Annotated in this window: 45 protein-coding genes and 2 pseudogenes; 17 read left to right on the forward strand and 30 right to left on the reverse strand. The window is 43.0% G+C overall.

Annotation, left to right across the window (positions count from 1 at the left end):
- Positions 1–1,243: 1,243 nt before the first annotated feature.
- Positions 1,244–2,452 carry a peptide-methionine (S)-S-oxide reductase MsrA gene (msrA, locus tag L1286_RS18430; protein WP_235408599.1) on the reverse strand — a complete coding sequence of 403 codons (1,209 nt, stop codon included), beginning with the start codon at positions 2,450–2,452 and terminating at the stop codon, positions 1,244–1,246.
- 391 nt (positions 2,453–2,843) lie between these two features.
- Between msrA and L1286_RS18435 the strand changes: the two genes are divergently transcribed.
- From L1286_RS18435 to L1286_RS18470, 8 genes are all read left to right on the forward strand, one after another.
- Positions 2,844–4,358 (forward strand): leucyl aminopeptidase, encoded by a 1,515-nt coding sequence (locus L1286_RS18435; protein WP_235408498.1) that lies wholly within the window; start codon positions 2,844–2,846, stop codon positions 4,356–4,358.
- Positions 4,359–4,528: 170 nt separating this feature from the next.
- Positions 4,529–5,185 (forward strand): 5-oxoprolinase subunit PxpB, encoded by a 657-nt coding sequence (gene pxpB / locus L1286_RS18440; protein WP_235408499.1) that lies wholly within the window; start codon positions 4,529–4,531, stop codon positions 5,183–5,185.
- The gene (locus L1286_RS18445) at positions 5,179–6,102 is read left to right on the forward strand and encodes a biotin-dependent carboxyltransferase family protein (protein WP_235408500.1); all 924 of its coding nucleotides are present in this window, start codon (positions 5,179–5,181) and stop codon (positions 6,100–6,102) included. Before pxpB ends, L1286_RS18445 begins: the two co-directional genes overlap by 7 nt.
- Entirely contained in the window at positions 6,095–6,838 is a 744-nt protein-coding gene (locus tag L1286_RS18450) for a DUF969 domain-containing protein (RefSeq protein WP_235408501.1), read from the forward strand. Before L1286_RS18445 ends, L1286_RS18450 begins: the two co-directional genes overlap by 8 nt.
- Positions 6,835–7,857, forward strand: coding sequence for a DUF979 domain-containing protein (locus L1286_RS18455; protein WP_235408502.1), 1,023 nt, complete (start codon positions 6,835–6,837; stop codon positions 7,855–7,857). The genes L1286_RS18450 and L1286_RS18455 overlap by 4 nt, the downstream gene beginning before the upstream one ends.
- Positions 7,850–8,512 (forward strand): pyroglutamyl-peptidase I, encoded by a 663-nt coding sequence (pcp, locus tag L1286_RS18460; RefSeq protein WP_235408503.1) that lies wholly within the window; start codon positions 7,850–7,852, stop codon positions 8,510–8,512. Before L1286_RS18455 ends, pcp begins: the two co-directional genes overlap by 8 nt.
- 201 nt (positions 8,513–8,713) lie before the next feature.
- Complete coding sequence (gene asnB, locus L1286_RS18465; protein ID WP_235408504.1) at positions 8,714–10,384, forward strand: asparagine synthase B; 1,671 nt, start codon at positions 8,714–8,716, stop codon at positions 10,382–10,384.
- Between the two features lie 119 nt (positions 10,385–10,503).
- A complete protein-coding gene (locus L1286_RS18470) occupies positions 10,504–10,977 on the forward strand; it encodes a peroxiredoxin (RefSeq protein ID WP_235408505.1) in 474 nt (157 codons plus the stop codon).
- A gap of 681 nt (positions 10,978–11,658) precedes the next feature.
- Here the strand turns inward: L1286_RS18470 and L1286_RS18475 are convergent.
- Complete coding sequence (locus tag L1286_RS18475; protein WP_235408506.1) at positions 11,659–12,111, reverse strand: Lrp/AsnC family transcriptional regulator; 453 nt, start codon at positions 12,109–12,111, stop codon at positions 11,659–11,661.
- Positions 12,112–12,208: 97 nt separating this feature from the next.
- Between L1286_RS18475 and L1286_RS18480 the strand changes: the two genes are divergently transcribed.
- Complete coding sequence (locus L1286_RS18480; RefSeq protein ID WP_235408507.1) at positions 12,209–12,799, forward strand: LysE family translocator; 591 nt, start codon at positions 12,209–12,211, stop codon at positions 12,797–12,799.
- Between the two features lie 195 nt (positions 12,800–12,994).
- Here L1286_RS18480 and L1286_RS18485 read toward each other — a convergent pair whose 3' ends face one another.
- The 4 genes from L1286_RS18485 to L1286_RS18500 all read right to left on the reverse strand — a co-directional run bounded on the left by L1286_RS18485 (position 12,995) and on the right by L1286_RS18500 (position 18,718).
- Positions 12,995–13,918 carry an MBL fold metallo-hydrolase gene (locus tag L1286_RS18485; protein WP_235408508.1) on the reverse strand — a complete coding sequence of 308 codons (924 nt, stop codon included), beginning with the start codon at positions 13,916–13,918 and terminating at the stop codon, positions 12,995–12,997.
- 93 nt (positions 13,919–14,011) lie between these two features.
- Positions 14,012–15,910, reverse strand: coding sequence for an ammonium transporter (gene amt, locus L1286_RS18490; RefSeq protein WP_235408509.1), 1,899 nt, complete (start codon positions 15,908–15,910; stop codon positions 14,012–14,014).
- A gap of 115 nt (positions 15,911–16,025) precedes the next feature.
- Positions 16,026–17,897, reverse strand: coding sequence for a DUF885 domain-containing protein (locus L1286_RS18495; RefSeq protein ID WP_235408510.1), 1,872 nt, complete (start codon positions 17,895–17,897; stop codon positions 16,026–16,028).
- A gap of 194 nt (positions 17,898–18,091) precedes the next feature.
- Complete coding sequence (locus L1286_RS18500; protein ID WP_235408511.1) at positions 18,092–18,718, reverse strand: LysE family translocator; 627 nt, start codon at positions 18,716–18,718, stop codon at positions 18,092–18,094.
- Positions 18,719–18,967: 249 nt separating this feature from the next.
- Between L1286_RS18500 and L1286_RS18505 the strand changes: the two genes are divergently transcribed.
- Positions 18,968–21,445 carry a P-loop NTPase gene (locus L1286_RS18505; protein WP_235408512.1) on the forward strand — a complete coding sequence of 826 codons (2,478 nt, stop codon included), beginning with the start codon at positions 18,968–18,970 and terminating at the stop codon, positions 21,443–21,445.
- A gap of 197 nt (positions 21,446–21,642) precedes the next feature.
- Here the strand turns inward: L1286_RS18505 and L1286_RS18510 are convergent, their stop codons facing one another.
- From L1286_RS18510 to L1286_RS18530, 5 genes are all read right to left on the reverse strand, one after another.
- Entirely contained in the window at positions 21,643–22,077 is a 435-nt protein-coding gene (locus tag L1286_RS18510) for a GNAT family N-acetyltransferase (protein WP_235408513.1), read from the reverse strand.
- 35 nt (positions 22,078–22,112) lie between these two features.
- Positions 22,113–22,502 carry an MmcQ/YjbR family DNA-binding protein gene (locus L1286_RS18515; protein WP_235408514.1) on the reverse strand — a complete coding sequence of 130 codons (390 nt, stop codon included), beginning with the start codon at positions 22,500–22,502 and terminating at the stop codon, positions 22,113–22,115.
- A gap of 5 nt (positions 22,503–22,507) precedes the next feature.
- The gene (locus L1286_RS18520) at positions 22,508–22,918 is read right to left on the reverse strand and encodes a DUF3574 domain-containing protein (protein WP_235408515.1); all 411 of its coding nucleotides are present in this window, start codon (positions 22,916–22,918) and stop codon (positions 22,508–22,510) included.
- A gap of 241 nt (positions 22,919–23,159) precedes the next feature.
- Positions 23,160–23,663: a peptide deformylase gene (gene def, locus L1286_RS18525; protein ID WP_235408516.1), complete on the reverse strand. Its 504-nt coding sequence runs from the start codon at positions 23,661–23,663 to the stop codon at positions 23,160–23,162.
- Positions 23,664–23,850: 187 nt separating this feature from the next.
- A complete protein-coding gene (locus L1286_RS18530; RefSeq protein WP_235408517.1) occupies positions 23,851–24,843 on the reverse strand; it encodes a D-cysteine desulfhydrase family protein in 993 nt (330 codons plus the stop codon).
- Positions 24,844–25,035: 192 nt separating this feature from the next.
- On the opposite strand from L1286_RS18530, the gene L1286_RS18535 reads away from it, so the two are divergent.
- Positions 25,036–25,908, forward strand: a complete 873-nt coding sequence (locus L1286_RS18535) for an alpha/beta hydrolase (protein WP_235408518.1) — start codon at positions 25,036–25,038, stop codon at positions 25,906–25,908.
- A 59-nt stretch (positions 25,909–25,967) separates the two neighbouring features.
- On the opposite strand, the gene L1286_RS18540 is transcribed toward L1286_RS18535, so the two are convergent.
- Positions 25,968–26,381, reverse strand: coding sequence for a GFA family protein (locus tag L1286_RS18540; RefSeq protein WP_328284241.1), 414 nt, complete (start codon positions 26,379–26,381; stop codon positions 25,968–25,970).
- Between the two features lie 130 nt (positions 26,382–26,511).
- On the opposite strand from L1286_RS18540, the gene L1286_RS18545 reads away from it, so the two are divergent.
- From L1286_RS18545 to L1286_RS24320, 3 genes and pseudogenes are all read left to right on the forward strand, one after another.
- A complete protein-coding gene (locus L1286_RS18545; protein WP_235408520.1) occupies positions 26,512–29,004 on the forward strand; it encodes a cation:proton antiporter in 2,493 nt (830 codons plus the stop codon).
- A 262-nt stretch (positions 29,005–29,266) separates the two neighbouring features.
- Complete coding sequence (locus tag L1286_RS18550; RefSeq protein ID WP_235408521.1) at positions 29,267–30,553, forward strand: FG-GAP repeat protein; 1,287 nt, start codon at positions 29,267–29,269, stop codon at positions 30,551–30,553.
- 1 nt (position 30,554) lies between these two features.
- Positions 30,555–30,701: pseudogene (locus L1286_RS24320) on the forward strand (hypothetical protein); the annotation flags it as partial.
- Here the strand turns inward: L1286_RS24320 and L1286_RS18555 are convergent.
- The 5 genes from L1286_RS18555 to L1286_RS18575 all read right to left on the reverse strand — a co-directional run bounded on the left by L1286_RS18555 (position 30,630) and on the right by L1286_RS18575 (position 33,487).
- Positions 30,630–31,019, reverse strand: coding sequence for a tautomerase family protein (locus L1286_RS18555; RefSeq protein WP_235408522.1), 390 nt, complete (start codon positions 31,017–31,019; stop codon positions 30,630–30,632). The pseudogene L1286_RS24320 and the gene L1286_RS18555 overlap by 72 nt on opposite strands.
- 140 nt (positions 31,020–31,159) lie before the next feature.
- On the reverse strand, positions 31,160–31,360 hold the full coding sequence (locus L1286_RS18560; protein WP_235408523.1) for a hypothetical protein: 201 nt from the start codon (positions 31,358–31,360) through the stop codon (positions 31,160–31,162).
- 201 nt (positions 31,361–31,561) lie between these two features.
- Complete coding sequence (locus L1286_RS18565) at positions 31,562–32,143, reverse strand: hypothetical protein (protein ID WP_235408524.1); 582 nt, start codon at positions 32,141–32,143, stop codon at positions 31,562–31,564.
- Positions 32,144–32,227: 84 nt separating this feature from the next.
- The gene (locus tag L1286_RS18570; RefSeq protein WP_235408525.1) at positions 32,228–32,713 is read right to left on the reverse strand and encodes a DUF523 domain-containing protein; all 486 of its coding nucleotides are present in this window, start codon (positions 32,711–32,713) and stop codon (positions 32,228–32,230) included.
- A 93-nt stretch (positions 32,714–32,806) separates the two neighbouring features.
- Positions 32,807–33,487, reverse strand: coding sequence for an alkylmercury lyase family protein (locus L1286_RS18575; RefSeq protein ID WP_268832586.1), 681 nt, complete (start codon positions 33,485–33,487; stop codon positions 32,807–32,809).
- A 230-nt stretch (positions 33,488–33,717) separates the two neighbouring features.
- Here L1286_RS18575 and L1286_RS18580 point away from each other — a divergent pair, with 230 nt between their 5' ends.
- On the forward strand, positions 33,718–35,721 hold the full coding sequence (locus L1286_RS18580; RefSeq protein WP_235408526.1) for an alpha-amylase: 2,004 nt from the start codon (positions 33,718–33,720) through the stop codon (positions 35,719–35,721).
- A gap of 113 nt (positions 35,722–35,834) precedes the next feature.
- Here the strand turns inward: L1286_RS18580 and L1286_RS18585 are convergent, their stop codons facing one another.
- The 10 genes and pseudogenes from L1286_RS18585 to trhO form a co-directional block, all read right to left on the reverse strand.
- Positions 35,835–36,869 carry a methionine synthase gene (locus tag L1286_RS18585; protein ID WP_442961759.1) on the reverse strand — a complete coding sequence of 345 codons (1,035 nt, stop codon included), beginning with the start codon at positions 36,867–36,869 and terminating at the stop codon, positions 35,835–35,837.
- 157 nt (positions 36,870–37,026) lie between these two features.
- Positions 37,027–38,001 (reverse strand): DUF1852 domain-containing protein, encoded by a 975-nt coding sequence (locus L1286_RS18590; protein ID WP_235408527.1) that lies wholly within the window; start codon positions 37,999–38,001, stop codon positions 37,027–37,029.
- Between the two features lie 720 nt (positions 38,002–38,721).
- On the reverse strand, positions 38,722–39,294 hold the full coding sequence (locus L1286_RS18595) for a hypothetical protein (RefSeq protein ID WP_235408528.1): 573 nt from the start codon (positions 39,292–39,294) through the stop codon (positions 38,722–38,724).
- Positions 39,295–39,476: 182 nt separating this feature from the next.
- A complete protein-coding gene (locus L1286_RS18600; RefSeq protein WP_235408602.1) occupies positions 39,477–41,981 on the reverse strand; it encodes a glycoside hydrolase family 3 protein in 2,505 nt (834 codons plus the stop codon).
- A gap of 35 nt (positions 41,982–42,016) precedes the next feature.
- Positions 42,017–43,276, reverse strand: coding sequence for a sugar MFS transporter (locus tag L1286_RS18605; RefSeq protein WP_235408529.1), 1,260 nt, complete (start codon positions 43,274–43,276; stop codon positions 42,017–42,019).
- A gap of 94 nt (positions 43,277–43,370) precedes the next feature.
- Entirely contained in the window at positions 43,371–46,340 is a 2,970-nt protein-coding gene (locus L1286_RS18610; protein ID WP_235408530.1) for a TonB-dependent receptor, read from the reverse strand.
- A 576-nt stretch (positions 46,341–46,916) separates the two neighbouring features.
- Positions 46,917–49,574, reverse strand: a pseudogene (locus L1286_RS18615) (family 16 glycosylhydrolase); the annotation flags it as partial.
- A gap of 281 nt (positions 49,575–49,855) precedes the next feature.
- Positions 49,856–50,698, reverse strand: coding sequence for a LytR/AlgR family response regulator transcription factor (locus tag L1286_RS18620; RefSeq protein WP_235408531.1), 843 nt, complete (start codon positions 50,696–50,698; stop codon positions 49,856–49,858).
- Positions 50,699–50,712: 14 nt separating this feature from the next.
- Positions 50,713–51,819, reverse strand: a complete 1,107-nt coding sequence (locus tag L1286_RS18625; protein ID WP_235408532.1) for a sensor histidine kinase — start codon at positions 51,817–51,819, stop codon at positions 50,713–50,715.
- Between the two features lie 269 nt (positions 51,820–52,088).
- Positions 52,089–53,075 carry an oxygen-dependent tRNA uridine(34) hydroxylase TrhO gene (gene trhO, locus L1286_RS18630; protein ID WP_235408533.1) on the reverse strand — a complete coding sequence of 329 codons (987 nt, stop codon included), beginning with the start codon at positions 53,073–53,075 and terminating at the stop codon, positions 52,089–52,091.
- Positions 53,076–53,340: 265 nt separating this feature from the next.
- On the opposite strand from trhO, the gene L1286_RS18635 reads away from it, so the two are divergent.
- Both L1286_RS18635 and L1286_RS18640 read left to right on the forward strand, forming a co-directional pair.
- Positions 53,341–54,669 carry a DEAD/DEAH box helicase gene (locus tag L1286_RS18635; protein ID WP_063373801.1) on the forward strand — a complete coding sequence of 443 codons (1,329 nt, stop codon included), beginning with the start codon at positions 53,341–53,343 and terminating at the stop codon, positions 54,667–54,669.
- Positions 54,670–54,672: 3 nt separating this feature from the next.
- A complete protein-coding gene (locus tag L1286_RS18640) occupies positions 54,673–55,500 on the forward strand; it encodes a CvfB family protein (RefSeq protein WP_235408534.1) in 828 nt (275 codons plus the stop codon).
- Positions 55,501–55,577: 77 nt separating this feature from the next.
- Here L1286_RS18640 and L1286_RS18645 read toward each other — a convergent pair whose 3' ends face one another.
- The 3 genes from L1286_RS18645 to L1286_RS18655 form a co-directional block, all read right to left on the reverse strand.
- Positions 55,578–56,684: a serine hydrolase domain-containing protein gene (locus tag L1286_RS18645; RefSeq protein ID WP_235408535.1), complete on the reverse strand. Its 1,107-nt coding sequence runs from the start codon at positions 56,682–56,684 to the stop codon at positions 55,578–55,580.
- A 182-nt stretch (positions 56,685–56,866) separates the two neighbouring features.
- Positions 56,867–57,289, reverse strand: coding sequence for a hypothetical protein (locus L1286_RS18650; RefSeq protein ID WP_235408536.1), 423 nt, complete (start codon positions 57,287–57,289; stop codon positions 56,867–56,869).
- Positions 57,290–57,379: 90 nt separating this feature from the next.
- A complete protein-coding gene (locus tag L1286_RS18655; RefSeq protein ID WP_235408537.1) occupies positions 57,380–57,553 on the reverse strand; it encodes a DUF6435 family protein in 174 nt (57 codons plus the stop codon).
- Positions 57,554–57,671: the final 118 nt, after the last annotated feature.

The raw sequence follows: 57,671 nt of genomic DNA on the forward strand, positions 1-57,671 counted from the left end.
CACCGATTCGTTAGACTGGCCAATTTGTTTGCCAGTTCCGCCTGCTAACGTGCTGTTAAATAGTCCGAGTCCCTCTGAGGAAAACACAATACTCATTCACAAAACCTTTTATCTCTCTCTAATCCATAACCTCTTCCACGTTTTGACAAAAAAGTTTAATAAATTATCGAATAAAAAATTTAAGTGAACAAAAAACAGACTAAAGGACCCGACTCAATCAGCCATCAACATGCGCTCCCCCTAACGTAATCATCGCGTTAGCACTCCTTAAATGAGGTAAACAGAACACAGGTGCCAGCAAATGTCGTCAATTTGACACTAAATTGGCACCTTGACTTCTTTGGACAGGAATTTTTTAAAAGGGAAACAAATGTAATAAAAGTGCACAAGTGTTTGTGTAAACATTGCGATAAAAAAATACACGATGCTGAACTTTTCAGTTATCTCGTAGCCTCTGAGGACAAATTGGGCAAAACAAATCGTGAGATTGCTGAGCATGAAATAAGCTAATATTTTAGACGTGAAGCAGATTTTTATTCGACTAAGTTTGTGTAATGCAAAAAGAGAAGTTGCAACTAACATTGAAACACTCATTTTTACAATATAAAACAGCCTTCTTCTTTCAAGGTAATGTAGGTCTAATGACAGTATAAATCGATCAACAAGGAGGCTAACAACCCAATTTATTAAAACGAGAAACACAACAATACACCAACACATTTGTTCTTGATATCTGGCTGTTTCTTTATTCGCATTAGGAATAACCGAAGATTGTTTGTACCATTTTAAGAAAAAATAAGGTAAAAATAAAAACAGGAGAAATATAAATACGCAATTTGCATAAAAAAATGTACTCCTAAAAAATTCAAACAAATCTAACAAACCGCCTTTCCTAATCCAAATCAATAACGCCAATATACATGCAATCTGCGCACTTCAAGAGCATAGGAATAGTAACAAAAACAATAGGAAACGCAATCAGATAGCCACTAAAGTTTGTGCAACACACCCGTTTATCGAGGTCGGTAAAGTGCATTTCGTATTATTAACATCAGGAAATATGAACGCATGTCCGTTTGATTAAAGGCGATAATTGATCACGCCTTAATATTCGTTTGGTGAGCCTATATAATTTATTGACTGATGGTTTGGCGAAAAAAACGGTTATTTGTTTTAATTGCTCACATTGATCTTACAAAAAGGCGCAGTGCACTCACTGCGCCTCATTTTTTAGGCAAACGTGTTAACCACGTTTTTTGAAATCGAGTACTGTCGCATTGATACAGTATCTATCAGTGCCATTTGGTCCTTCTTTTTTAAACACATGTCCTAAATGGATACCCGAAGATTTTGAGCGTATCTCTGTTCTTGTCATACCATGACTCAGATCTTGGTGATACGTCACACTGTCTTTGACTGGGTATTTAAAAGATAACCAACCTGTACCTGAATTAAATCTGTCTTTTGTGTCGAATAAAGGCGCTCCACTTAACTTGTCGACAAACACGCCATCGGGTGTATTTTTAAAGATGTCATATTGCTTACAAAATGGCCTTTCTGTGCCCTTTTGAAAAGCGATGTCGAATGCCTCTGATTCACCTAACTTAAAAGCACCTAACACTTTATAGAACGTCTCTCTATCCATATATCCCTGAAATCCAGACACCTCTTTCCCATTTTCAATTAAAATGATGGTCGGCGTTGCCCACGTAGCAGACATAATTTCTAACCCTGTTAGTTGGTCTGCATAACGGTAATGCAAAGGGATCGTTCCCTGATAGTCGTTGACAACTTTTGCTTTAAATTTTTCACAGTATGGACAATAGCTTCTAGAGTCTAAAACAACGATGTGTTTGCCTTTTAACAACGCTTTATTGTCAACAACTTTATCGGTATTCACCTTGTCGAATGTCACGCCTGTGCTGTGATCTGGACAATAACCATTCGGGTTTTTCGCCAAATAGTTTTGATGGTACTCCTCTGCGGGGTAAAACGTTTTGAGTGGTTTAATTTTGGTCTGAATATCACCATATCCGTTTTTTTGTAACAGCAATTGATATTCTGACTTGAGTGAAAACGCCGTTTCTTTTTGCTCGTCTGTTTCGAACAAAATAACCGATCTGTACTGTGTTCCTACATCGTTACCTTGACGGTTTTTTTGGGTCGGGTCGTGGCTCTCAAAGTACGTCTTAAGTAAGCTTTCTGTCGAGAGAAGATTCGCGTTGTACGTGACTTTTACAACCTCAGCATAATTATTATTGTCAAAACGCCTGTGCGAACTAATGATATTTTTGTAAGTTGCTTTGAAGCCTTTACCATCCGCATAGCCTGACTCGGCATCAATTACCCCTGTCATTGCTTCATAGCGTTTTTCGGGCCCCCAAAAACATCCAGACCCCAACACAATGCTCTTAACGTTAACGCTTGCATTGTCCATTTTGGGTTTTGGCATCTCAGTGCCAAAAGTACTAAAGGTGAAACCGCCTAGTAAAAAAGCAACTATCAGATTACTCTTCACACATATGCTCCTTAATTTTGTTTATCTGACTAATCAGACCGTACTGAAATAAAATCCATTTCAATTCACTCTGCATTTTTGGATACAAACTCTAATAACTCAAATTTCAGCACGCAAAGTGTTCAATGCGCTTATGCTTTTTAATCGTTGGTTCTCATCTTCCAACAACAAATACAATTGATTGCTACAATCAACACATAGCTCACGAGATGTCGTTGCAAGTGCAACTCACCCTAGATTCCGAGCAGTTCAACGACATTCAATTAATATGCTATTGAAAATAAGGTAAAACGTTGTCACTCAATATCCAGAGGATTTTTTTATAATGTCTATTATTTCTCGTCTTTCAACGCTTGCCGTTGCGTTAGGTGCCTCATTGTCTGTACAAGCTGCAGATATTCAATTTACATCAACACTACAAGATGCTAAGTCATTGGTTGTTTTTAAGGCTGAAGATCAAAAGCCTGCATTTAAGTTTTTGGACAAAGCAACCAGAGCACAACTAACTAAAGCGATAGACGCCGAACAGTTTAAAGGCAAATTTGGTAAGACTGTGGAAGTAATAGCGCCAGTGTCATCTGATTATGCGCGTATCTTGGTTGTTGGCCTTGGTAAAGAAGACGAGCTAAATGCAAGCAAAATGACGAAACTAGGCGGCAATTTGCACGCCAAACTAGAAAATAAAAAGTCAGACTCCGTTGCCATTGCATTTGAAAACTTTGAAGGTGAGGTAAATAACTCAGAGTTAGCAGCACAATTGGCGCATGGTATCAACTTACGCGACCATACCTTTGAAGTTTACAAAAAAGAGCCAAATAACTTTAACATTAGTTACAGCATCGACGTAGACAGCAAGCGTAAAGCGGCGAAAGAATACCTAACGCTTGAGCACATTCAATCAGGCGTCTTTTTAGCGCGTGACTTAACGTCTGAAATTGCATCTGAAATGACACCCGTTGATTTTGCAAAAGCGGCAAAACAACTTGAACAGTACGGTGTTGAGGTCAAAGTATTAGAACCTGCTGAAATCAAAGAGCTTGGCATGGGCGCACTTGAAGCGGTTGGACGCGGTAGCGCACAAGGCTCAAGACTGGTTATCGCACACTACAAAGGTAACAACGACACACCTATCGCGCTTGTGGGTAAAGGGATTACTTTTGACTCGGGTGGTTACAATGTGAAAACGGGTAAATCTATCGCGCTAATGAAGGTAGATATGGCCGGTGCAGCAGCTGTACTAGGAACCGTGCAAGCAATGGCAAAAGCAAAAGCAGATGTCAATGTAGTTGCTGTGATGCCGATGGCTGCAAATATGGTATCAGAAAATTCTTTCGCACCAGGTGACGTATTGCGCACAGCAGAAGGGCTCAGTGTCGAAGTACTAAATACTGATGCTGAAGGTCGACTAATTTTAAGCGACGCACTTTGGTATGCTCGTCAATTCTACAAACCTGAAATCATGGTAGATTTGGCAACGCTTACAGGGTCAAAAATCAGAGCAGTTGGCAACAATTACTCAGCTATCTTCTCTGAAGATGATCAGCTAGTCAAAGAATTCACTTTAGCTGGTAAAACCGTTAATGAACAAGTATGGCGCCTGCCGCTTGGTTACAAAGACGCCTTAAAATCAGACATTGCTGATTTAACCAACATTGGTTCATATGGTCCAGGTGCGACAACAGCAGCAACCTTCTTGCAGCAATTCGTTGGTGATACGCGTTGGGTTCACATCGATATCGCGGGTAACGCGATCTCTAAAAAGACCAAAGACGAAGTGCCAGCCGGTGGAACAGGCTACGGTGTAAGAATCCTGAGTGAGTGGTTGTTAAACGGCAACTAATCCTCATCGAAAAAGGCCATGCCAAGCGCATGGCCTTTTTGTATGTGCAATACCCTTTTATCGTATGGTCACACTTCTTCCAAAAATGTATATTGAACACGCAAGAAAAATGTAATGACAACCTAAATATAATAATAAAGTCGTGTTCCAACCACTGTAAAGACAATTGAATGACAAACAACAAGACCTATATATTGGGCGAGCGTGCACTCGTTATTGAAATTGCCCAATCAGCCCTAACACAGCAACAACAAAACAAGTTGTTTGCTATGCATACTTGGATGCGAGAACAAAAGGTGTTCATCGACATAGTGCCTGCAAAAACGACTATTACTGGTTACTTAATGCACTCTCAAGACCCTGATTTCTGGTTACAGCAAATGCAAGCTGCTTGGGACAACATTGAGCCAGAAGAGTACCAACCAACAACACACGAAATTGTAACTCATTACGGTGGGACATATGGTCCAGATTTAGTCGACGTTGCAAGGCTTCTAGATCTCTCTCAATCACAAGTTGTGGAGCTCCACTCCTCTCAATCCTATCAAGTTAAGTTTTTAGGGTTTTTACCTGGCTTCGCTTATTTGGGTGATTTGGATAAACAAATTCAGTTACCGAGACTAGAATCACCCAGAACACATGTCCCCAAGGGTTCAGTTGCCATCGCAGAAGATCTCACTGCTATTTACCCGAGTGAATCACCCGGGGGCTGGCGACTAATAGGATTCACTGACACCGTTTTATTTGACCATCATTTGGACACGCCGAGTATTTTTCAACCAGGAGATATCGTGAAGTTTATACCGAGCAAGGAGAGCATATGTTAAAAACACTCAAGGGCGGGATCCAAGCTTGCGTGCAAGATTTCGGCCGTTTGGGCTATAGACATTTAGGTGTGTCACAAGCCGGTGTATTAGATCCGCTTGCAATGCAATATGCCAATACTTTGCTGCACAATAAAGCAGATTCTGCGGTTATCGAAATCACGGTTGGGCTTTGCCAATTTGCGTTTTTAGCCGAGACGAACTTTGCCATCACGGGCGCCAATTTAGGCGCTAAGTTAAATGGACAACCACTCGAGTTAAATTGGCGATACTCAGCCAGTGCTGGCGATAAACTGACTTTTAGTTCGAGCAAGGATGGACTGAGAGCTTATCTAGCCGTACAAGGTGGATATCACTTGGAGGCTGTACTGAATTCCCACTCAACCGACATTCAAGCGCGCTTTGGCGGTATGGCAGGTCTCCCGCTGAAAGATGGCGACACGTTGAACTACACTCCCCACCCACCTTTACCCAGTGTTGGCGCCGCGCTCCCGCGATACAGTCAAACACTGCGTGTATTGGCTGGACCGCATAGTGCATTGTCTGCGGGTTTATTCAGTCAAACTTGGCAAGTTCTGCCGCAAAGTAACCGAATGGGCATTCGTTTAGAAAGTGATAAAAACTTGTGCCATTCACACAGTATACCAAGCCAAGCAGTTATGCCCGGCGTTATACAATTGCCCCCAAGTGGAAAACCCATTATTCTGGGAAATGATTGTCAAACAACTGGCGGATATCCAATTATTGCACAAGTCATTGATGCAGACTTACGACATGTAAGTCAATTAGCCGCTGGGCACGCTTGTTCATTTGAATTGGTGACAAGAGAAGAAGCCAGAGTTGCTTCTGAGCTGCACGCTAAGCATCTGGCGCAGCTCAAAATTGCCTTAAACAACAACGATAAGAAATACAATGAGTGAAATTAATTTATTACCCTTAATCGGGATATTGGTGGTAGTGCTAGGTTTTGCCTTTCGCTTCAACCCACTGCTCGTCGTCACCGCAGCTGGTCTCATTACTGGTTGGGCTGTCGACTTAAACTTTGCCGAATTGCTCGCTACATTCGGTGAAAAGTTCATGAATTCAAGGCAGCTTGCTAGTTTTCTATTGATATTACCGGTCATTGCTATTTTAGAGCGATATGGCTTACAAAATAGAGCGAAAAATTGGATAGCAAATATCAAAGGCGCAACGACCGCACGAATCTTGAGTGTTTACTTCGTTGTACGCGAAACATCTGCTGCACTGGGCTTACTCAGCCTTGCAGGTCAAGCCCAAACGGTTAGACCACTGTTGGCACCCATGGCCCTTGGTGCCGCAGCTAACGTGCACGGTGAGTTACCTAAAGAGATTAAAGATATGATCAGTGCACACGCCGCAGCATGTGACAATATTGCAGTCTTCTTTGGCGAAGACATATTTATTGCGTTTGGTGCCGTACTCTTAATGGATGCTTTCCTAAAAGAAAATGGCATCGCGGGTATTGAGCCACTGCACATTGGTTTATGGGCGATCCCTACTGCCATTGCCGCACTGATTGTTCATCTGTTTAGATTGGCTCGTTTAGAAGCTAAAATTCGCAATAAAATTGCTGAGCTTAAAAATGCACCTTCAGATTATAACAATAAATCAATGGACAATGAGGAAACAGCATGAGCGCAGTCAATACGGGAGCACAACAGGCTCAGCCTGCCCTACTATCCATTGACAATATTTACTTGTTGATTGGATTTGTTGTTTTGTTTTTAGTGGTCAAAACATTACAAGATAAAAACCACCCAAAACGATTGACCACCGCCTTATTTTGGATGTTGTTTGGCAACGTCTTTTTGTTTGGTGACTTATCAATTGCACTGGTCGGAGAAACGGTGACATACCAATGGGTGGGTCTGAGTGTATTAGCCATTGCCGCGCTTGCTGGTTTAGGTTTAGTTTCTATGGGTACGTACAACACACCAAGTGAAGAAGAGCTTGAACGACATGCCCAAAACATTGGGAATAAACTCTTTATCCCAGCCGTGTTAATTCCCATCATTACCGTTATTTGCACGTTATTTTTAGGTGGCCTGAATTTAGGTGGCGTTTTCTTGCTGGATCAAAACCATTTAACGCTCGCTTCCTTAACCCTTGCGTGCGGCGGCGCTTTATTGGTTGCATGGAAATTTACGACAGGTAGCCCATTTATGGCATTGAGTGAATCTAGACGTTTAGTTGATTCAATTGGCTGGGCCGCTATTTTACCGCAAATGCTTGCAATGTTAGGTGGCGTATTTATCGTGGCAAATACAGGCACCGCCATTCAAGACATCGTGACTTTATTTATCTCTCCAGATAATCGCTTCATGCTCGTGGTTTTATACTGTGTCGGAATGGCGCTGTTCACTATGATTATGGGAAATGCGTTTGCTGCCTTTCCCGTAATGACCGCAGGTATCGCAGTCCCATTTTTGATTCAGGGGCACGGTGCCAGCCCAGCACCTTTGGTCGCTATCGGCATGTATTCGGGCTATTGCGGCACTTTGATGACACCGATGGCAGCTAACTTTAATATTGTGCCAGCGGCGCTACTAGATTTAAAAGACAAATATCAAGTAATTAAAGTTCAAATACCAACCGCAATTGCACTGTTAATTATCAACATTTTCCTTATGTATGGAGTGATCTTCAATGACTAATGCTAACCACCCAACGGTTTTGATCACTGGCTTCGAGCCGTTTGGCGGAGAAAAAGTGAATCCTTCATGGCAAGCAGTACAGCAGTTAGAAGGGTTGATTATCGAAGGTCACGTTGTCGTTACTAGAGAACTTCCTTGTGAGTTTGATACCTCGCTAGAATCACTATATAACAACATCGCTTTACATGAACCTGATTTGGTATTGTGTATTGGGCAAGCTGGGGGGCGCAGCGATATCAGCATTGAACGTATCGCGATTAACATCAATGATGCGCGTATTCAAGATAACGCAGGCCACCAGCCAATCGATACGCCTGTGGTTAAGGGTGGACCCGCTGCGATATTTGCTAAACTGCCTATCAAGCATATGTTATGGGATTTACATGAGGCGCATATTCCTGCAAGTATTTCAAATACCGCAGGCACCTACGTATGTAACCATGTGATGTATGGTCTGTGTCATTACATTGAAAGCCATAAGCCAAATTTAAAGGGGGGGTTTGTTCATATCCCTTACTTACCGAGTCAGGCTGTGCACCACAACGGTGCGCCAAGCATGGCCCAATCAACCGTCATTTCAGCCCTTAAAGCCATGATATCTTCAGCTTTAAGACACGATCAAGATCTCGAGATAGCAGCAGGCACAACACACTGATCTTTCTGTTCCATTTTGGTGCAATCGCGCACCAAAATGACCTAAATATTCCCCCGTTATCCTCACTATTTTGCATGTGACTTAGACAGCATTTTCTGATAGTTATATCTTTAACCAGTAAAAAAATCACTACAACTAGACTGCTGCGTCAATTGATATCGACAAGATGCATCATCATGCATAAACAGGAATGAGGGTAATATGTGTTCAATATTTGGTGTTTTAGAAATTAAAAGTTCACCTGACAAGCTAAGAGCGCAAGCAATTGAAATGTCAAAAAAGTTAAGGCATAGAGGGCCTGACTGGTCCGGCGTTTATTCAAGTGAAAAAGCGATATTAGTGCACGAAAGGCTCGCTATCGTCGGGGTTGCAAGCGGTGCACAACCTTTATATAACCCCGAAAAAACTCACGTACTTGCGGTTAATGGTGAGATATACAACCACAAAGCCTTAGCACAGACGCTGTCTGTTCCATTTGAGTTTCAAACACAGTCCGATTGCGAAATTATTTTAGCGCTTTATAAGCAAAAAGGCCCCGAGTTTTTAGATGATTTAAATGGTATTTTCGCGTTTTGCCTCTATGACGAAGAAAACGATGCTTACCTAATCGGTCGAGATCATATCGGTATTATTCCGCTTTATACCGGCAGAGATCAACACGGTAATTTTTATGTCGCCAGTGAAATGAAGGCATTGACCCCCATATGCACTCAAATTGAAGAGTTCCCGCCAGGACATTACTTGTATTCAAAAGAAGGAACCTACCATAAATACTACCAAAGAGACTGGCAGAAATTTGATTCTGTGAAGGACAACCTAGCCAGTGCGCAAGCGGTAAAAGAAGGTTTAGAGTCTGCGGTTAAGCGCCAGCTAATGTGTGATGTGCCCTACGGTGTCTTGCTTTCAGGTGGGCTAGACTCCTCTGTTATCTCAGCTATTACGCAGCAGTATGCAGCTAAACGAATTGAAGACAATGACGCCAGTGACGCTTGGTGGCCTAAACTTCACTCATTCTCCATCGGGTTAGAAGGCTCCCCGGATCTTGCCGCAGCACAAAAGGTAGCAGACCGGATTGGCACCGTACACCACCCTATTCACTTTACGGTACAGCAAGGTATCGACGCCCTGAAAGAGGTTGTTTATCATTTAGAAACTTATGATGTCACAACCATTCGCGCGTCCACCCCAATGTACTTGATGGCCCGCTACATCAAAGCAATGGGTATTAAAATGGTGTTATCTGGTGAAGGCGCTGATGAACTATTTGGCGGTTACTTATACTTCCATAAAGCGCCCAACAGCCAAGAATTTCATGAAGAACTGAACCGAAAAGTCGCTAAGTTGCATATGTTTGATTGTTTAAGAGCGAATAAGTCCATGGCCGCTTGGGGCGTTGAAGCACGTGTCCCATTCTTAGACAAAGAGTTTGTTGATGTTGCGATGCGTACCAACCCCGAATATAAAATGTGTAAAGATGGCCGTATCGAAAAACACATTATCCGAGAGGCGTTTGACGGTTATTTACCGGATGATGTGTTATGGCGACAAAAAGAGCAGTTTTCTGATGGCGTTGGCTATTCATGGATAGACTCATTACGTGAATATGCGGAGGCACACGTCTCTGATCAAGACTTAGCGAATGCACATTATCGATTCCCTATTAACACGCCAGATAGTAAAGAAGCGTTTTTTTATCGCACGATATTTGAAGAACACTTTCCAGGAGAAGCGGCAGCTAAATGTGTCCCCCACGGTAAATCTGTCGCGTGCTCCACGCCTGAAGCATTAGCTTGGGATAAGAGCTTTACTGAAAATGCTGACCCTTCAGGGCGTGCAGCGAATGTCCACAACGATGCGTATCACAACGACTAAGATTTGGCCTGCAACTTATCGGTTGCAGGCACGCATTTTTATAACCCTGTTTATTGTCGGTGTTTATATCCTTCGTAAAGTAATAAACTGACGTAAATCCAATATGAAGAGAAAAACATATGATTGAACAAGGCCAAAAAATTCCTGCGTCGACCTTATCTGAATTAACAGCAGAAGGCATGCAAACACTTTCAACCGACACCCTATTTACGAATAAAAAGGTTGTTGTATTCGCGGTTCCTGGCGCCTTTACGCCAACTTGCTCAGCGTCACACTTGCCGGGCTTTGTCACGTTGGCCGACAAAATCAAAGCGAAAGGTGTCGATGAAATTTTCTGTGTATCTGTAAACGATGCATTCGTCATGAAGTTTTGGGGCGAGGCACACAATGCAGAAGAAATTAGAATGTTGGGCGATGGTGATGCAAACTTCACAAAAGCACTTGGCTTAGATATGAACACTGAGGGATTTGGTGGTGTACGATCACAGCGCTATGCAATGATTGTAGAAAATGGCGTTGTTACGCACCTGAACTTAGAAGCGCCAAAATCTTTTGAAGTAAGTAAAGCTGAGGTTATTTTAACGCTTCTATAAGCCCAAACAACAGCCACTTTACGTGATTAAGTGGCTGTTTCATTCTTTCGTGTTGACCTCATTTAAGTGACCAATTTCATAAAACCTCGTAGGAACACACATCGCAATCGGCCTGCTTTTACTTTTAGGTAAATGATAGGTAACTGTCACTCGTAATTTATCCAACCACGCAGCCCGAACATGAAACCGTAAGTGCGCTTCCCCTCTGAATTAGACTCCTTGTGCTGGGTCTTTAATAATGTGTACGTCAGTAGAAAACACACTGTCGTCCATTTCGTCAAAAATTGACATTCGAGCGTATGCCGCCATCCCATTTCCAACTTTCAGCGTATAATATCCGTCACGTCATAAGTTTCTGCGACTTTATCCATAACATAAATGCGTCAAGCTCATCGCTTTGACGACGACTTGAACAAGTAACGCTCACGTTGGATATAAATGGAAGTATTAAACTTAGGTATTTCAGTATTTCACTTTGCCTTTTACCTTTTGACGCATATTCCTGTGGCCAAGACGAGCAATGGCCTTGTAGATTAACAGGCTTATTCGGCATGGATTAAACCATACTGACGCCCACTGGCACTTCCGACATGCGCTGTATCAAATAAACAAAGGAAGTGCACAATGATTCACTTTACTTAACTTAGTTTGTCTTCGCCATCAGGTAAACTAGATGCACATTTACGCTCGTTCATCTTTAGTTGACTCCATAACAACATGAGTCGTAATGTTGCTTACTTGGGGGATTGCCCCGAGCACATCTGCATGAAACGCTTTGTACGCTTGTAAATTGCGCGTTTCCACCCTTAATAAGTATTCAAAGGTGCCTGTGACGTTGTGGCACTCTTTCACCTCTAATGAACGTTCAATTGCTGCTTCAAATGCACTTTGTGATGCCATTGAATGATCTCTTAATCCAACACCGACATAGGCAATAAACTCAACGCCTAATAAGGCGCTATCTAAGACAGCCCGATAACCCTTGATAAGCCCCTTGGATTCCAACTCTTGTACTCGACGCAAGCACGCCGAGGGAGAGAGCCCTATCTTTTCTGCAAGCTCTACGTTCGAAATGCGACCATCCGCCAAAAGTGCTTGCAATATAATTTCGTTATATCTATCCATAGCCACCATTTATTGTTTTATTGGTTCAATTTACCAGTTAATACGCTGAACAATTGTGCCCAAACACAAATAAAATTGCTCTAACAATATCCAAAGAGTATAAACAATGACTATCGAATTGCTATCTGCTTTCGCACTATTTGCATTTGTATCTTCCATTTCACCGGGGCCAAATAATTTAATCTTGTTGAGCTCAGGTATTGCTTATGGCACCAAACGGAGCCTCTCCCTGTTATTTGGCATCAATATTGGGTTTATGGCCATGATCTTGGCAATCGGTTTGGGTATTGGTGAACTGTTTGCAAGCTCACCTAATCTATATACATGGCTAAAGTGGATAAGTACTGTTTATCTGTTATATCTCGCCTATAAAGTGGCGCGTTCATCCACCATCCAAACTCAGCAGCCTCATAAAGCTCCCATGACTTTTACTCAGGCCGCACTGTTTCAATGGGTCAACCCCAAGGCTTGGTCCATGGCATTATCTGCGATTGCAGTATATGCGCCTTCCACCAGTATGAAGTCGACAATATTAATTGCCGCCATTTTTGCGGCAATTAATCTACCTTGTATTTTATCTTGGTTATTGGCCGGCGATAAGCTCTCTGAGCTACTTGAGGATGAAAAAAGCGTGCAGTATTTAAATTATTTCCTGGCACTATTACTGGTTGTTTCTGTACTACCCACAATATTTTGAAACGGCCAGTGCTTATCGTAGAGAACGCTCACCATTGAGCGCCTCTAAACTGCCCCGTTGACTACCCCAGTGAATTCCAAATAGCTAACCGCTTGTAACAAACTATCCTGACCACGCTTCAAAGGCGATACACTGAGGTCATGGCAATTTCTTCAGCCATCTTTGATTAGTCACCTGCCTTTTCCATAGGTATGCTCAAAATGCGTTAGATGCCCACCTGAATATATTGCTTATCGACTTTTGCAACGTACTCATCGGCTGCACAACAAATGAATTGAATACCATTTTCTGCGCCTCTTCACTTTGCTGAAGCTTTGCATTTAATGCGATTAAGTCCTGCACTGATAGGGGGAGCGCCGTTTCGTTAGGCTGATAAGTGCTACCTATGGGATAATATTTTCCAGGTTCTTGCGACATTTCGATATGGCCACCTAAGATCACCTTAACCTCATTTTGTTTGACAAATTCAGTCAGCTTATTAATGCTTTGCCGGTATGCTTGCCAATCTTTTACGTAAATCAAACCTGGGTATAATGTATCACCTGTAATGAGCCATTTATTATTGTGGTCATAAATCGTGATGGCCTCTTCCTGATGCCCGGGTGTCGGTATTAACGTAACTTTTCTGTCGCCCAAGTCCAAAGTAACTTGTCCATGCGGCCAGTCTTTCACCCCTAAAAACTCGATTACCTGTTCTAGTTTTGGTGCGATCACTTGGGTGTTGTTCAACCCCAGAAAACCGGAGTCGCCTTGATGATGATCGCGATGACTATGCGAGTGGATCACTATGACTTCTTTATCTTCAAAGCCGCTGTGCTTCATAATTTTTTTTGTCGTTTCAGCAAAAGAAAAACCACTTTCATCAGACAACGCACCAGTATCGATTAGCAGCACTTTCTCACTGCCTACTAATACATAACTAAATGGGGCCTCAAATGTAAGGCATTTGTTCTGTCGAACAATGGTGGAGCCTGTATCGTAGTGAAAAACATCTAAAACTGGCTGATTATCTTGAGCGCAATCTTCAGTGCCATGATGCCAAGGTACTGCACCTAATGACAAAGATGTCGGTTGATGTAATTTAAACGTTGGCCGCTCAAGCAGTTCTGATTTTGACATACTTGTGCTACTACACCCAGATATGAGTAGGCAGGTAAAGAGCACTTTTATTTTTATTTTCATTTTGTATCCTATTCAGTAAGTTCGGTTAACTTATTCCTCCCCAGCAAAGATGACTTGGTTTCTTCCGGCCGCTTTGGCACGAAATAGTGCCATATCAGCATCATCAAACAATTGCTGAGGGTTGACCTCTTGGTGCGGTGCCCAAGTTGCTCCCCCAATGCTTACAGTCACAAATTCATCCCTGCCGCCACTGTGTGGTATTTCGAGCGCTCTGACAGCAGTTCGAATATCCTGAGCTATACTGGTCGCTGTTTTTTGGTTCGTACTTGGTAAAATAATGGCGAACTCTTCACCGCCAATACGTGCTAACAATCCTTTTTTCACTCTCAATTTACCCGAGAGCGCTTGGCAAACGTTTTGTAAACAGTAATCACCTAACTGGTGACCATAGTGATCGTTGTATTGTTTAAAGTTATCTACATCAATGATCAGTAGACAAAAACTAGACTTTTGCTTTTGCGCCAACTCAAAAGTTTCTGCTAAAACTTGCTCGTACACACGTCTATTTGCAATCCCGGTGAGGGGATCTAGGCTCGCCAGTCGCAATAACTCGTCTTCTCGTGCTTTAAAGTGCTTACTCGTATGATCTAGGAGATAGTTATAAGTCATACATAGAGAGGCGTTATTTGAGCCGTGTTCTACATTAAGGTGTTTTAAACTGTTTTCGCTGTTTGCAATTTTGTCGAATTGCTCCATAAGATCAATGAGCTCGTCTTTCATGCCATGCTCGCCAAAGTTCAAACCGATGGTTTCAGTTTGCGCAGAAACGCGCAATGGGTGGACCTGATTTACAAGCCATAAAAAACCAAAGCCAATCGTGCACACCCAAATCGCACAGGCAAATACCCCTGTTAGTTGAACAATAAGCTGCTCTGTATGCGAATCAAGTTGTAACTTATCTAAGGGGACAAACAACGCCACAGAAATCGTTCCCCAAATCCCCCCTCCCAAATGGACTGGTACTGCACTAACGACATCGTCTATGTTGAGTTTTTCAAGCAGATCAGCCAACAACACACTGATACAACCTGAAATCGCGCCGATCACGATGGCCGACGGAAGGTTGACTAAGTCCGCGCTCGCAGATATGGCCACGAGCCCTGCCAACAAACCATTCAGTACGTAGCGGATCCCCTGCATGGAATGTAAATTCCACGACAACAACAGCGCACTCACGCCTCCCGCACACGCTGAGAGTGCCGTATTTGAAAACACTCTCGCCAGCTCTGTACTCGGTGTATGGACACTGCCCCCATTAAAGCCAAACCACCCGATAAATAACAAGAAAGTCCCCAATGCTGACAACGGAAGGTTTTGACAGAACATTTCTTTTGGCTCCCCTTCACGAGTGAACCTACCAAGCCTTGGACCCACAATGATTAATGCAATTAGGGCTATCCAACCACCGACAGAATGAACAACGGTTGCACCTGCATAATCAATAAACCCCAGCTCTAATAACCATCCTTGGGGAAATTGTTCAAAGTGTTTGCCATGCCAAATCCAATGCCCAACCACGGGAAACAAAACGGTGGCAGTGAGAAAGGAGCAAATAATGTAGCCAGAAAAACGCATCCTTTCGGCAACTGCACCCGATAAAATTGTTGCCGCAGTGCCACAAAACATCATTTGAAACAAAAAGTAAGCCAAAACTGAGGGGTCATTAAAACTATCCAAAGCAAATTGACTCGTACCGAAATAGCCATTTGCGCTGGCGCCATACATGAGCCCGTAACCAATGAGCCAAAAGCACACGCCGCTGATACAAAAATCGGCAACGTTTTTTAAGGCCACATTGATGTTGTTTTTGTTGCGCACTAAACCGCTTTCTAAGCAAGTGAATCCTGGCTGCATTAAGAGCACAAGGGCCGTACACAATAGCGTCCATGTAATGGAGATTGTTTGCGGGTCGATCTCAATGTTTTGCAATGACACCCCAACCTGTGATTTTAAGGAGTATACAAGGAGCTTAGCTAAGCTCCTCTCATTTCTCCACTTGCAGCCAAATTTATATACTTTGGTTGCAAGGTTTGGGTATTTAAAGCTATTTGTTCTGTTGTGTCTCCACCCAATTATTCACGCGCTTTTCAAGGATTGACAATGGCATTCCTCCCCCACCTAAAATCGTGTCATGGAAGCCTCTAATATCAAATTTATTACCAAGGGCTTGCTTGGCTTTTTCTCGCATTTCTAAAATTTTATTCATACCGATTTTATATGACGTTGCCTGACCTGGCATGATCATGTAGCGATGCACTTCAGAGCGAATGGACGTTTCTTGAATAGGCGTATTCTCCTTAAAATACGCAATGGCTTGTGCTTCTGTCCACCCTTTAGCATGAAGGCCGGTATCAACCACAAGCCTAACCGCGCGCCACATTTCATTGACTAGGCGGCCAAAATCACTGTACACATCTTGATAGGCGCCCATTTCTTTTGCCAATAATTCAGAATATAAACCCCAGCCTTCAGAGTAAGCGGTAAACATGGCTTTGGTTCTAAACTCAGGGATTCCTTCAAGCTCCTGCGCAATTGACAACTGCATATGATGCCCCGGATTACCCTCATGATACGCAATCGCCTCCATATTATTTTTAGGCATACTCGTCATATCGATTAAATGAGCGTAATACACACCAGGGCGTGAGCCGTCTTTAGTGCCGGGCATATAATGTTGCGCTGCGCCTGCGCGCTCTCTAAATGGTTCAACACGTTTAACGACCAGCTCGGATTTGGGTAGAATGCCAAAATACTCAGGTAGCTTCTTATTAATCTTGTCTAAGTACGCAATCGAGTCATCAATATACCCTTGTCGTCCAGCGTCGTTATTCTCATAGAAGAATTGCTCATCTGTACGGAAGAATTTAAAAAACGCTTGAAGGTCTCCCTCAAATTCAACTTGCTCAACAATCTTGAGCATCTCTTTTTTAATTCGAGCAACTTCAGCAATACCTATTTGATGAATTTCGTCTGCGGTTAAGTCAGTCGATGTTTGGTTGGCCAAGCGGTAATTATAGAATGCTTTACCATTGGGTTGGCTCCCTACCCCATAGCCATCATCTTGTGTGAAGTTGCGCATGTCATGCTCAAACCAATCAACGATTTGTGAGTAACTTTGCTGGTACTGTTTCAACAGCGCTTGTTTGGTATTTTTAAGAAGGCGATCTGCTACGTCTTGCTCGATGACGTTGTTTTCGACCAGTGCTGCCACTTTACCTTTTGCGTCAGCCCAAAGTGGTGCATCTTTGTCGCTCTGTGTAAAAGGCGCTCCCGTGATCATCGCTTTGGACTGCTCAATGACGCCTTTATAAGCAAACTTTGGAGGCCGAACGCCTAACTTGGCGCGCTCTTGTGTTTGCGATAGTAGCTCATCTAGCGCGGTTGATATTGCGACTAAACGTTTGTTGTAGTCTTCCATATCTTGCAGCGTGTCTACTTTATGGAAGTTCATCATGAATGTGGTCGCCCAAGACTGAATACCGTACATGTGCGTAAAGATGTAACTGTTATTCATGAACTCTAGTTGCTTTTTCTGCTGCTCATATTCATAAATCCACAAGTCGTAGGATATTTGCGCTTCAGCGTCGAGCTTGCTGTAGTCAAATTGCGATCGAAGCTCTGCAACAGTCCCTGCAAGCCAAGCGAGTTGACGGCGGGCGCCTTGAATGGTGACATCATCAATTTCGCTGTATTTGTCCTTACGGCCATACATGGTCATACGCATTGGACTCATTTGAAGCTGTTGTTCGTATTTGTCAGCAAACCATTGGTTGATTCTTTGTGTCTCTTTTTCTACGCTGCTTATCCCTACGGACATTGCTTGTGCTCCCTGCTGATTGGCATGGTTTTGTGACACATTTGCCTGACAGCCGGCAAGGACAGCTGCAACTGAAAGCGCAAGTAACGATTTATACATGTATTGTTCTCCTGACTCTTTTTTAGATACAGTAAAGATAAATCGGTGACTCGCCAATACCTAACCTACTGTAAAATGTAACGAATCATGAAGGTTGAAATACAATTTAATGTTTGTATCAAACTAAGGACAGATTTACATCAACAAAAAAGGCAACCTAAGTTGCCATTTATACGCGATGCTGTGATATTGCATTATCTTTGTTTCATGAATGCAACAGCTAACCCAGCAGACACAAAGGTAAGCCCAGCAGAAATATTGAGTCCACTGAGTAACCTTGGTTGGTTGAGCAATACGCGTTTGAGACGATTTGAAAAAATCCCCATAAATGAAAACCCGATAGTGGTCATCATTGCGAACCAACAACCATATACCATCATTTGAATAGTCACACTGCCAAGAGCAGGATCCACAAATTGCGGAATGAAAGCCAACACAAACAACCCGGGTTTAGGGTTCAATGCCGCTGATAAAAAGCCGGTCATAAAAAGATTGCGAAGCGGTTTTTTCTCTACATTGTCTATCGAAATCAGGTCTCGATTGCACAATACTTTAATCCCTAACCAAATGAGGTAACTCGCCCCCACAAACTTAACCACATAAAATGCCACTGTTGAGGTTTGAATAAGTAATGTCAGCCCAGCTGTCGCAGCCACAACATGGAATAGAATACCTACTCCTGATGCCACGCTTGAAACACAGGCCGCCATCCTACCCTGACTTACGCCTCTGGCAATCGCTAAAATATTGTCAGGTCCTGGAGATAAGACCAGTAAAATACACGCTGATGTATACGCTAAAAATACGTCTATGGGGAACATTGTTATCCCATCCTTGTTGGTGTTTAACCTCTTTGAACAAATAGAAGGGACAAAGTTCCTTAAATATCCGCTGTGTATAAATCAAAGTGAAAAATCAATGACTCTGACCCCATTGATTCGCCGAAGCCGACCCTTAACATTTCACCTCATTTTCTTTACAAATGTTACATTTAAGTCCACTATCGAGGGGTTATAAATAATTGGATGCAGTTCAGCAGGTTTGTATAAGAGCAAGGCAAGGAAAGAAATATGAAAATAGATAATCTTGGAAATTTGGAAGTTAAATCAAATTATGACCGAGAGTCATTAAGGACGATAATCGAAAAGGCGCATGCTGGAAACACCTTACTCTTTATTGGCGCTGGTTACTCGCTTGGTAGCACAAACACAATCAATAAGCCTATTCCACTTGCAAGTGAACTGTCGGTCGAGATATGTAAACTTGGCAATTTCGAAGAAGATAACGATCTAGCATATTCCGCTGATTACTATTTAAAATACAATGACGCAGAAAAACTCATTGGCTTAATCAAGGAGTATTTCAATATTACCGGCGTGTCGAGTCATCACCAATCAGTTGCTAAAATAAATTGGCGTAGAGTATACACAACCAATTATGACAATTGCTTTGAGTTAGCAGCGGGTAATGTCGACAAATCTATTTTACCTCTCACCCTAGAAAGTAACCCAACTCAATATTTTCGTGCTCGAAATGTTTGCATTCACATTAACGGCGCGATTCAAACCTTGGATTGTGCAACGCTCGAAGACTCATTCAAACTGTCCGAGTCGTCCTATACAAATTCAGATGCTTTTTCAGACTCATCATGGGCGTATCGATTTAAAAAAGACATCGAGCTATGTAATCAAATCATATTTATCGGCTACTCTTTGTACGACATGGAAGTAAAACGACTACTCGTAAACAATGAAGATATAAAGAAAAAGACCTTCTTTATTACAAGAGAAGCCGTTTCTACAAAAGAACATCACCGGCTTTCTGCATTTGGCGAGGTTTTCCCAATTGGTGTTGAGAAGTTTGGCCAACTCCTTGAAGATGCGACCCCTCAGCACATTCCTGACGAAATAGATTACCTATCTTCTTTAAGCCGACAATCCATCGAATATGAGAAAAACTATAGAGATTCTGATATCCGCGACTTCTTGCTTAGGGGTAAATGCTCAACTGAATTCATATCCATGTCAATGACATCCGATTCAACTCGCTATGCTATTGAAAGGGAACAAGTGAGTGAAATATTAGATATCTTGAAATCAAAAAACGTTGTCATTCTGCATGGCGCATTGGCAAACGGGAAAAGTACCATTGCAAAACAAGTCATGTCGAGCCTCATTATTGAAGGCAAGCTCGTCTATACCATCAAAGATGACGAAGCAGATTATGAAAAAGATATCGAAAAATTAGCCGCGCTAAACCAAAATGTTTATCTTTTCGTTGACGACTTTGAAGGATGTCTTGACCTTGTCCGGTATTACACGGCCTACCTTAAAGACAATGGAAAACTGGTTTTAACTGAAAGACCACATAGATATCGTAAAGCTGTTGGTTTTTTATCTGATTTTGGTATGGAAACATACAATGTCAATGTAGATTACCTCCACTCTAAGGAAATAGTGCAGATGGAGGAGATCATCAGTAACTCGGGTCTATGGGGGGAACTGGCAGGTAACTCATACGAAAAGAGGCTTGGGTACCTCACTGATCACTGTGAATCTCAGCTTTCAATAATACTCCTAAATATTTTGAAATCACCTGATGTCATTTCTCGGTTTGACAGAGCATTTAAAACCGTACTATCACACCCTGACACAAAAAAGACGGTGCATGCAATATGTTTAATACAACACATCTACCCAGCGGCGTGTACAAAAAGCTTTATTGCTGACATTTCAGGATCAAATCACGTTTACAGTGCTGAATTTGAAAACAGAGTTAACGAAACAAGTATCTTTGAATTTAAATACGGTGATTTAGTGACACGCTCGTCTGTTTTCGGGACGTTTATTTTGAATAGCCTTTATAAAGCAAGTTACTCGATAGATCAGCTTGTACGTATCGTTGAAAAGCTGCAACGTAATCGCGCAACACAAACTCGAGAAGAGAGTGAAATATATAGAAGTATCATGACATTCGGAACAATTTCCGCCATTTTACCCGATGAGAATAAGTCAGACTCATATATTGAATTCTATGAAAAGTTAAAAGGTGAAGTACCTCAGGTAATTGGTAATCCTCATTTTTGGTTACAATACGGCATGGCGGTAATGAGCACCAATAACTTGGGAGATGCGGAGATAATTCTAAAGACAGCTTATGCAAAAGCCGAAAACAACGCTGACTACGATACGACATATATAGATAACCAATTCGCTAGATTGAACCTCAAAAAAGCAATCATTGAAGAACGCCAAGATGCAAGTATTTCATTTTTCCTAGATGCGCATAAAATATTGAAAAGAGAAGAAAACGATATTTATAAATTTAGGCAAGCTGGACTGTATATTTCTTATTTTGAAAAGCGCTATGATGACTTATCTAAAGGAAATAAGGTCAAATTTGAACACGCTTTGCGAGACATTTTAAAACAATACGAAGAGTTTATAAGCTACGAATACCCAACAGGCAGTGTTCCTCCTTTTCAGTCAGACAATTTAGAGGAATTTAAAATGACGATTGACTCCATTACACGACAGAGAAAGTCATGAGGATCAGCATAATAAATTAAAGTCTATCTTCACGTAATTTGGCAGAGCTTGACTATTTAAAATCGTTAAGTTCTGTCACAAATACGAATATAGTTTCGTTTGTTACAGGCAACTTATCAATGAGATTAACGGCATAGTGCCGAGTGTGACCCCCCTCGCATTATTTAAACCGCCAAGCCTTGCCATGTATGATGCTTTCATATCTGTTTAATATATTGCTTGGAAGTTTTTCGCTCAATAAAGCCTATCTGTCTGTAAAAATGATGAGACCCATCTCGCGTTATGTTGGAACTAACCATTACTTTATTGAGCGATTGTGCTTTCGCCCATTCAATCGCGTTTTGGACGAGCCGTTTACCGACGCCCTGACCCCGTGCTTTGTCAGATACGACTAACCCGGTAATTTCAGCGCGTTCACCGCTTTCTAACGTTACTCGATGTTCGATGACAACCCAGCCCAGTAACCAAACATCTTCAGCGTGCGCAACCAACGCCATATGTTTATTAGAAGCCGTGATCATGGCCAACCTCTGTGTGAGCTCGCTTTGCGTACTGTGATAGCCGAGCTGTGATGTCAACTCTGTCAGCGCTGCAACATCCTTCATTTGAGCAGGTCTTACTGTCAGTGCCACAGGTGATGTCCTTTAGTAATTTTATGACGGTGTGTTTAAGTATCTAAATGAAGGAGCACAGAACGCTGATCGGCTTTTTTCATTTTCTTCACCACAAGTAAAAAAGAGTTATCAATCATCCGCTCAATTTCACCTGGTGGAATTGAGCCGTCTAAAATGACGGTATTCCATAATCGTTTGTTCATATGATACCCAGGTATTACTGCGTCAAAAATGTCTCTTAATGCCTGCGCTTCATCGGGGTCACACTTAAGGTTGAGCCACCAATGAGTCGCCTTATCAGTATGCTTAGCGATTTTTCCCCGCGACAAGGTCGCAAACATTTTGTCTTTTACTTTGTAGACATCCACCTCGGGACCAAAAGGTTGACCCACAGTTGCGTGAGGTTTAGTCATTAAATACTGGTGCACTGACTGACTGTCCATGATTACTACTCCTTCCCCACAAACATAATCTTTTCAACACCCAGTTGTACAATAAGCACCGAGTCTTGATCAAACAATCGACAATACTCACTGGCGAGGGCTTTGGCAGATGCAATTTCTTTGGCGGTGACTTTGTACAACGTGACAATTTTAGTACCTTCTTTTTGACCTTTGTAATAACCAGCCCCAGTGACCAAGCTAAATCCAGTGAACGTGGTCGCGAGGTGATGAGTTTCAAACGCTTGCCACTGTGCAGGGGTAATAACGCCGCCGCCTGGTTTTGACAAACCAAAATACATCTGTAGACCTTGGTTATGATTTTCAGCAGCAGAATGGGAAGATGGCTCGGATGGACTCATCGCACACCCAGAAAGAAACGTCAGTACAAGATAAACTAGAAATAAGCGGCTACGCATAAAGGCTCCTTGCGATAAACGGTGAAGTGAAACATTGTCTGGGTTTTGCACTACCTATGTTGCTATATAAACGGTGTTTATTCCAGCGTCAATTGTCAACTGTGAAAATTCGCCCGTTCCAACGTTGATAAATATCCTGTGGGTAAGCAGAAGCCAGTAATAGAGTGTAGGATGGCAAAAAGCCAGTATCTAACTGGCTTTTTGTCTTACTTGATATTGCGATTACGCCATATCACAGTCTTTAAGCGTGCAGTTTTACGTACTTTTTAACTTTTTTCATGGCCATCTTTTGTTTAAGCGGCGACAAATAATCGATAAACAAATTTCCATGCAGGTGATCTATTTCATGCTGCATAACGATGGCCAAGAATTCATCGCTTTCGATTTCAATCGGATTGCCCTTTCTATCTTGTGCGGTTACTTTTACCGATGTAAAACGTTCAACCTCTGCGAAATAGTCAGGAACAGACAAACACCCTTCTTGGCCTTTTGCTTTATTCTTGCCTTCACTAACAACCGGGTTGACCAAAATAAGCGGGTCGTTGCGCTCATCTGAAATGTCGATAACCACAACCGCTTCTTCTCTGCCGACTTGTGTGGCGGCCAAACCAATGCCATTGCTAGTTGCATACATGGTCTCGAGCAAATCATCGATTAGAGTCTGAATGCGCTCAATGTCATCCACTTTTTTAGCTTTAATTTTCAGTCGAGGGTCAGGTGCAGTTAAAATCTCTAAAACAGCCATAATATATACTTGCTCTTGTATCCTTTGGGCTATGCAATGTTACATAGTTTGATTAATGTGATAAATGCGACGGGCCTCTGTAATTCAAAGGCGTTCAAGCCTGTGATTATCATCAGTGGATCATGCTGATAGCACGATTATACTATGCGGTGACCATAAAATTGCAACACATTTATCGACTCATTAATCATTGAACTTTACTGGCGTAAGAAAACAGCGACGGTGCACCGCCAGTATGCCAAAACAGTACTCTTTGTGACTTATCAAAGCCCCCCTTTTGCACTTTATCAATTAGTGCTGCCATTGCTCGGCCGGTGTAAACGGGGTCAAGTAAAATGCCCTCGGTTCGCGCTAACAAGTTTATGGCGTATTGTTCAGCTGCGCCAACGACACCATAGCCCTCCCCCAAAAATCCATCTTCTAGCAATACATCACTTTGCTTATAGACGATATCCATGCCCAGTAACACACTGGTTTCGTTTGCAAGTTTAGTCACCTGTGTTTTAAATGCGCTATCGTGGTCCTCATCTTTATCTATTTGTACGCCAACTAAGTTATACTGTGCATCTAACACCGTTTTAGCCAACATTAATCCCGCATGTGTCCCGCCAGAGCTAGATGCAAAAAATACATCGCTAATCTCAATATTTTTCAATTGTGTTTCGAGCTCTATACCCGCGCTAACAAACCCACACGCACCCAGTGCATTCGATCCACCATACGGAATGACATACGGCTTTTTCCCCTGATTCTTCAATGCAGCAACGACCTGCGGAATATCTTCGCCTTTGCGGTTTTGATTTGTCCAATGGATATGTGCACCCAACAATTGATCGAGCAATAGATTGCCGTTGATATCGTTTGGTAATGTACCCCCCAATAGCAGATGGCATTCAAGCCCTAGCTGCGCCGCTGCCGCCGCTGTTTGACGACAATGGTTTGATTGTTGTGCTCCTGCCGTAACAACTGTGTCACATCCTTTTTGTAGGGCATCCCCAATAATAAATGCCAATTTTCTTGTTTTGTTTCCACCCAATGCGAGTCCCGTCAAATCGTCTCGCTTCATGAGTATTTCTGGCCCACCAAGATGACGAGATAGATTCTTCAAAGTAACGATGGGAGTTGGGAAAAAGCCCAGCTCTGCTTTTGGCAACTTATTTAGTATATTGTGTTTTTCCATCTCTATTTTCCTTGTCTATTTTTGCCTTATATTACCCACATCACGCTTATTTTAAAATCCGTATGCCTGAGTTGAAAATGCTCGTATGACCAAATTAATAAAACACACCATATCGTGCCAAATGCGTAATTTATGTTAAAGACCTAGACATCAATTTCGTCCTTATCATAACGAACCTAAAGGAGTGATCTCATGAAGCATTTTGCTTTTTTATTGCTATGTGCAGTTAGTTGTTTATCTCAAGCCTCTTATTTAAATTACACGTATACGCACTTACCCACTGAACATACGATTGTATCTTCCTCTTTAAACAACGAACTAAGAAAGGTATGGGTTGTTTTACCAGAAGGCTACGATGCGCCTGAAAATAGTGAAAGGGAGTATCCTGTAGTCTATACCACCGATGGTGAAAATTTGCAGTACCTTACTGGTCATAGCATGTGGTTTTTAAACCGTATGCAGATGCTACCCGACACTATTTTAGTCGCCATTAATACGCGTACTCACAGAGCGAGAGATCTTACCCCCACAGAGCCAAAGGATTCGCCTACCCCCGCGTTAACTGGCCAAAGCCACCAGCTAAAAGCATTCATCAAAGGTGAGGTCATCCCATTCATTGACGAAACGTATCGTACCGATGACTTTAGGGTATTGTCAGGTCATTCTCTTGGTGGGCTGTTCAGTATCACCAGTTTACTTTCTGAACATATGCAACCGCTATTTAAGGGGTTTGTTGCCATTGACCCTTCTCTTTGGTGGGATGACGCCGTTGTCACTGACTGGCTTGAAGACGCACAAGACAAGTTTGATGATAAAGCATTTGCGGTCTACATTGTCGCAGCCCATGAAGAGAATGTACCGCCCGAGCAACAAGCGCTTTACTTGAAACACATCAATGCCATCGATAACGTCGCGCTCACATTGATTGATACAGATGCCACTGCAATCCGTTATGATGTAACGACGGATGAACATCATGGTTCAGTGTTACATGTCGGAATCTTTAGAGGGATCCGCGAAGTATTCAAGTGCTACCCTTCGGTCTGTTCAAAACAGGAAGACTAAGGCTGATTGAGCGCCAACAAGCTACGCTCAGTCGTGGCTTGTATCGATATGGTTACTGTTCAACCAATTCCTTGACGATGTTGCTCGCCGTCATCCGTGATCTCGTCCCAAGGTGCTTTTGAGTCTACCCACAAATGATGTGCAACCCGCACGCCTTCTAAATCAGCATTATCTATCAGGCCAACGGGCACATACATGCGCTCTGGGTCATTCTCTCCTGGTAAGCTTGATCCACACTCAACACAAAAGCTACACGCCCAATCATGCGCTGATTTATGCCAAGTTTTAATCTTCTCCTCGCCTATTAACCATCTAAACTCACTTTTGTCGGTTATCATCACTGCGACCCCATTTGTGCCGCTGGCGCGTCGGCAAATAGAACAATGGCACATGTAAACAACCTGTTTTTCCTTAGATATTTTGAACTCAAAGTTGACAGCGTCACAATTGCAACGGCCTTTGATAGTAAACATTGATTAGTCTCTTGTGATTGCTAGGAATATTCGTTCATTATAACTATGTACATAAAAAGAAGACAATTTAGCGAACTGGCCGTTACTTTTCTAAACTTACTCACAAACACCTATTAAGAGAGCACGGGTTATGGACTTTAGCACTGGTTTGTTGGTCCTACTTTTTGTGATTTTCGCACTTTTTACCGGCGCGTTTGTTCGTCACATCTTAAAAGGCAGTCAAATCCCCTACACTGTTGCACTTTTACTTTTGGGTATTGTCATTGGCTTACTACAACGTGCTGATGTATTTCAATCAGAAGCACAAGCATTTGGTGATAGCCTCGCATTGATCGCCGACATCGATTCCCATTTATTTCTTTATTTGTTTCTCCCTACTTTGATCTTTGAAAGCGCTTTTGCCATGGAAGTACACTTATTCCGCCGAATGTTTACTCAAATCGCCTTGCTTGCGGTGCCAGGGCTAATGCTGGCAATTTGGCTCACCGCAGAACTTGTCTTCGCCATTACCCCAGATGCGTGGCAGTGGAGTTGGGCCGTATGCTTAATGTTTGGCGCGCTGATCAGCGCAACCGATCCGGTCGCCGTTGTGGCACTATTAAAAGAAGTCAGTTCACGAAAACGGCTTGAAACACTCATTGAAGGTGAGTCATTGCTCAATGACGGCACTGCCATTGTGTTTTTCTCGTTATTTTTTGCCTGGGTGACAGCGACGTTTTCAGGTGCAACGGTAGATGGACTCACGTCACCATGGCATGTAACGTTAGAGTTTATAAAAGTGGTCTTAGTTGGTTTGATCATTGGGTTTGTCGTGGGCTGGCTTTGTATATTATGGATAGAGCGCGTCTTTAATGATCCGATGATTGAAATTTCGCTGACGATTGCCGCAGCATATTCCGTGTTTTTTATCGCCGAAAACTTTCATGTCTCAGGCGTTGTTGCTGTGGTGACCCTCGCCGTTATATTCGCCAGCATAGGACGAACCCGTATCAGTCCAGAGGTTGCTGGGTTCTTGCATCATTTTTGGGAAATGATGGCACACATGGCGAATACTTTGATCTTCTTGCTGGTGGGTATTTTGGTCGCAATAAGAGTGCCGCTTAACGACATTCAAGCCTGGCACATGCTGTTCGTACTCTACGGCGGTATATTGATCATCAGGGCCACGTCAATTGCTGTATTTATGCCAGCTTTAAAAAGACTCGGAATTGGAATTAATTTTGCCAAAGCTGCCGTACTTTGTTGGGGAGGGCTACGAGGTGCGGTCTCATTAGCGCTGGCATTGGCGGTGGTCGCCAGCGATATTATCCCCAAAGAAATTGGGGACCGTATATTGTTCTTGTGTGCCGGCATCGTGGTACTGACTATTTTGGTTAATGGCGCCACAATGGGCCTATTACTGAAATTACTTGGCTTAAACTCGCTTCCTCCAGCGAAACAAGCGACCGTTGATAAAGCACAAACAAAAATTAGCGCTGAACTGCATGAAATGCTACCTGTCATGATGACCAACGACTTTTTGAAAGGCGCTGATTGGGATGTTGTAAAGCAAAAAGCGCAGTTAAAGCTGTATGACGAAATCCAAGATAGTCGTTCAGTGACGGCACACGAGTTAGATGTTGCTTACAAGAGACGGCTTTTAGAAACCGAACGAAAACACTATTGGACGCAATTTGAACAAGGTATGTTAAGTAAGCAAGCAACTGCTAAATTGGTGGAGGCAGTTGAAGTCGCACTGGATGGTGAGCCATGTATAGGCCCAAGGACATTTATACACAGTACTTGGCAAATTCCCCCTTGGCTGTCATCACTCAGAAATTATCGATGGCTCAATCGATTACTGTTGACATTTTATTTTGATAAATTGGCATTGGGATATGATATTGCCCGGGGATTTATCCACGCGCAAGAAGCACTTGAGAGTCATATACACGCCTTAGCACCTAATACAACCTCAGCAGACGCCGTCATGGAATCGGTCGTTGCAAATAAACAAACTACCCTTGAAAAGATAGATGCCCTACGTGCCAGCTTTCCAGAAATCATTCAATCGTTGCAATCTCAAGCGGCCACAAGGTTATTACTTAACAGAGAGCGTGCGGTCATCAAAGCACAACTTAAACAAGCCGTATTAGACAAACCTGAAGCACAACGACTGCTTATGTCTGTAGAAAACAGAATGCAAGCACTGCAAAAACAAACCCTGTTTAAAACAACTCAGGAACAAAGATTAGTCAACGATATCCCATGGGCAAGAAGTCTATGCCAACGCACACGAGAACAACTCTCTGCGCTAATTGAGCATAACGTCTATGAAGCGGGGCAAACGATATGTCGTACTGATCAGCCTCTAAACAAGATCGGAATTGTTAGTAGAGGAAGCGTCAAAGAACATTGGTCAGTTCAAAACGACAGGAAACATCGCCATATTTGTACAAACAAAGGACCGGGTGAATCTATCGCCCTTTTAGCCCTATTTACTGCCATGAGTAAAACGCACTGCGTAAGCGAAACTCCGTGTGATGTTATGTGGATACCTTGTGACAAACTAAAACAATTAATGCAACAAGACAACCAACTCACACTGGTCATGTGCAAGCTCATGCAGGACTACTCGGTATAGTTTGATATGATGTAATACGAAACCTACCCCTTGGTGCGCCTTAACAACAGTTAAGGCGCATATCACAGGCTACAAATACCTTAGTTTTGGTAGTAAAAGCGCCCTTACACCTTTTCCCAGCAGGGTGAATTGCATGATAAACAGCTGGTTTATATAACTTAATTACGAGAAATGGGCGTACTTTATCGATTATTACTTGTTATGTCAGAGTCAGTCGAATACTGTGATCACACAATAATAAAAGAACACAAGGAAAGTATTAATGAAACTTCGTTCTACGTATGGGCTCTTCTGCGCTATTACATTTGTTGCCATGAGCCACTGTCACGCGAGTACACAAAAACTCTTACCCAATGATGGAAAAGCTGACGATCAGTTTGCCTTTAGCGTCGCAATCGATGGTACAACCGCTTTGATCGGTGCCCACAAAACCGACGCACAGCAGATTAAAGACTCTGGCGCTGCTTACATATTCTCACTCAAGCCAAATGGCTGGCAGCAACAAGCCAAACTGGTTGCCAACCCTGCATACGCAAATGATACTGTTGGTGGTAATGTCGCCTTGAGAAATCAGTTTGCCATGCTTGGTGTTATTAAACGTGATGATAAAGGCAAAGACGCAGGCGCCGTAGTTGCCTTTAAACATCATGGCGAATCTTGGTCCCAAACTCAGATTATAACAGCGCATGACGCTAAGGCTGGCGATGCTTTTGGCCAGAGCATCGCATTAACGGAACGATTTCTCGTGATAGGCGCCCCGCATAGCGATTCACCACATAGAGATTCCGGCTCAGCGTATGTATTTGAGCGCAACAAAGACACATGGCAGTTTAAAACCAAACTCTCGGCAAATGATGGCGCCGAAGGGGATTTATTTGGGATCAGCGTGGCAATCGATAACAACACTATATTGGTCGGCGCCGATCTTCATGACGAAATTGCGGAGCAAGCCGGCGCCGTTTATGCGTATGTATTTGATGGGAAACAATGGCACCAACAAGCTAAGTTAGTCGCCAAAGATGGGGCAGATACCGACATTTTTGGTGTTAGGGTGGCGTTGGTTGGTGATACGGCTCTAATCTCAGCGAGAAGAGACGATATCGAAGGCGTTGGTATTGACGCGGGCTCTGCCTATGTTTTCGAACGCTCTAATGGCAAGTGGAGTCAAGCTCAAAAGCTGCTAGCCCCCGATGGTCAAGCTGACGATAGATTTGCTCGTGGTGTGGCATTGACTGAAGATACCGCTTTGATTTCTGCGATGCACCATGATGCCAATGGTCAAAACGCAGGGGCGCTTTATGTGTTTAAAAAACACCTTGGCCAATGGCATTACACATCCAAAATCGTTGCCCCAGATGGATCGCCAGAAGATAGATTTGGTTGGAATATCGCCGTAAGCGACCAAACTGCAATTGTAGCCACACCCCATAGAGACGACAATGGAAGCGGCTCTGGAGCGGCTTATATCCTGGATTTATCTGTGCCAAATGCGCAGCGTGTAGCGCAGGGTAACAGTGCAACGTCAACGCCATTAAATAGACAATATTAGTTTGTTTTTTAGCCAAAATCGCAATTCGAAACGCTCAATTTCGCACTTTGGAACATATCGATTATTATGCAGCTGTCTACACGTTGACCTTATAATTGAGGCCTTGGGCTTCGTCCCCGGTGGTCCCTCTAAAACCCCAACAATGGGCGGGTTGTTCTTTAATTGTTATCTCAAGATCGATGGGGGTAATCCCTAACTCAACGTCGATGTTTTCAAAAAGCGCTTTGATCAGCGCTTTTTTAGTATCCACTTTGCGCCCTTCCATCATATTAATTTCAATAACCGTATAAGCTTCTGTTCTCCCGCTGGGATAATAGAAGTCAGCCGCACTCATCGGCACAAATCGATGTGCACGTTTATCCTCTGGCAGTCCTATCACTTGCGTCACCGTTGCTTGAATTACATCAGATAAACGCGCTTTGATTGGGTTCAAATGCTCTGCTATGCCATAAATAATAACCATCATTTCCCTACACTTTTCACACCAACTATGCACAATCCACAAGGTAATTACCCACCCCTAACAAATGCAATTAACGCCTTTGCTGCTACTCAACGAATTAGGATGGCATAACCACTATGCTGAACGGTGTCATAAGCGGTACTTTAACTCACGTTTGCTTTTGATTGTTTTTGATTAGATAGCCCAATTACCAGTAGTGGGATCCCAGCACCCACACAGCCTAAAGCGGGGCCCCAAAAGGCAAATGATTGAAGAGAAAGTGCAATAATTGAAAATACAACGCCATTCGCAATTAATACTGCTCCTATCACACTCATTGACTTCCATTGTTTTATTGAGTCCATTTCAAATCCTTTTAAATTTATCATCATGGCGTTGGACAGAAGGCCTCTTTAACCGTAACCCAACCACCCTAACTGAATTGTATCAAAAACAAACGACACTAGGTTCCATTGTGGATCAGGTCTTAATAAATAAATTCCTAAAGTACACGCTCAACACGACAAACCAATCATGGCATTTGAACATACGTCACAACACGTACCTTAAGGCGAGCCTGCCGCCATGATGGTTGCCGCTAAGAAAACGGCTGGCACCGTAACGACGGTATCAATTGTGATAGTCACTGGGGTCGCAATGATTTTTCCAGCAGTTTGTGTAAATGTCTGAGGCTGAGCCACCATTATAGGGTATTCTTTGTCCAATTTTTCAAGCGGAAGCGTACCTTCGATGAGATAGCGTTTTCCTGACACCTTACGTGTCAATGTCAATTGCTGTTGTTCATCGTCTTTTACAAAACCCAAAGATTCAAGACGGGAAACAAGGCTTAGTGGTAAAGTTTGATCTCTTAAGGTCAAAGTCACCCTGCCTTGCACCCTATTTTGACTATCGAGTTTAAACTCATCAAAACTCGGAATGAACTCCACTTGGCGAGATAACTTAAGCGCCTCTCCAAATTGTGGATCAATCCCCATTAGGTACGCGGTTTCGGTTGTTGTCACAAACAACTCCTGAGTATCACTTTTGACATAAAACCCATTGAGGTTTTCTTTTTGATACTTAGCTTCCCATAAACTGGCAGTACATCCGCTAATAAACAGGACTAAAACCATTAAATATTTAGACATTGATTCTCCTTAACCTCATGAGATATTGATATTTTACAATAGCAAGCGGTTATCTTATTGTCACCGCTTGTGTCACCACCCCATTCATAATTGGGTAAGCTTTTCGATTAATTGCCCAGCAGTGTGTTGGCTATACACTTCTATACCATGTGCACTAAGCAGTTCTGCCGTCACACCTGAACCCAAGATTTTATTACCAGAAAACGTCCCGTCATAGATCTGCTGGCTGCCACATGATGGGCTCCCTTCAGCTAAGATTGCATATTTAATACCTTGATTTTGACAAATTCTTAGTGCTTGCGCTGCGCCATTGATAAACGCTTTAGTGACATCCACACCATCATCGCCAACCACTTGCGCCGCACCATCAATTACAGCACGACCATCGCCACCAAGGATCTCAGCAGGTGCTCTCGGAATCGGTAACCCTGCCGAAACCTCAGGACAAAACACGGTGAGCGCGACGTTAAAGTCTAACCATTGTTTATCTGATTTATCCAATGACAAGCTCGTGCCATTGTATCTAACTTCATTGCCTACTAAACACGCACTTACAAAGACTTTTTGCATCTACCACAACTCCGATATGCATAATACTGATCTACACGACAAAAATATTTAGGTTTATGGCCGACTTATATGCGACCAGACCTGGCTATAAAATCAAAAACGTTTATTGTCGGCGGGCAATGCCCATATTTGATGAGTCAGATTAAATTTTTCAAACATTGCCCTCGCTTGTGAGATAGACCATTTCTCCCACGCTGGATTTAAATGATTTCCATACCACACTTTTGCAAACTCCCAAACATGCTCAATGGGTTGCACATCCCCTTTATTTAAGTCATGCCGATGACACCAGTCATCAATTTGCGCCTGTGACTCAAACAGCAACATGGTGCTACAGGTATAGATTACATTATCCCACGCGGCCTGCATTGGAATAGGGAAATGCACGTAGAGATTATTCTGCTGTAATTGCCCATTTTTAATTTCAATTACTATTTGTTTTGCTTCCGCACCTATGTTCGTTGTAATAGTAAGGTCTCTGTCGAGTAAGAAAGCGGCACCTAACGAACACCAAGCACAGTTGCCCCACCAAGATTTACCTGAAGATTGAATATAAAAATTGGTCGGCGCGGTTGAGAATGGATGCATCACCCACACTTCATTTGAATGCGGATGTAGCACAACCCCGTGTATCTCTTGCAGCGTCTTAAGCGCTGCAATGACATCACTTGGTGATTGCTCAAAAGCCTTCGCTATTTGAGACACTTTAGGTGCACGGCCTGTTTCAACAAGATTATTCATAATATAAAAATGTAGTGTTGAATTATTTAGCAAAATACCCACTCCTTTCATCATGCTGCAAACGTGCATTTTTAACTTTATCGCACACTCAAACTATATCAATGCATCAGTTAAAATATATGCAAAACCAGCTTTAAACTACATATTTATTTCAAACATATCGAATATAATAGATATAAGAATTATTTATTGCATACGTATTCAATAGAATGTTCTGAAAAGAACTATATATTGTAAATCTCATGTAAATGAGAGGCACAATAATGAATAAAATAAAATTACCAATCGCCGCAAGTTTTGCTGTACTTGCCTCCACAAGCGCCTTTTCTGCACCGAGCAGTGTTGGCGAACCCACTACCTTTGTTCACCTTTTTGAATGGTCATGGCCAGATGTAGCCAAAGAATGTGAAACATTTTTAGGTCCTCAAGGCTATGCCGCAGTTCAAGTCTCCCCCCCAAATGAACACATAACCGGCAGCCAATGGTGGACTCGATATCAACCTGTCAGCTATCAACTTATCAGTCGCGGTGGCGATAGAAATGCATTTGTTGACATGGTTTCAAGATGTAAAGCCGCGGGGGTTGATATTTACGTGGATGCCGTGATCAACCACATGGCCCATGGCAGCGGTAGTGGCGTCGCAGGCAACACGTTTGGCAATAAGCAATACCCAATTTACAGTCCGAATGATTTTCATCAAACCTGTGCAATTAATCCGCAAGACTATGGCAACAACGCCTGGCGCGTTCAAAATTGCGAACTAGTTGGATTACATGACTTGGATACCGACGCGCCATATGTTCAAACTCAACTAGCCAACTTTTTAAATGATCTCCTTTCGATTGGCGTTGCTGGGTTTAGGCTTGATGCGAGTAAACATATGCCCCCATCCGATATTGGTGATGTGCTCGCAAAATTAGACAAAGAGTCAGTCGTATTCCAAGAAGTGATCGACCAAGGCAGTGAAGCCATCAAAGCATCTGAGTACTTCCAAAACGGACTAGTCACGGAGTTTAAATACAGCCTTAAACTGAGCGAAACGTTTAAAACCGGCAAGCTTGCTTGGCTCAAGACTTTCGGTGAGCAATGGGGTTTCATGCCCAGTTATAAAGCAGTTGTATTTACAGATAACCATGATAACCAAAGGGGTCATGGCGGTGCGGGCTCCATTGTGACTTTCCACGACGGTAAACTGTATGACTTAGCAAATGTCTTTATGTTGGCATATCCATATGGATACCCAAAGGTGATGTCTAGTTATGAGTTCAATGGTGACACCGATGCGGGTGGGCCAAATGTGCCCGTGCATCAGGGTAGCGCCATAAATTGTAATGCTCAACAATGGCAGTGTGAACACAGAAAGCCTTTTATTGCAGGTGCGATGCGATTTAGAAACCACACTACTGGGCACTGGACAGTGTCGAACTGGTGGGACAATGGTAATAATCAAATCGCGTTTTCTAGGGGCGATCAAGGATTTGTGGCTATTAACCGTGAATCTTCAAACATGTCAGCCAAATTGCAAACGGGGTTAAAGCCCGGTACCTACTGTGATGAATTGAGCGGTGGAAAAAGCGCAAACCAATGCGTAGGAAAAACCGTAGTCGTTGACCAAGACGGTTACACGCAGGTTAATTTGAGTGCCATGGACGCCATTGCTATTCATCACAATGGAATCACCGATCAACAGCCACCCGTCGGAGACTGGCAACGTACAGTCGTATTTATCAAAGCAGAAACGCAAAACGGACAAGATATGTTTGTGCGCGGAGGACTGGATCATAGTGCTGCGTCTCAGCGCGGAGTAAATTGCCAAGCTAACCCGGGGTTATGCCAAGTACCAATCAAACACCTAAACTTACGAAATGGGACAACTGCGCCATGGAAAGTGGGTGATTTATTTTTAGATTGGCAAGCGTCAGAGAACGGACAATCAGCACATGCACAAGGCACGGCGCTTGATTGGACCACCAATCAATGGCCATTGCAGTGGGGTGATAAAAAAACCTATACACAGCATGGATTTGGAGAATCAAGCCTCAATCAATGGGGACCGCATTACTGGAAACTAGAAGTTGAAATGGATTGCAGTAAAACATTTGATGGCTGGTTTGAGCTCAAAGCCTATGTGAAAAATGGCCAAGGCTGGGAAGATAACATTTCACAACAAAATCGCCCTTACAACAGTCATAACCATTTTGCGAAGTGTGGCATGCTCAACATGTTTGAATTTGGTAAGGACCTGCATTTTGTTAAAGCGCTGTGAGCCCTTCTATTTAATTAGACTGAAAACCGATTAATCTCCCTTAGGTTATCAGAGCCAAGCAACCATTGCATTGCAATGGTTGCTTTTTTAATTGCACTAAATACTGAGGGCAATCAAACTGAAAGCTCTTTTCGTACTATCTCAGCCCCAGCGCTCAGTGCCGTCAGTTTGCCCCTCGCAACTGAGCGGGATAATGGTGCCAAACCACAGTTTGTGCTGGGATACAGCTTATCTGCATCGACGTATTTCAGTGCTTTACGTAGCGTGTCAGCTACTTCTTCATGTGTTTCAATGGTATTTGTTGCAACATCAATTGCACCAACCATGACTTTTTTACCTCTGATCAACGCCAACAGTTCAATAGGCACACGCGAGTTATGACACTCTAATGAAATAATGTCGATATTTGATTGTTGAAGCTTTGGAAACACTTCTTCATACAGCCTCCATTCAGAGCCTAAGGTCTTTTTCCAGTCAGTATTGGCTTTAATGCCATAGCCATAACAAATATGGACCGCAGTTTCACATTTAAGTCCTTCGATTGCTCGCTCTAAACACGTAATGCCCCACGCATTCACCTCTTCGAAAAACACATTAAATGCAGGTTCATCAAATTGAATTATATAGACGCCAACAGCCTCTAATTCTTTTGCCTTTTGGTTCAGGATTTTGGCAAACTCCCAAGCCAGCTTTTCACGGCTCTGATAATGCGCATCGTACAAGGTGTCGATCATCGTCATCGGCCCAGGCAATGCCCATTTGATTGGCTTGTCTGTTTGCGCGCGAAGGAACTTTGCATCTTCAACAAAAACCGGCTTTTGACGACTCACCGGTCCAACCACCGTTGGTACACTTGCATCATAGCGATTACGAATGCGCACCGTCTCGCGCTTTTCAAAATCAACACCATCTAAGTGCTCAATAAACGTTGTCACAAAATGCTGACGGGTTTGCTCCCCATCGCTGACAATGTCCACCCCTGAAAATGCTTGCTCCTGTAAGGAGACTCTTAGCGCGTCATGCTTACCAGCAACAAGTGCTGATCCTTCAAGTTTCCATGGGGACCAAAGCACTTCAGGCTCTGCAAGCCAAGATGGCTTGGGTAAACTACCTGCTGTTGATGTTGGTAATAAAGTTTTCGAAATGATTGCCGCTATAGATTATTTTTTCTATGTTTTTGCATAAAGTTATGAGTCAGTAATCCCGCCTTGTGTCATTAACGATCGTGCGAGACCGGCGCTTTACGCCGCACTCACGAGTCGCTTGCTAGCCTTTGATCGTCCTCATAACTCAAACAACGAGAGATTACGCATAGCTTGCCGACCACTGCTCAAGAATCGTTTGGTAAGGTTTTATGAAGTTTTCTTCTGCAAATTTACCCTGCTCTTTTGCTAATTGGCCCCGTTCTTCTCGGTCATAGACAATCTGGGTGAGTGAATGATCTAAATTCTTCAAGTTTGGTTTGTAACATGCGCCTGCAACTGCGTTTGCATTATAGATTTCAGGGCGATAAATTCGTTGGAATGTCCCCATAGTGCTAATTGTACTGATTAGTTCTAGGTTACTGTAATCATTTAGTAAATCACCAAAAAAATAGAATGCGAAAGGCGCTACGCTATTTGGCGGCATAAAATAGCGCACCTGTAAGCCCATCTTTTTAAAGTACAGCTCAGTTAAAGATGACTCGTTAGGTAGGTATTCAAAACCAAGTACAGGATGTTGATTTTCTGTTTTATGGTATGTTTTGTTATCTGACACACTCAAGCAAATAACAGGCGGCTTTTTAAAGTTATTTTTATAAGTCTCTGAATTAACGAAGTACTTGAATAACTTACCGTGAAGTTCTCCAAAGTTTTCTGGAATACTGAACTGCGACCGGTCTTTGTTATGATCAAGCAGCAAGACGCTAAAGTCATAGTCACGTACATATGATGAAAAATTATTTCCAACAATACCTTCTATACGTTCGCCCGTTTTGTTATCAATAATGTAAGTTTTCAAAACTTCTATGGATGGGAAGGTGTCACCGCTGCCCTCAACATCCAAATCTACAGAAACGATCTCCAATTCAACAGAGTAACGGTCGCCTTCTGGGTTATCCCAATGTGCTAACGCATTAAAACTGTTGTCTATCATCTGTAAAGCATTACGTAAATTTGCCTGACGACTCTCGCCTCTAGCTAGGTTAGCAAAGTTAGTTGTAATACGGGTACTGTTTGACGGGTGGTAGTTTTCGTCAAGGCGAAGGTTTTTAATAGTAAACGTAAAATCTTTATTCATGATGATTGGTATCCAAATTTTTTGGCAACAGCCTTAAATAATTTCTCCCCCCTAGACTCGGCTTAATATCCTTATCTAATGATCTCAAAACGTCGAACATGTTTAGTATGATCTTTAGTTTTGACATCTAGACGTCTAGAGCTTTTCGTTGAGTTAGTTATACGTGGATACTTCGCTGTTTAAAAATGTTATAAATTCAAATTGTTCTTGAAGAAAACTAATAATCAAAGCCCATGCGGGTTGGAGAGGACATCCAGCCACCTTCGTGTAGTCTTGCTGCTACTATTAAAAAATCGAATGCAATGAGTGAATTACTCTTATTGATTTTATACCGCGACTTGTTAGGCTGTGGCGTTGGATTTTTGGCTGGACTATTGTGAATTGGCGGCGAATCTGCCTGTGGGACCTTGATCGTCCTATTCGGCTCAACTGGCTGTATCAGCTCAGGTATCAGTCAATTTGAATTAAAAGATGGGTTTAAAGAGTCTATGTATTTACCAACGCTGCTTGGGGTTGTATGAGCTTCATGGTTTACCGCCGCTTTGGGTGCTAAAGCCACGCATTGTTTTCCTGTTTCAACAGTAAAATAATCTTTGCTTTGCTACTGGTGATCATGGCCATCAATTTGTTTTTTATGCATAAGCACTAGAAAGGGCCATGTGATAGTAACACTGGCCCTTAGAACACTTTAACTATACGTTTAGCCTTGCCAGCCTTTGCCTATACCTGCCCAGTCACCAATGCAAAAGTGCCGATGATCATCAACATCCAAAAGGCTAACCCGATAAAAATCCATATAAAGTTCAACAATGTAAACCGGTCATTGTTGCTACCCGTTGGATCCCCACAAGCAAAATTGGCCACGGTTTGAGCTTTGTGTAAACAAAAGCTCGAAATAAGCAGGGTAATATACATAGAGTATATGGTGTACGGAATGCCAATTTCGTTGTCAGCAAGTCGCCCACCTACGTTGCCCAGAATTGAAAATACAACAAAGACAGTGGCGTAATGAATAATGCCATTTGGTGGTGTGCTTTGTGTTTTCTCGTATTGCACTTCCATAGATGAAAACAACGAGTGCGCAAAAAATATCGAAAATAGGCCTCGCACAATCGGCCATATATCGTCCCCTGTACTCTTTTTGTATTCACGCCAGTGCTTATAAAACCAGTAAACGGAGTAAAAGCCGAATGTCATAATATTGAGTGTCCAAAACTTTCTTGCTGACACAATATAAAACGCCATTTCTGCTGGTTCATCCGTCACTGATTTAGGTAAAGATGTTTCAGTCATTGTATCCTCACTGAGAATCTAAATAAGCCATTATAATGGGGTGCCCACCATGCCATGTAAATGCATTTTTTGCAAAAGTAATGATATCTAGTGAATCAACTTGATTTACAATCCCAATTACATAATATAAGTCGCACGTCGCATTAACACTTAAGTTCGGATAAAAATGACTGCGCTCATTATTATTCACATGCAATGATTAAAGCGTCAGGCACGGCCGCACGCAGTGCAATGTTACCCAATCCAATTTTGGCCTCTCCGATAAGCGATATACTAAAAGGGGATGCCGTCTGCGATAATTTTGCATCCAAGCTTGCAAAGCACGCCAATGGAACTGCAACTTGCTGCCACTGCGTAGTTAAAGTCTGCAATTGTTCGTCCGCTATTTTAATCTGAGAGTCACATGGTTTTTGCCCCATGCAATTCATCCCGATAGCAGCACCAATGAGTGATCCCGAGTTCAGCGATACATCAAATGTTAGGTAAGCATTCGATCCGACGAAGGCACTCAGGTCTTCAGGAAAACCGTGTTTGCTGATCAACTTAACCCCTGCATGCACATGATTGTTAAGAGATAACTGCATACTGTCTTCTTGTACAAAGCGATCAATCGTTCGAAATTCGACGCCATTGAGCATTTCGCTATTGGATTCTACCCGTTTTTTTTCGTCGCCCACGGTAAGATATAAAGCCCACGGTTTTTTTGGTTGTACATCGTATAGAATCTCGACTTCATTAACACTTGAGCCAATATCGAATGACTCGCTCAAGGTCTCGCTTAAGGTGTCTACTTTTGCGTAGTTCAAACCATACCCGTATGGAAATAATGGTGTCGTTCCATCAAAGCGATTAGCATGCTGCGTTGGTGTGTTTGGCCAAGAAAATGACAGAACGCCCGAGAAATCATGTTGAATACGGTTCTGTTTGTCCCTTAGCAACACATCGGCAACTCCCCCACCTTCTGAACCAGGTAACCAAAGTGCCACAAATGCATCACTGGCATTGAGTTCTGCATTGACCCACATCGGACGGCCACTGATGAACAACGACACAACGGGTATACCTTGCGCTTTCAATGATTTAATTCTCTGTAAATCCTGTTTGGTACCGTATTGATACGCCAAATGCGGTCTATCTCCTTGTCCTTCCGCATAGGGCTCTTCTCCAAACACGACGATCGCAACATCTGGCTTATTGTGCTGTTCAAACTTACCATCAATACTGAGCGTGATTGTGCCCCCCGCTTTATCTACTTGTTGCTTCACTCCCTCATAGATAGAGGTGCCACCAGGAAAATCTGAATTCGCATTGTTGGTCCCCTGCCACGTAATGGTCCATCCTCCTGATTGTTTGCCGATGTTATGTGCCCCATCGCCTGTCATTAAAATATTTTGTTTTGGCGACAGTGGTAAAATACCCGCTTTATTTTTGAGTAGGACCATTGATTTGCGCACAGCTTCTCTCGCAAGGGCTCTATGTTGTTGATTTCCCAATAGCTTACTGTCACCTGCGTAAAGTCGCTGTGCTGGACTTGGTTTGTCGAACAAACCTGCTCGTACCTTTACCCTAAGGATCCGAGTAACAGCATCATCTATCCTGCTTAACGGTATGGTGCCATCTTTGACTTGGCCAATGGTATTATAAAATAAAGGCTTCCAACTTTTTGTGGGTGCCATAAACATGTCCAAGCCTGCATTGATCGCTTGTGGACAGCTATCATTAGTACATTCTGGAATTTGACCGTGACCATTCCAATCCCCAACCACGAAACCATCAAACCCCATACGCTGTTTTAACACTGTCGTCAGTAAATATTTGTTGCCATGGATCTTCTCTCCATGCCAACTATTAAAGGATGCCATAACGGACTGTGCGCCTGCCTTTAACCCACCCACATAGCCCTGAGCATGTATGTTAAAGAGGGTCTGCTCGTTAACGATGTTATTGCCTTGGTCATCACCTTTGAGTGTGCCACCATCTCCCACAAAATGCTTAACGGTACTGATCACATGCTGCTCTTTAAATACGCCATTGGATAATCCATCCCCTTGCAATCCCTTTACAATGGCATAAGCATAATTTTTGACGATCTCTGGGTCCTCAGAGTACCCTTCATACGTTCTTCCCCACCTATCATCTCGCACCGTGGCTACTGTCGGCGCAAAAATCCATTCAATACCAGTGGCGAGCACTTCTTTGGCAGTGGCCTGAGCAATTTTCTCTATTAATTTAGGATCATTTGCAGCACCTAGCCCAATGTTGTGCGGGAACAACGTCGCACCAATCACATTGTTATGACCATGGACCGCATCCGTTCCCCACATTGTTGGGATTGTCGAGCCATCCACAGACGCATCAATTGATGCTTGATACATCGACTCTGCCAACGCAACCCAATCAGAGACAGACGCGTATTTATCATTGTTTGGAAACGCCCCGCCACCATTTAAATAAGAGCCGAATCCATATTTGCGCATATCTTCTATCGTGATATCACGTATTTCTGGCTGTATCATTTGTGCGACTTTTTGTTCAAGAGTCATTTTTGCAAGGAGCTTGGCCACACGCAACTCAACATCTTTTGATACCGCAACTTCCGAGGCAATATGTGGCCAAATAGAAGGCTCTGTTGCAGCCTTTGTCTCAAGTCGTTCTGATTGGCCACATGCATTGAGCAAGCCCGTCATACAAACACAGAATAACGTTGTTTGTTTTAAGTTGTTCACTGCATTCTCTCCTTACTTGATTTTTTATGACATCCCCAAAGGCCAAAATACGTAATGAAGATATAGCACGCAGCAGGTAAGAAGAATGAACCTTGTAACCCGATGTTGTCAGCGAGCACACCTTGCAATATGGGAATGATCGCGCCGCCGACAATCGCCAAACACAGTAAACCAGAGCCACGACTCGCGTCTTTACCTAAACCCGAAATCGCCAGACTGAAAATCGTAGGAAACATAATTGAATTGAATAAGCCAACCGCGAGCATTGCCCACATGGCAATCGCGCCGGTTTGACTCACTGCAAATATGACCAGACTCATTGACATAACAGCATTGAAAGCCAGTACTTTTCCACCAGCCACTTTTTGCATCACCGCAGCACCGATAAAGCGCCCTACCATCGCGCCGCCCCAGTAGTAAGCAATGAGCTTAGCTGCTTGTGATTCGTTTAACCCAGCAATACTTGGCTGATGTAAAAAACTCACCAAGAAACTGCCAATAGACACCTCAGCGCCCACATATAAAAATATCCCTATGGCGCCTAGAACCAAATGAGGGTGGTCTGTCAGAGGTCTCGAACTCGCGGACAAGTCCTCTTTCGATTCAACAAGTTTTGGTAATTTAAGCACAGCAAAAACAATTGCCAGCACAGCCAATGTTGCCGCGAGTATTAAGTACGGTACTTTAACCGCATCGGCACCGCTCGACGTGATATCTTGCCCAGAAGAGAACAAAAGGTACGCACCAAAGAAAGGCGCAATAGTAGTACCAAGGGCATTAAACGCCTGCGTAAGCGTTAGTCTTGAAGGTGCCGTTTCTGGCTTCCCAAGTGCGCTTACATACGGATTAGCTGATACTTGCAACACAGTAATGCCAGACGCCAGCACAAACAGCGCGAGTAAAAATATTTCGTAAACCCCAATAATTGCCGCAGGCACAAACAGAACACACCCCAAAGCAGCAATTGCTAAACCCAGCACAATCCCTTTTTGAAAGCCAATTTTACCAACCAGATTTCCAGCTGGAATAGACACAATAAAATACGCACCAAAAAAGCAAAACTGAACCAGCATCGCTTGTGTGTAACTTAACTGAAACGCGCTTTTAAGGTAGGGAATTAAAATGTCGTTCAGACAGGTTATAAACCCCCACATGAAAAATAAACTTGTCAGCGCTGAGAGTGCAAAACCACTCTTTTTTGGATAATCAGAAGACTGGTCCACTTGCGCCGCTTTTGAAGCAAACTCGGTTGCCATAATAGATAACTCCAACAAGCACCGAGTCCATACAATAAACACAATTGCATACTCGGCGCTCTAAAATAACTAAGGGATAAAAACGTGGTTAGATTTACTGAAAGCTGTATCTCACACCTAAGTTATACCTAGGTCCATACTGCCTAGCGAATAAGAACTGGCGTTCATATCGACCAAAACCTTGCTCGGTTTCATCGTTGAGATTTATACCCTCAAAGAAAACCGTCCACCGCTCGTCAATGTCGTAGTTCACGCTGGCATCTAACTGAGCGTATGATTTAGCAAACTGAGGTGGATTGTCAGCAGAGCCTTGATCTTGACCTACGCCTATTAAGTATTCATCACGCCAAGCATAAGTGAGTTTGATAGATAGTCCGTCTTTCTCATAAAACACTTGTGCGTTAGCTGAATCACTCAAACCTGTAAGCGGTGTTTGCTGTTCTAGACTGTTGACATCAAACTCCACGTCTCCATCTACAAACGTCGCATTTAGCCCAATGCCAAAGCCACTCTCACCAAATACATGCTGAAATGCCACTTCGAAACCGTCCACTTTTTTGGTATCAGGCGCATTAAATGGCTTAGTTATTTTCCACGCTAATAATGGATCGTCTCCCGCGGGTTCAATATAACCTTGTGCATTCAACGTCGCGCCATTTGCCTGCATTTGCAGAAAAATGGCGTCGCTTGTTGCTTGCTCACCACGGGCTTCAATATCAGCTATCGCTTGGTTCCATCTTGGCCCTTGATAAATATCATGAAAGCCATCAATGGTTGTTTCGTTGATCTGACTACCGATGAAATTTTTAACTGACTTTTTGAAGTACCCGATCGCTGCATAGCTACTTTCATCGTAATAGTATTCAAGGCTTAAATCGAAGTTGGTTGACTCAAAAGGATTTAAATTGGTATTGCCTTCACTGCCATTACGAGAGCCTATTTTTGGACTGCCTGAGAGCACTCTACCACCAGACAAATCACCGAGCGGTGCACGTGTGATTGTTTTGCCCCAAGACACACGACCAACAAGCGCATCGGTGATATCGACTTTAACGTCAATCATTGGCAACAACACATCGTGGTGCCCTTCAGAAGTGAATTGGCTATTGTCTTCTGGGAGGTATTGTGTGTGCCACTCGCTGCCACCTAACCACCAAACCGATACTGGAATTGGCTGCTTATCGACGCTAGTTACATCAGTTTCTTCGTATCGAACACCAAGGCTCAAGAACACAGGTAAAGACGCAACCTCAAATTCCCAAGCACTTTGAATATACAAGCTCACCGTTTCCTCTTGTACAGAACTTTGAGAGAATGTGCCCAAATCGTGATACGCCGTTGTGGCAAAGTAGTCATCCCCGCCTAACACATCGTTGGTTAAAAATGCCTCTGACCGCGCGACCACTTCATCAAAGCTAAAGGTGTAGTAGTAATCAGGGTTTAAGTTTGCCCCTCCGCTGGCAAATGAATCCAGAAATCCATTCGTATTGTTTCTGACAAACATACTGTCTGGGAACATTTGCGGCCAAGCAGGGTTAAACAAAAAACCGCCAATTAAGCCGCTCCAGGCGTTGGAGCCCCCCATCGTTTGATCCGTAATGGCAGCACCGAATTTAATATCAATCAGCGGGATATCAAACCGGTCGTTTTCCCAAGTTGCATCTATTTGAAGCTGCTGAACCTCTGATTTACCGGGAGAATGAACAAACTGACTAAAGTGTGAGTCAATTTCACTTTCAAGCAATGTAGTTGAACCATTTAGCCAATGTATTTGCGCATGTGGAATATCGCCTGTGCGATAATCATAGGTTTTAGTTTTCAGTTGGTCTGAGCCCAATACTAAAGCGCCTTCGCTGCCAATGCCTTTATCTATACCATTATCTGTCTCACTCGAAGAGTCGTGATAGTCAACAGAAACATGCCATGAATCACTGATTTGCCAATCGATATTTATCCCAGCGGACTTTTCAATCACTTCGGTTGTTGAACGCGATGCCGTAAAAGACCCATCATTGCCACTGATATCGGCAAAAACTGCTGTACCATTTTCATCTAACTCGTATGCATTGATATTGCCGCCATATTCATTCCACATTCCCCAACCTATGCCATTCTTTCCAGTGACCGCTTTGGTATGGGTGTAGTCTACAGATAACACTAAGTCATCACTCGGCGCATACTGAAAAACGATGTGACCATTGGTTCTGTCCCTTTCCAGATCTTCGATGCCATAGTTCATATCACGAGGGAAAAAATGATCGCCCACGCGTTTGCCTTCGCTATCAAGCGGCCTTGGATCTATGACCTTGCTTTGGTCGATGTTGCTGGGCAAGTCCACATTGGCTTGCCAGCCTTGAATATGTGCTTGCTGCTTTTGAAAGTCACGTTCATGATGTGTAAGAGACAATGACACGCCAAACGTGTCGTCAATAAAAGTATTTGAATAAAGCGCTGACAACTCTGGGGTGATTTCGTCGTTTTCAACATTTGAAGAGTCATGGATAGCCTTCGCGGAAAACGTATAGCGCTCCCCAGGGCTGGCGAGTGGCTTTCTGGTCACAATATTCACGGTGGCACCAAGCCCTCCACTTGGATTCTCTGCTCGTGCCGTTTTGAATACTTCTAATGCCATAACCCCATCAGCCGACAAATTTTCAAGGTTGTATGACCTCGAATTACCGGTTCCTGGCATTTGCCGACCATTTAACGTAATTAAATTAAAATCAGGTCCAAAACCCCTAACCGTAATTTGAGAGCCTTCTCCATTGCTTCTACTAACTGCAACACCAGTGATACGCTGTAAAGATTCAGCCAAATTGGTATCGGGAAACTTCCCCATTTCCTCAGCTGAAATGGCATCCACCACCCCAGACGAGTTCCTTTTTAGATTCATTGCACGGGTCAAGCTCCCCTTGATCCCCCGGATCTCTATCACTTCTATTTCTGTATTGTGTTCTTGTGCTGTTAAACTGGTTTCTGATTGCTCCTCAGTATAAGCTTTACTAGACAGAGCTAATGCGACACACAAAGCAACGCGCGAAGATACAAATTGAACTTGTTTCATAACTAACCTACTAAATTCTATGTGCTGGGGGAAGTTATCCCCCTTGTATTTGCCGCGTTACGGCACGGTGATTTCTGCGTTATCAACTCTATACACAGCACCCTCGCCCGTACCCCATGCGGGAAAAACCATCACGACATTGATTTTGGATACATCCAAACCTGCATCTGCCAGAGACTGTAAAGAGTAGGTGTATGTTTGCCACTGCCCAGCAACGGGGACGAGTGCTTCGATACTTGCACTCAAATCAAGTTCAACAGCCGTTTCAGCATCGAGCGACTCTATTTTGAATTTCCAGACACTACTCGCATCACTCGGTGCATTGATGACTTTCAAGTCAAATCGGACAACACCAGCCGTGACTAAAGCGCTGGCATCAAAGTGTGCGCCTTCATTGGCAAGAAACCCCATTACCGTCGGCTCGGCACCGATTGCGAATTCTGCCGTGATCCCATGCTCAGTATCGTCTTGTTGCTCAGAAGGCGTGGAGCCCCCACAACAATCCCAGATAGGCCAACTGCTATTTTGTCCATCTTTGAATAGAGTCAAAGATTGCGGCTGAGGTACAGAATTTTGGTTGTAAATAAGTACGTTATCTAGTCTGAATACGGCGCCTTCACCGGTGTCCCAAGCTGGAAATACCATCACCACATCAATCGCCGTCACATCTAACCCAGCTTCGGCAAGACTTTGTAAAGAGTACGTATAAGTTTGCCATTGACCAACTTGGGGGGCTTTGCCTTCTTGGCTTGCCGTTAAATCTAGCTCTACAGCCGTAGTTGCGTCCATGGATTCAATCTTAAATTTCCAAACAGAATCAGCGTTAATCGGTGCACTAACCACTTTCATCTCAAATTGAATCACACCAGATTGTAAAAATGCAGCGCTGTCGAGATAAACACCATCATCAGCAAATAAACCAACCACTGTCGGCTGCGCCCCTATAGTATATTCAACTACCATACCGTGTTGCGCATCATCGTTTACAATCGTTGGCGTCGTGCCACCACAACAATCCCATAGCGACCACTGTGCGAGCACGTCATCTCGAAATAACACATGTCCTTCGAATGCAGGTGCGTCTGTTGGTTGATAAAATTTTAAATTATCAACGCGATAAAGTGCCCCCTCGCCCGTCCCCCAAGCTGGGAAAATCATCACAACATCAATTGCACTTACATCTAAACCTGCACTCGCTAAGTCAGCGAGTTTAAACGTATAGGTTTGCCATTCGCCCGTCACTGGCGCTAACCCCTCAATACTGTTCGTGAGGTCCAACTCTGCCGCAGTTGCCGCATTGTTACTTTCTAACTTTAATTTCCAAACAGATTCGGAGTTATCAGGCGCGTTTACGACTTTCATTTCAAATTGAAACATCCCATCGGAAAACATAGACGAAGCGTCAAATGGCATTGGAGAAACACCTTCTTCGACGATATTGTCGGCACGCGAGATAAAGCCTAATACTGTAGGTTCGTTACCTACAGAAAACTCAGCGACATTACCGTGCTCAACGTCGTCTTCCACTATTTGTGGCGTTGTGCCGCCGCAGCAGTCCCATAAGGGCCATGCGGGATTCACGACGTCTTCAAAGATAACAAACGATTGAGGTACCGACACAGTATCATCGGCAATGCGCATGTTAGTCACCTGATATACTGCACCATCACCACTGCCCCAAGTCGGAAAAATCATTACAGCGTCAATCGCACTCAGATTCAACCCACCATTTGCAAGCGCTTGTAATGGAAACGTATACGTTTGCCACTGGCCAAGCGCAGGCGTTTGTCCTTCAACGCTGGTGGTTAATGCCACTTCAACGGCCGAAGAAGCATCTACGCTCTCAACTTTTAGAAGCCACGGAGTATCCTTGGCACTGGGTAAGCTCACCACCTTCATTTCAAAACTAAGTGTGCCACTACTGAGCAGCGGGCTTGCATCAAAGGGGGTCGCTGTGCCCGCTTCATCTGTAATAAATGCCTCGCGAGAAATAAACCCATTCACAGTTGGGCTTTCTCCGACCACAAACTCGTAAACCGTTCCTTTTTCGTCATCATCGACTAAGGCAGGCGTTGAACCACCGCAGCAGTCCCAAGCTGGCCAATTAGGATTTGGCGTGCCGTTAAAAATATCTAAGTTTTGGGCAATGCCAGAGGAAGGAGGAATGGGTGTAGGTGCTTTGCCCTCCACCAATGCGTCTTCTAAGCTATCGAATCCGCCGCGCACCGTATCACACCCTTTACCTGTCTCTGGGTTGATTCGGCATTGATACACACGTACATAATCGATTTCAAAATGTTGACCACTGGCGAAAGCTGACGCATCAACACCCAATTCATTCACGCTTTCAGGCCAATTGCCACCTACCGCAAGGTTGAGTAACATATGGAATTCTTGGTCATATGGCGCATTGTCCCAATGGGTTTCTAACTCCCCAGAATCCTGTCCAAAATATTCGGTAAACCACCCACGATAAATCAGCCCAACGGCGTCGCCATCGCCATTATAAAGCGCTTGCGAACGGCGTTGTGTTTGGTAAAGGTGACCATCTACATACCAACGAATTTCCCCTTCTTGCCACTCAATCGCATAAGTGTGAAAGTCATCAGCGGGATTCATATCATTGGGCAAAAGATATTCTTTACCACTTGATTCGTTGTCAGGCCAATCTTTGCCATAATGCAGTGTGCCATATACATGGCGCTCTAGAGTCCCATCCTCTCGTTTCGCTTTTAAGTTAACCGACTCAACAACATCGATTTCACCAGCATTTGGCCACCCGCCATATACTTCATCAGTCGGTAAAAGCCAAAATGCTGGCCAACTTCCCTGGCCAGATGGCAATTTTGCGCGTACTTCAAAACGTCCATACTTGAAATCTGCTTTATTTTTTGAACTGAGTCTCGCTGATGTATAGGGCTTTTGCTCTCCTTCTGCGGCGGGTAGAGCCACAATATGGAGAATGCCACCGTCGACATAAGAATTCTCATTGCTGGCTGTATAACACTGTTGTTCATTGTTGCCGCCGCCGTCACAATTGACTTCATGCAGCCATTTATTGGCATCAATGGTGTCTGTGTCGAACTCATCACTCCATACGAGTTGCCAATCAGATACGGGAACTTCTGGTGATATTTGGCTGGTATCCGTGTTTGTTTCTGCGCCCCCGCCACACCCTTGCAGTGTCGCACTCAGCAGGCAAACGCCAAACACTTGATTTACTGTTGGTTTCATTTCATCACTTCCACATTTGCTCACAGTGCATATGTGACGTTCACCTTAAAAGCGAATATCACACTGTGAGCCTTGGCACATTTATCGTTGTCATTTGGCCAAATGCATTTGTATTAAATGCAAATTAAAAATGTAAATTTGGCAGTTAAAATATTGATGGAAAGATAATATTGTGACAATTAAAATGCGCTATCGCGGTGCAATTTTGCGTCAATGCTGGTGCAGCTGCACCGTGCACGACAAGACGAAACAATTACACGATGAAATGTGAGACATATGGGTTACAAAAATGTATCTCCCACTCGAGATTTCAACAATGACTTCACAGTGTCACTATAATTTCGGCTCACTTTAAGCCTGATATCTCCACCTAAATCCAACATCGATTCATTGTTCTTTAGTGTGGTAAAACTTTTAACAAAATTCACATTTACTAAGGTTGATTTGTGGATCCGAGCAAAAGTGCCACTATCAAGTTCTTCGCTGAGGCGCTTGAGCGTGATCCGCACAACGTAATTTTCCTTTTCTGTGTGAATACACATGTAGTCACCAGCAGCATCAACCCACATAATGTCGTCTACACGCAGGAAAACCTGCTCGTTATCATGATTTTTGATCAGTAACTCATGCCTCGGTTTTGTCGGAAATGGCGCACTTTCTTTATCAAGCCATGCTTGAAGCTGCGCAATGCTCAGTCCTGATGATTCACCTAGTGCTTTTAGCAGCTTCGCTTTTTCTTCACTTTTATGCGTATCTTTTGATTCAGTGAGGGCGCCCCGTATTCTATCCACTGTTTTTTTCAGCCGACCTAGATTGACAGGCTTCATTAAATAATCCAATGCATTGAGCTCGAACGCTTCTATCGCATAATCACTATACGCGCTGACAAACACAACCAGCGGCATGGTGTCCGATTGCAAGCCTTGAACCACTTCAAGACCACTGAGTCCAGGCAATCTTAAATCAATAAACAGCACGTCAGGTTGATGCTCATGGCATAAACGAATTGCATCATCGCCGTCAAATCCCTCCCCTACAATCTCAATGTCAGATATGTTCTCGAGTCGCAGCTTCAACCCCTCTATTGCCAAAGGCTCATCATCAACCAATACCGCAGTAATCATATTTTTTCCAATGCTTATTTTTCTATCACAAAGGGAATAACCATCGTGACGCGTGTTTTTGTTTTACCATTCTCAACTCGAAGCTGGCATGGCATGTTAAAGAAAGTATCTAGGCGCTCTTTGGTATTGCTTAAGCCAATTCCAAATCCTTTTTCGTAGGGCTTGTCTGATTCTCCCCCTTCATTTTCTACCAAAATCTCTAGCTGCGCTCCGTGCTTAGTCACGCTAATATCTATGACATTTTGTTTTTTCCTTGCCTCAACACCATATTTAATCGCATTTTCAACGATGGGCTGTAGTATGAGCGGTGGCAGCTTTGCCTGCTTTGAATAGGGGTCTACGTCATAATTTACAGTGAGCCGCTCGCAAAAGCGCACCTTTTCTATACTCAAATATAAATCTAACAACTCAAGCTCTTTGCCTAGATGACTGGCGTCTGACGTGTCATGTTCAAGTGAAGCTCGAAAGAAATCACAGAGTTTGTCTAACATCTCTTGTGCCATGTCATTTTCCTTTTTCATAATTAAAGTAGAGATGGCATTCATCGTATTAAACATAAAGTGAGGATTTAACTGGTATCTCAGCATTTGTAGCTGTGCGTCTTTGGCCGCAGTTTGAGCTCTGAGCAACATTTCATGCTCTTTTTGCAAACGGGCGTTGTATAACATAATAAAAAAGATAGCTGTCCATACAAACATGGTAGAAACTGAGAACAAAAACCAGCCACCAAACTCCAGCATATTAAGCTCTTGGTACCAAACTTGATGATAAACAATGGTCTTATATGATGCTAATTTGATGATATTGAATACCAAACCTAGAATAGCTGCACTGGCAAAGCTCGCAATCAATGTATGCTTAAGCGGCCAATGTACAATTCGTCTAATAATCGACCACTGTAAAAATGACAAAATAAAGCCACAGACCACTTCAACAGATAAATTCAGTAGCTGCCCGCTTAAGTTAAAGTCGTTGTCGTCAAACTGCGGATGAATGATGGAAAAGTACACCACCATTGTATATCCGAGCCAACCTAAGATCTGTAATGACCAAAATTGATGGCTCTGTTTTGAAAAAGCCTGGAGTGAAATTGTCAGTTCTGACGGAGTTGGTGTATTCATTATTGTTATTCGGTATAAACTCATCCAATTGCAGTATAAGCGCACACCATTGAGGAACCCAAATCAGCAACAGCCGCCATTGAGCACGCTCATTTTTGAACATTGAAATACAATAACCCCTTAAATTAGAGGGGCATTACTAAAATTAAAATGTCACAAAAGCAGAGCTAACCAAAGCGCATCTTTTGATGCGCTCAAATAAAAACGCCCTTGGACAAACTGACCAAGGGCGTCAAAAATAGCTTTATCAAAACTAAATTTAGAGCAAATTAAGCTGACTGATTGCGCTGCGCTTCTTTTTGCGCTTGCTTTTGCTCTTTACGTTGACGAAGCGCTTCTTGTGCTTCATGGCCGATGTGGCCCTCTCCGCGCTCTTTAGCTAACTCCATTTGCTTTTGACGTTCAGCAAAACGCGCTTTTTGTTCTTCCGTTACATTGTCATAGCAATGGTGGCACGATACGCCTTCCATATACTGCTCTAATTTCATTTCATCTGCAGTGATTGGCATACGACAAGCATGACACTGCTCATAGGAACCTTTGTTCAAGTCATGATCGACAGCAACGCGGTTATCGAATACAAAGCATTCGCCTTCCCACATTGTCTCTTCTTTTGGCACATCTTCTAGATACTTAAGGATGCCGCCTTCAAGGTGATATACCTCTTCAAACCCTTGCTCTTTCATGTAAGCAGTTGATTTTTCGCAGCGGATCCCTCCAGTACAGAACATTGCTACTTTTTTGTTCTTCTTAGGATCTAGGTTTTTTTCAGCCCATTCAGGGAATTCACGGAAAGTTTTAGTTTTTGGGTCAACCGCATTTTTAAACGTGCCGATTTCAATTTCATAATCGTTACGTGTATCAACGAGTACCACTTCTGGATCAGAGATGAGTGCATTCCAGTCTTCCGGCTTAACATAAGTACCAACCACCTTCTTAGGGTCAATACCATGCACACCCATGGTCACAATCTCTTTTTTCAACTTCACCTTAGTACGGTAGAACGGACATGTTTCGTCAAAAGACTCTTTATACACAATGTTGTCCAGACCTGGTTGCTTGTCCAACCATGCAAGTAACGCATCGATACCTTCACGTTTTGCCGCTACAGTACCGTTTATACCTTCTTCAGCAAGTAGCAAAGTTCCACGTACTTCGTTCTCTTCCATTACTTGCAACAAAGGTTGACGGATCTGTTCAAAGTTAGGCAACGAAACGAACTTATACATTGCACAAACAACATAAGGTTTAGTCATAATAATTCTCTTTTATAAGCTTTAAAACAACCTACACTTAAACACGACGCGTAGGCACAAACCGAATCGTAAATCCGGCGCTGAGGCGTGTATTTTACGGATTTATAAAACAAATGCAAAAAGCAAGGAATTAAGTGCTGCGTTTTTATTCCAAGTGATTAAAACGAAAGCAAAAAGAATTTTAAACTAAGATTTATATAGTGCCTTTATCTGGCTCTTTGCTATAATGGCGCGTTTTTTAGAATAATGACTGGAGAAAGTAACTTTGAGATTTTCCGAACTCGGCCTTGACCTTCGCTTTGAAAAGCAACTACAACATCAGGGAATTAATGAGCCTACTGAAATTCAAGCACATGCCATTCCTACAGCTTTAGCAGGCCACGATGTTTTTGCGCAGTCAAAAACCGGTTCAGGAAAGACCTTGGCGTTTTTGTTACCCGCGGTACAGCGTGTCATGAAACAAAAAGCGCTGAGTAAACGCGATCCTCGTGTACTCATTGTTGCTCCGACGCGCGAATTAGCGAATCAGGTTTTTGCCCAGTGCCGCTTATTAATTGCCGGTACTTCTATGACAGCGACCAAAGTGCTTGGCGGCGAAAACTTTAACGACCAAGTAAAAGCACTGCGTAAGAATCCGCATTTTGTGATTGGAACGCCAGGTCGTATTACAGACCACCTCGAACAACAGTCATTACACCTTGCTGGCCTTGAGCTGTTAATTTTTGATGAAGCAGACCGTATGCTTGATTTAGGGTTTGATAAACAACTCAATGCCATTAATAGTCAAGCCGACCATCGCCTTCGTCAAACCATGGTATTTTCAGCGACATTAGAACATGCACAAGTTGAGCTTACCGCAAAAGCGCTATTAAAGTCGCCGAAAAAGATCCTACTAAGCGGCAGTAATGAAAAGCACGAAGATATTCAACAGGCGTTGTATTTTGCAGATCACTTAGACCACAAAGAAGCGTTACTTAAACACTTTGTGCAGCAAGATGACGTTGGACAATGCATTATCTTTACCGCAACGCGCCAAGACACTACGCGTTTGAGTGATTTACTGAACGAAATGGGCATTAAAGCCATTGGGCTAGCGGGCGATTTAGCACAAAACAAACGCCTTGATATTATGGATGCGTTTAGCCGTGGTATATATAAAGTATTGGTCACAACAGATGTGGCATCACGTGGCCTTGATCTTTTAAACGTCACGCACGTCATCAACTTTGACTTGCCAAAACAAGCGGAAGAATACGTTCATCGTATTGGACGTACAGGCCGCGCAGGCTTTAAAGGTACTGCGGCTTCATTAGTGGGTCCAAAAGATTGGAAGAGCTACCAAGCAATTGCACAATATCTCAAAGAAAAGCTGACTTTCCACACCATTGAAGGTCTAGAAGGTAAATTCAAAGGCTTTAAAGAAAAGCCTAAAAAACCAGCGTATAAAGGTAAAAAGCCTGCTGCTGGTAAAAAGCCTGAGCAAAAACGTAAGTTTACTAAAAAGCCTAAGGCACCTAAAAAGCCGATTGCAGCCCCATTTGACGTGGATGGCAACGCACCACTTCGTAGAAAACCAAAGCCAGCCGAGGAATAAACCATGCTAGGTACTAAGCAATTTTTAATGATTGAAGAGATCAGCGCTGAAGGCGCATATCTAGATGGTAAAGAGCTTGGCGATGTGTTTTTACCTTTGGATGAAAAACCTGAATATTTAGAAGAAGGTGACAACGTTGAAGTGTTCATCTATTCAGACAATCAAGGGCACCCTTGCGCAACCACAAAAGCACCGATCGCACAGGTGGGCGAGTTCGCGCTGTTACGTGTCAAACAAATTAATAAAGTAGGCGCGTTCATGGACCTTGGTATTGCCAAAGACGTCCTTGCGCCTTACAACGAGCAAAAGCCTAAAATGCGCGAAGGCTATAGCTATTTGGTTAAGCTTTACTTAGATAACGCGAGTAAGCGCCTGTGTGCTTCGAGCAACATCAATAAATTTGTTAATAAAACGCCCGCGAATTATAGCAAGTTCGAAGAGGTTGACCTGATCATTGCCTCAAAAACCGACCTGGGCTATAAAGTCGTCATTAATGAAACCCATTTTGGTATGGTGTTTTTTAACACGGTATTTAAGCGTATGTATATTGGCCAGCGTATGAAAGGCTATATAAAGCAAGTACGTGATGGCGACAAAATTGATGTGTTACTTGAAAAGCCAGGCATTGAGAAGATTTCAGGCTTAGGAGAGCAAATTCTAGCCAAGCTAGAAGAGAACAATGGCTTTTTACCACTCGGTGATAAGTCTGATCCTCAGCAAATTAAACAAGCGTTTTCAACCAGTAAAGCAAACTTCAAAAAAGCCATTGGCGGGCTCTTCAAGCAAGGGAAAATTGACATAGAAGCCACCTCAATTTCGCTTCGTAAGTAATGATCCTTGGGTGGTTTGAGCACTTTGCACAAATCACCTAATGAACCAAATCAAGCCCAGATAAACATATACCTAGTTTAGAGTTTAAAGTCGTCAATATAATGCGCTGCAATGCCGTCTACAAACTGGATGGGCAACGCCCCCACTAAATTTGTTAATACGACAATCGACACATTATTTTCTGGGTAATGGATCATTGTAACCGCATTACCGCCACTTGCACTCACCGCTGGATGATGCTCGCGATCTAGTACTTGCCAGCCAATCGCATAGCCATTTTCTAACTTACTAAAGCCACTTATTTTACCATTGTTTAGTTTGACTGGTTCCCAAAGCAGTTTGGTATTTTTTACAAGTTTGTTAGCCTGTAATGCGATTAGGTATTGTGCAAGCTCCGCCGCGGTCGAGTTCATACCCGCAGCCGTCCTCATCATATAGGAAAATCGCCCATAGATATTAACGAAGCGCTTTTCTTTATGATCATACACATACTGACGAGCTTGATTTTTGATCACCGGTGTCATGTATTCGAAACCCGATTCTGCTGTCAAATGCATATTGACTGGCTTTAATTGATGATCGGTTATAAATTCCACAAAACTGCCATCTACATATTTATCAATTATTTTACCAACGATGACGTAGCCTGTTTGGTTGTAGTCAAAGCGCGTGTTTGTATCAGATATCATTGGCAAGGTTTGTACCTTCTCCCAAGCCGCTTTCGGATCCCCCCTGACAATCAAATCAATATAGTAACCGCTTAATATTTTAGGTAAGCCCGATGTATGGGCCATCAAATGCTTAATCTGAATTTTATGCCAAGCCTTGGGTAACTCAGGAAGGTGCTTAGCAACTTCATCATCAAGGCTAATCACCCCCTTTTCCACCAGCTGTACGAGCGCTACACCAGTAAAGGCTTTGGTCATAGAGTTAATGGAGAAAACTGTTTGATTGGTTACTGCAATATTATCTTGTAAGTTTGCAACCCCGTAGCTGGTTGCCTTTACAACTTGATTGTTTTTTACAACAGCCAGCTGCAAACCGGGAATATGGCGCGCAGTCATCGTTTTTTCTATAAACGCATCCACGTCACCTGCAAGAGCAAACGTGGATGAGAATAGGCATACTGCGCTGAGCCCAAAGTGTTTCACTTTTGGAAGTAGTGTAAAGCGGTTATTCATCATTTATTCTTATTTTTTGGCATTTACAGTTATGAGAGATATCTCAGTATTGATACGTTTAAAAAGATATAGATATTTAAAAAAGAAAGAAAGTCAGAAAGGTAAATTAAAAAAATAAAATAGAAGCCCGAATGCTGACAAGCCGACACTGAGCTCCCAGTTATATTGCAGCGTTAATAACGCTATTAAATTTCTTTTATCTGGTCAAGGGTATTAACTATCACATGGGTTTGATAGTAATATTTTCCCGTTTTTTGACCGCCGGAGTATAAATTGACTTTTATTCTTTGGACTTCGCCCGTTACTTCAATTTTTTTACTTAAAAAATAGACTTTGGGACTTAACCCTTTATCACGAATAAACGCTTTGACAAATTCAGGAGATAACGCAATCGAGATTGATTGACTATCTCGATAATCGTCTTCAGTATTTAAATAGACTTTCCCGTTTAACTTACCCGACGCTTTGACCTCGAACTGGTACGTGCCATAAACACTACTTGACGCACTCCCTGCTACCGCAGCTATCAAGTCAACATTCTGTTGAAGGTTGAACGTCGAACTGCACGCCCCTAACAGTAATGTTGAAACCAGCACTAAATACTTCATTTATATAATCCTATGTGTGTTAGTCCCTATATTCTACACTTCTTAAGATTATTTATCGCTGTTTAAGACAAATGTTTTCGTCTGCAACCATTATTGATTGCTTTCCAATTGCTCAATTCTTTGCCACACAGATTCAGCTTCGGCGGTTAGCATGGCGTAGCCGCGAATATCTCCATTTCTTTGTGCATGCATTGCTTTTTCCAACAATACTGCATGCTCTTTTTTTAACTTTTTAGTTGGATCAGATTTAAAAATACCAAACATGTTTTCACCCTCGATAACGTGACCAAAGACATAAACGTAGTTGCGTGGAAAATGGTTTAAAGGTTTGCAAAAATATTTGTCAAAATTGACGCTCAAACCAAATAATCCATTAACCAAA

It is taken from the genome of Pseudoalteromonas sp. SMS1 (genome assembly GCF_021530565.1).
Taxonomy (GTDB): Bacteria; Pseudomonadota; Gammaproteobacteria; order Enterobacterales; family Alteromonadaceae; genus Pseudoalteromonas.

Excerpts from the sequence above, each read along its gene's own strand:
- L1286_RS18470 (WP_235408505.1), top strand. The coding sequence starts at position 10,504 with ATGATTGAACAAGGCCAAAAAATTCCTGCGTCGACCTTATCTGAATTA.
- L1286_RS18555 (WP_235408522.1), bottom strand. The coding sequence starts at position 31,019 with ATGATGGTTATTATTTATGGCATAGCAGAGCATTTGAACCCAATCAAA.
- L1286_RS18485 (WP_235408508.1), bottom strand. The coding sequence starts at position 13,918 with ATGTCAAAATCAGAACTGCTTGAGCGGCCAACGTTTAAATTACATCAA.
- L1286_RS18515 (WP_235408514.1), bottom strand. The coding sequence starts at position 22,502 with ATGGACAGTCAGTCAGTGCACCAGTATTTAATGACTAAACCTCACGCA.
- L1286_RS18435 (WP_235408498.1), top strand. The coding sequence starts at position 2,844 with ATGTCTATTATTTCTCGTCTTTCAACGCTTGCCGTTGCGTTAGGTGCC.
- L1286_RS18605 (WP_235408529.1), bottom strand. The coding sequence starts at position 43,276 with ATGGCAACCGAGTTTGCTTCAAAAGCGGCGCAAGTGGACCAGTCTTCT.
- msrA (WP_235408599.1), bottom strand. The coding sequence starts at position 2,452 with ATGCCAAAACCCAAAATGGACAATGCAAGCGTTAACGTTAAGAGCATT.
- L1286_RS18600 (WP_235408602.1), bottom strand. The coding sequence starts at position 41,981 with ATGACGGGCTTGCTCAATGCATGTGGCCAATCAGAACGACTTGAGACA.
- trhO (WP_235408533.1), bottom strand. The coding sequence starts at position 53,075 with ATGACTAAACCTTATGTTGTTTGTGCAATGTATAAGTTCGTTTCGTTG.
- L1286_RS18480 (WP_235408507.1), top strand. The coding sequence starts at position 12,209 with ATGACTATCGAATTGCTATCTGCTTTCGCACTATTTGCATTTGTATCT.
- L1286_RS18645 (WP_235408535.1), bottom strand. The coding sequence starts at position 56,684 with ATGATGAATAACCGCTTTACACTACTTCCAAAAGTGAAACACTTTGGG.
- L1286_RS18580 (WP_235408526.1), top strand. The coding sequence starts at position 33,718 with ATGAATAAAATAAAATTACCAATCGCCGCAAGTTTTGCTGTACTTGCC.
- L1286_RS18475 (WP_235408506.1), bottom strand. The coding sequence starts at position 12,111 with ATGGTGGCTATGGATAGATATAACGAAATTATATTGCAAGCACTTTTG.
- L1286_RS18650 (WP_235408536.1), bottom strand. The coding sequence starts at position 57,289 with ATGAAGTATTTAGTGCTGGTTTCAACATTACTGTTAGGGGCGTGCAGT.
- L1286_RS18565 (WP_235408524.1), bottom strand. The coding sequence starts at position 32,143 with ATGTCTAAATATTTAATGGTTTTAGTCCTGTTTATTAGCGGATGTACT.
- L1286_RS18505 (WP_235408512.1), top strand. The coding sequence starts at position 18,968 with ATGAAAATAGATAATCTTGGAAATTTGGAAGTTAAATCAAATTATGAC.
- asnB (WP_235408504.1), top strand. The coding sequence starts at position 8,714 with ATGTGTTCAATATTTGGTGTTTTAGAAATTAAAAGTTCACCTGACAAG.
- L1286_RS18445 (WP_235408500.1), top strand. The coding sequence starts at position 5,179 with ATGTTAAAAACACTCAAGGGCGGGATCCAAGCTTGCGTGCAAGATTTC.
- L1286_RS18625 (WP_235408532.1), bottom strand. The coding sequence starts at position 51,819 with ATGAATACACCAACTCCGTCAGAACTGACAATTTCACTCCAGGCTTTT.
- L1286_RS18520 (WP_235408515.1), bottom strand. The coding sequence starts at position 22,918 with ATGCGTAGCCGCTTATTTCTAGTTTATCTTGTACTGACGTTTCTTTCT.
- pxpB (WP_235408499.1), top strand. The coding sequence starts at position 4,529 with ATGACAAACAACAAGACCTATATATTGGGCGAGCGTGCACTCGTTATT.
- L1286_RS18530 (WP_235408517.1), bottom strand. The coding sequence starts at position 24,843 with ATGGAAAAACACAATATACTAAATAAGTTGCCAAAAGCAGAGCTGGGC.
- L1286_RS18655 (WP_235408537.1), bottom strand. The coding sequence starts at position 57,553 with ATGTTTGGTATTTTTAAATCTGATCCAACTAAAAAGTTAAAAAAAGAG.
- L1286_RS18500 (WP_235408511.1), bottom strand. The coding sequence starts at position 18,718 with ATGTTCCCCATAGACGTATTTTTAGCGTATACATCAGCGTGTATTTTA.
- L1286_RS18640 (WP_235408534.1), top strand. The coding sequence starts at position 54,673 with ATGCTAGGTACTAAGCAATTTTTAATGATTGAAGAGATCAGCGCTGAA.
- L1286_RS18545 (WP_235408520.1), top strand. The coding sequence starts at position 26,512 with ATGGACTTTAGCACTGGTTTGTTGGTCCTACTTTTTGTGATTTTCGCA.
- L1286_RS18570 (WP_235408525.1), bottom strand. The coding sequence starts at position 32,713 with ATGCAAAAAGTCTTTGTAAGTGCGTGTTTAGTAGGCAATGAAGTTAGA.
- L1286_RS18550 (WP_235408521.1), top strand. The coding sequence starts at position 29,267 with ATGAAACTTCGTTCTACGTATGGGCTCTTCTGCGCTATTACATTTGTT.
- L1286_RS18610 (WP_235408530.1), bottom strand. The coding sequence starts at position 46,340 with ATGAAACAAGTTCAATTTGTATCTTCGCGCGTTGCTTTGTGTGTCGCA.
- L1286_RS18455 (WP_235408502.1), top strand. The coding sequence starts at position 6,835 with ATGAGCGCAGTCAATACGGGAGCACAACAGGCTCAGCCTGCCCTACTA.
- L1286_RS18620 (WP_235408531.1), bottom strand. The coding sequence starts at position 50,698 with ATGATTACTGCGGTATTGGTTGATGATGAGCCTTTGGCAATAGAGGGG.
- L1286_RS18495 (WP_235408510.1), bottom strand. The coding sequence starts at position 17,897 with ATGTATAAATCGTTACTTGCGCTTTCAGTTGCAGCTGTCCTTGCCGGC.
- L1286_RS18590 (WP_235408527.1), bottom strand. The coding sequence starts at position 38,001 with ATGAATAAAGATTTTACGTTTACTATTAAAAACCTTCGCCTTGACGAA.
- L1286_RS18560 (WP_235408523.1), bottom strand. The coding sequence starts at position 31,360 with ATGGACTCAATAAAACAATGGAAGTCAATGAGTGTGATAGGAGCAGTA.
- L1286_RS18595 (WP_235408528.1), bottom strand. The coding sequence starts at position 39,294 with ATGACTGAAACATCTTTACCTAAATCAGTGACGGATGAACCAGCAGAA.
- L1286_RS18535 (WP_235408518.1), top strand. The coding sequence starts at position 25,036 with ATGAAGCATTTTGCTTTTTTATTGCTATGTGCAGTTAGTTGTTTATCT.
- L1286_RS18450 (WP_235408501.1), top strand. The coding sequence starts at position 6,095 with ATGAGTGAAATTAATTTATTACCCTTAATCGGGATATTGGTGGTAGTG.
- pcp (WP_235408503.1), top strand. The coding sequence starts at position 7,850 with ATGACTAATGCTAACCACCCAACGGTTTTGATCACTGGCTTCGAGCCG.
- L1286_RS18540 (WP_328284241.1), bottom strand. The coding sequence starts at position 26,381 with ATGTTTACTATCAAAGGCCGTTGCAATTGTGACGCTGTCAACTTTGAG.
- def (WP_235408516.1), bottom strand. The coding sequence starts at position 23,663 with ATGGCTGTTTTAGAGATTTTAACTGCACCTGACCCTCGACTGAAAATT.